General features: G+C 55.6%; 45 protein-coding genes and 1 pseudogene (1 of these 46 running past the window's edge). 34 read left to right on the top strand and 12 right to left on the bottom strand.

Going from position 1 to position 57671, the window contains the following annotated elements; all coding sequences use genetic code 11:
• From SFX18_16925 to SFX18_16905, 5 genes are all read left to right on the top strand, one after another.
• Positions 1 to 340, top strand: partial view of an SMC-Scp complex subunit ScpB gene (locus tag SFX18_16925; protein ID MDX1964835.1) — the final stretch only. 431 nt of this gene lie to the left of the window's left edge; 340 of the gene's 771 nt are visible here — the last part of the coding sequence; its start codon lies off the left edge, out of view; it ends in the stop codon at positions 338 to 340.
• Positions 341 to 812: 472 nt separating this feature from the next.
• Complete coding sequence (rpe, locus tag SFX18_16920; GenBank protein ID MDX1964834.1) at positions 813 to 1508, top strand: ribulose-phosphate 3-epimerase; 696 nt, start codon at positions 813 to 815, stop codon at positions 1506 to 1508.
• A gap of 49 nt (positions 1509 to 1557) precedes the next feature.
• On the top strand, positions 1558 to 2163 hold the full coding sequence (locus SFX18_16915; protein ID MDX1964833.1) for a histidine phosphatase family protein: 606 nt from the start codon (positions 1558 to 1560) through the stop codon (positions 2161 to 2163).
• A gap of 509 nt (positions 2164 to 2672) precedes the next feature.
• The gene (gene accD, locus SFX18_16910) at positions 2673 to 3482 is read left to right on the top strand and encodes an acetyl-CoA carboxylase, carboxyltransferase subunit beta (protein ID MDX1964832.1); all 810 of its coding nucleotides are present in this window, start codon (positions 2673 to 2675) and stop codon (positions 3480 to 3482) included.
• Positions 3483 to 3632: 150 nt separating this feature from the next.
• Positions 3633 to 4508, top strand: a complete 876-nt coding sequence (locus SFX18_16905) for a serine/threonine-protein kinase (GenBank protein ID MDX1964831.1) — start codon at positions 3633 to 3635, stop codon at positions 4506 to 4508.
• Between the two features lie 49 nt (positions 4509 to 4557).
• Here SFX18_16905 and SFX18_16900 read toward each other — a convergent pair whose 3' ends face one another.
• Positions 4558 to 4941: a hypothetical protein gene (locus SFX18_16900; GenBank protein ID MDX1964830.1), complete on the bottom strand. Its 384-nt coding sequence runs from the start codon at positions 4939 to 4941 to the stop codon at positions 4558 to 4560.
• A gap of 67 nt (positions 4942 to 5008) precedes the next feature.
• Here SFX18_16900 and SFX18_16895 point away from each other — a divergent pair, with 67 nt between their 5' ends.
• From SFX18_16895 to SFX18_16885, 3 genes are all read left to right on the top strand, one after another.
• Positions 5009 to 5254, top strand: coding sequence for a hypothetical protein (locus tag SFX18_16895; protein MDX1964829.1), 246 nt, complete (start codon positions 5009 to 5011; stop codon positions 5252 to 5254).
• Positions 5255 to 5574: 320 nt separating this feature from the next.
• Entirely contained in the window at positions 5575 to 6630 is a 1056-nt protein-coding gene (locus SFX18_16890) for a hypothetical protein (protein MDX1964828.1), read from the top strand.
• A gap of 21 nt (positions 6631 to 6651) precedes the next feature.
• A complete protein-coding gene (locus tag SFX18_16885; GenBank protein MDX1964827.1) occupies positions 6652 to 7305 on the top strand; it encodes a lysophospholipid acyltransferase family protein in 654 nt (217 codons plus the stop codon).
• Here the strand turns inward: SFX18_16885 and SFX18_16880 are convergent.
• On the bottom strand, positions 7302 to 7913 hold the full coding sequence (locus tag SFX18_16880; protein ID MDX1964826.1) for a GNAT family protein: 612 nt from the start codon (positions 7911 to 7913) through the stop codon (positions 7302 to 7304). The two genes, SFX18_16885 and SFX18_16880, sit on opposite strands and share 4 nt — an antisense overlap.
• 312 nt (positions 7914 to 8225) lie before the next feature.
• Between SFX18_16880 and SFX18_16875 the strand changes: the two genes are divergently transcribed.
• Positions 8226 to 10682, top strand: a complete 2457-nt coding sequence (locus SFX18_16875) for a hypothetical protein (GenBank protein MDX1964825.1) — start codon at positions 8226 to 8228, stop codon at positions 10680 to 10682.
• 678 nt (positions 10683 to 11360) lie between these two features.
• On the opposite strand, the pseudogene SFX18_16870 reads toward SFX18_16875, so the two are convergent.
• Positions 11361 to 11501, bottom strand: a pseudogene (locus SFX18_16870) (carbon storage regulator).
• Between SFX18_16870 and SFX18_16865 the strand changes: the two are divergent.
• Positions 11500 to 11736, top strand: a complete 237-nt coding sequence (locus SFX18_16865; GenBank protein ID MDX1964824.1) for a hypothetical protein — start codon at positions 11500 to 11502, stop codon at positions 11734 to 11736. The pseudogene SFX18_16870 and the gene SFX18_16865 overlap by 2 nt on opposite strands.
• An 85-nt stretch (positions 11737 to 11821) precedes the next feature.
• Here SFX18_16865 and SFX18_16860 read toward each other — a convergent pair whose 3' ends face one another.
• The gene (locus SFX18_16860; GenBank protein MDX1964823.1) at positions 11822 to 12895 is read right to left on the bottom strand and encodes a VTT domain-containing protein; all 1074 of its coding nucleotides are present in this window, start codon (positions 12893 to 12895) and stop codon (positions 11822 to 11824) included.
• Positions 12896 to 13234: 339 nt separating this feature from the next.
• On the opposite strand from SFX18_16860, the gene SFX18_16855 reads away from it, so the two are divergent.
• From SFX18_16855 to SFX18_16810, 10 genes are all read left to right on the top strand, one after another.
• Positions 13235 to 14038: an SDR family NAD(P)-dependent oxidoreductase gene (locus tag SFX18_16855; protein ID MDX1964822.1), complete on the top strand. Its 804-nt coding sequence runs from the start codon at positions 13235 to 13237 to the stop codon at positions 14036 to 14038.
• A gap of 260 nt (positions 14039 to 14298) precedes the next feature.
• Complete coding sequence (locus SFX18_16850; GenBank protein ID MDX1964821.1) at positions 14299 to 14499, top strand: hypothetical protein; 201 nt, start codon at positions 14299 to 14301, stop codon at positions 14497 to 14499.
• A 23-nt stretch (positions 14500 to 14522) separates the two neighbouring features.
• Positions 14523 to 14831: a hypothetical protein gene (locus tag SFX18_16845; protein MDX1964820.1), complete on the top strand. Its 309-nt coding sequence runs from the start codon at positions 14523 to 14525 to the stop codon at positions 14829 to 14831.
• A gap of 346 nt (positions 14832 to 15177) precedes the next feature.
• Positions 15178 to 15543 carry a VOC family protein gene (locus tag SFX18_16840; protein ID MDX1964819.1) on the top strand — a complete coding sequence of 122 codons (366 nt, stop codon included), beginning with the start codon at positions 15178 to 15180 and terminating at the stop codon, positions 15541 to 15543.
• 135 nt (positions 15544 to 15678) lie between these two features.
• Positions 15679 to 16179: a hypothetical protein gene (locus SFX18_16835; protein MDX1964818.1), complete on the top strand. Its 501-nt coding sequence runs from the start codon at positions 15679 to 15681 to the stop codon at positions 16177 to 16179.
• A 256-nt stretch (positions 16180 to 16435) separates the two neighbouring features.
• On the top strand, positions 16436 to 17911 hold the full coding sequence (locus SFX18_16830; protein ID MDX1964817.1) for a Gfo/Idh/MocA family oxidoreductase: 1476 nt from the start codon (positions 16436 to 16438) through the stop codon (positions 17909 to 17911).
• 113 nt (positions 17912 to 18024) lie between these two features.
• On the top strand, positions 18025 to 18681 hold the full coding sequence (locus SFX18_16825; GenBank protein ID MDX1964816.1) for a DUF642 domain-containing protein: 657 nt from the start codon (positions 18025 to 18027) through the stop codon (positions 18679 to 18681).
• A gap of 210 nt (positions 18682 to 18891) precedes the next feature.
• Positions 18892 to 19602, top strand: coding sequence for a dethiobiotin synthase (gene bioD / locus SFX18_16820; protein ID MDX1964815.1), 711 nt, complete (start codon positions 18892 to 18894; stop codon positions 19600 to 19602).
• A gap of 295 nt (positions 19603 to 19897) precedes the next feature.
• Entirely contained in the window at positions 19898 to 20941 is a 1044-nt protein-coding gene (locus SFX18_16815; protein MDX1964814.1) for an aldose epimerase family protein, read from the top strand.
• 639 nt (positions 20942 to 21580) lie between these two features.
• Complete coding sequence (locus SFX18_16810; protein MDX1964813.1) at positions 21581 to 22135, top strand: hypothetical protein; 555 nt, start codon at positions 21581 to 21583, stop codon at positions 22133 to 22135.
• Positions 22136 to 22211: 76 nt separating this feature from the next.
• Here the strand turns inward: SFX18_16810 and SFX18_16805 are convergent, their stop codons facing one another.
• From SFX18_16805 to SFX18_16795, 3 genes are all read right to left on the bottom strand, one after another.
• Positions 22212 to 23027: a phosphoribosylformylglycinamidine synthase subunit PurQ gene (locus SFX18_16805; GenBank protein MDX1964812.1), complete on the bottom strand. Its 816-nt coding sequence runs from the start codon at positions 23025 to 23027 to the stop codon at positions 22212 to 22214.
• 155 nt (positions 23028 to 23182) lie between these two features.
• Positions 23183 to 26137 carry a phosphoribosylformylglycinamidine synthase subunit PurL gene (gene purL, locus SFX18_16800; GenBank protein ID MDX1964811.1) on the bottom strand — a complete coding sequence of 985 codons (2955 nt, stop codon included), beginning with the start codon at positions 26135 to 26137 and terminating at the stop codon, positions 23183 to 23185.
• Positions 26121 to 26978: a prephenate dehydrogenase gene (locus SFX18_16795; GenBank protein ID MDX1964810.1), complete on the bottom strand. Its 858-nt coding sequence runs from the start codon at positions 26976 to 26978 to the stop codon at positions 26121 to 26123. The genes purL and SFX18_16795 overlap by 17 nt, the downstream gene beginning before the upstream one ends.
• A 558-nt stretch (positions 26979 to 27536) precedes the next feature.
• On the opposite strand from SFX18_16795, the gene SFX18_16790 reads away from it, so the two are divergent.
• Complete coding sequence (locus SFX18_16790; protein MDX1964809.1) at positions 27537 to 28154, top strand: hypothetical protein; 618 nt, start codon at positions 27537 to 27539, stop codon at positions 28152 to 28154.
• Positions 28155 to 28230: 76 nt separating this feature from the next.
• On the opposite strand, the gene SFX18_16785 is transcribed toward SFX18_16790, so the two are convergent.
• A complete protein-coding gene (locus SFX18_16785) occupies positions 28231 to 29412 on the bottom strand; it encodes an A/G-specific adenine glycosylase (GenBank protein MDX1964808.1) in 1182 nt (393 codons plus the stop codon).
• 179 nt (positions 29413 to 29591) lie between these two features.
• On the opposite strand from SFX18_16785, the gene SFX18_16780 reads away from it, so the two are divergent.
• A complete protein-coding gene (locus SFX18_16780; GenBank protein MDX1964807.1) occupies positions 29592 to 30161 on the top strand; it encodes a hypothetical protein in 570 nt (189 codons plus the stop codon).
• Here SFX18_16780 and SFX18_16775 read toward each other — a convergent pair.
• Positions 30158 to 30655 carry a hypothetical protein gene (locus SFX18_16775; GenBank protein MDX1964806.1) on the bottom strand — a complete coding sequence of 166 codons (498 nt, stop codon included), beginning with the start codon at positions 30653 to 30655 and terminating at the stop codon, positions 30158 to 30160. The genes SFX18_16780 and SFX18_16775 overlap by 4 nt on opposite strands.
• Before the next feature lie 313 nt (positions 30656 to 30968).
• A complete protein-coding gene (locus tag SFX18_16770; protein ID MDX1964805.1) occupies positions 30969 to 33302 on the bottom strand; it encodes a serine/threonine-protein kinase in 2334 nt (777 codons plus the stop codon).
• Positions 33303 to 33653: 351 nt separating this feature from the next.
• On the opposite strand from SFX18_16770, the gene SFX18_16765 reads away from it, so the two are divergent.
• The 3 genes from SFX18_16765 to SFX18_16755 all read left to right on the top strand — a co-directional run bounded on the left by SFX18_16765 (position 33654) and on the right by SFX18_16755 (position 41462).
• Positions 33654 to 34967 carry a Gfo/Idh/MocA family oxidoreductase gene (locus SFX18_16765; GenBank protein ID MDX1964804.1) on the top strand — a complete coding sequence of 438 codons (1314 nt, stop codon included), beginning with the start codon at positions 33654 to 33656 and terminating at the stop codon, positions 34965 to 34967.
• 688 nt (positions 34968 to 35655) lie between these two features.
• Positions 35656 to 39936: a VWA domain-containing protein gene (locus tag SFX18_16760; protein ID MDX1964803.1), complete on the top strand. Its 4281-nt coding sequence runs from the start codon at positions 35656 to 35658 to the stop codon at positions 39934 to 39936.
• A gap of 248 nt (positions 39937 to 40184) precedes the next feature.
• Positions 40185 to 41462, top strand: coding sequence for a TlpA disulfide reductase family protein (locus SFX18_16755; GenBank protein MDX1964802.1), 1278 nt, complete (start codon positions 40185 to 40187; stop codon positions 41460 to 41462).
• 220 nt (positions 41463 to 41682) lie between these two features.
• Here the strand turns inward: SFX18_16755 and SFX18_16750 are convergent, their stop codons facing one another.
• On the bottom strand, positions 41683 to 42105 hold the full coding sequence (locus SFX18_16750; GenBank protein ID MDX1964801.1) for a DUF393 domain-containing protein: 423 nt from the start codon (positions 42103 to 42105) through the stop codon (positions 41683 to 41685).
• 442 nt (positions 42106 to 42547) lie between these two features.
• On the opposite strand from SFX18_16750, the gene SFX18_16745 reads away from it, so the two are divergent.
• A complete protein-coding gene (locus SFX18_16745; GenBank protein ID MDX1964800.1) occupies positions 42548 to 44437 on the top strand; it encodes a hypothetical protein in 1890 nt (629 codons plus the stop codon).
• Between the two features lie 49 nt (positions 44438 to 44486).
• Here SFX18_16745 and SFX18_16740 read toward each other — a convergent pair whose 3' ends face one another.
• Positions 44487 to 45050: a sigma-70 family RNA polymerase sigma factor gene (locus SFX18_16740; protein MDX1964799.1), complete on the bottom strand. Its 564-nt coding sequence runs from the start codon at positions 45048 to 45050 to the stop codon at positions 44487 to 44489.
• A gap of 846 nt (positions 45051 to 45896) precedes the next feature.
• Between SFX18_16740 and SFX18_16735 the strand changes: the two genes are divergently transcribed.
• The 8 genes from SFX18_16735 (at position 45897) to SFX18_16700 (ending at position 57431) form a co-directional block, all read left to right on the top strand.
• Complete coding sequence (locus tag SFX18_16735; GenBank protein MDX1964798.1) at positions 45897 to 49604, top strand: SEC-C metal-binding domain-containing protein; 3708 nt, start codon at positions 45897 to 45899, stop codon at positions 49602 to 49604.
• A gap of 111 nt (positions 49605 to 49715) precedes the next feature.
• Complete coding sequence (locus SFX18_16730) at positions 49716 to 51098, top strand: glycosyltransferase N-terminal domain-containing protein (GenBank protein MDX1964797.1); 1383 nt, start codon at positions 49716 to 49718, stop codon at positions 51096 to 51098.
• A 191-nt stretch (positions 51099 to 51289) separates the two neighbouring features.
• Positions 51290 to 51838, top strand: a complete 549-nt coding sequence (locus tag SFX18_16725) for a DUF1844 domain-containing protein (protein ID MDX1964796.1) — start codon at positions 51290 to 51292, stop codon at positions 51836 to 51838.
• A 52-nt stretch (positions 51839 to 51890) separates the two neighbouring features.
• Positions 51891 to 52445: a Uma2 family endonuclease gene (locus tag SFX18_16720; protein ID MDX1964795.1), complete on the top strand. Its 555-nt coding sequence runs from the start codon at positions 51891 to 51893 to the stop codon at positions 52443 to 52445.
• A gap of 21 nt (positions 52446 to 52466) precedes the next feature.
• Complete coding sequence (locus SFX18_16715; GenBank protein ID MDX1964794.1) at positions 52467 to 54365, top strand: radical SAM protein; 1899 nt, start codon at positions 52467 to 52469, stop codon at positions 54363 to 54365.
• A gap of 939 nt (positions 54366 to 55304) precedes the next feature.
• Positions 55305 to 56474, top strand: coding sequence for a DUF1559 domain-containing protein (locus SFX18_16710; GenBank protein MDX1964793.1), 1170 nt, complete (start codon positions 55305 to 55307; stop codon positions 56472 to 56474).
• Positions 56475 to 56516: 42 nt separating this feature from the next.
• On the top strand, positions 56517 to 56774 hold the full coding sequence (locus SFX18_16705) for a hypothetical protein (GenBank protein ID MDX1964792.1): 258 nt from the start codon (positions 56517 to 56519) through the stop codon (positions 56772 to 56774).
• 267 nt (positions 56775 to 57041) lie between these two features.
• Positions 57042 to 57431: a hypothetical protein gene (locus tag SFX18_16700; protein ID MDX1964791.1), complete on the top strand. Its 390-nt coding sequence runs from the start codon at positions 57042 to 57044 to the stop codon at positions 57429 to 57431.
• Positions 57432 to 57671: the final 240 nt, after the last annotated feature.

The raw sequence follows: 57671 nt of genomic DNA, 5'->3' as shown, positions 1-57671 counted from the left end.
TTTGGCTGGCGGGTATCGCCTAAGCCTGCGAAGCGAGTACGCCCGGATGCGCGACGCCCTCTTTGGACGGGTGCGTCCAGCGCGCTTGTCGCCGGCGGCGGTGGATGTTTTGGCAATTGTGGCTTACAACCAGCCATTAACCAGCGAGGCGGTGGAACAGCAAAGAGGGACGCCCAGCGGAGCCATCCTGAGCCAGTTAGTGCGGCGACAGTTGTTACAGCTCGAACGACCGCCTGAATCTCCCCGCACCCCCCTGTATCGCACGACCCCCCGCTTTTTAAAACTCTTTGGCTTAAAAAATTTGGAAGACCTGCCCAAGGTGGCTGAATTGGAACGATGATCTTGTGTTCTTTTTCTGTCAGTACTCGGAAAACAATGAGGAATTGGCATATTAGCTAAGCCAAAAATGAAAATTCGTAATCTTAGCAAAAATGATGCCGCAAATTTTAAAGGATTGCACACCATGAACTTAGGACAATCTTTTCACCCGCGCGTGTAAATTCTTGCCAATATCTGCTACAATTCATGTAGCGTTGGGCGGGGAAAGCGCCGGACGTTTCGAAGGCTTGGCTATCGCATTTTATGACGGTACGAGCTTTACGATGCAAAACCGGGTGTTGATGTTCAACACTCGCAATACGCCATTCTCCCAGAGGGAGACCCAGGTCAACCCATTTTTCCCAGCCTGTTAGCGTTATCGCAACACTCATCCTTGGCGATTCGCGACAGGAGGAAAGCATGGATCACGGGTGATCCTGGCTCCGGGCTTTGTGTCCGCAGACTCTCTAGTAAATACAGCAGGTAGGGCCCGGTTGCGCGAATTGCGCGCGCACTGTCCGGCGGTGTTGCCTTCTTTGCTGTTGTGCGATTTTGGCCGACTGGCGGAGGAAATCTTCCGCTTAGAAGCTGCCGGAACGGCCTGTCTGCACCTGGATGTCATGGATGGACATTTTGTCCCGAATTTGACCTATGGGCTGACAATTGTCGAAGCCTGCCGCCGTTGCACGAATCTTGTCTTGGATGTCCATTTGATGATTAGCAATCCCGCGGATTATCTGCGGCACTATCGCGACGCCGGGGCGAATGTCTTGACGATTCACATCGAAGCCGTGCGCGATCCGCGGCCGTTGCTAAAAGAAATTCACTCCTTGGGCGCAGCGGCCGGGTTAGCTCTCAATCCCTCCACGCCAGCCGCCGCGGTGCAACCTTTTTTGGCGGATTGCGATCTGGTGCTTCCCATGAGTGTGCAACCAGGTTTTGGCGGACAGGCGTTTGACGACACCGCACTCGACAAATTACGCCAAATCCGCGACTGGTCGCGCGCCAGCAATCCCGAATTGTTGTTGGAGGTGGATGGCGGCATCAATGCGCAAACGATTAGCTCTTGTGCCGCCGCCGGGGCACAATTGTTTGTGGTGGGTTCGGGTATTTTTCGCCAAAAAGACTACGCCGCGGCAATCAACAGCCTGACTAGGTTGGCCGCCGCCGGTTCTGACAATCTTGCTTAGTCCCCTGGGGACCAATCACCGGAAATTAAAAATCTAGGATCAACATTGTATGTTACAAACAGTTCTAATCCGTCCCGGGCAAACGTTTTATGACGAGCAAGAACGGATTGCCGGCAATCTGGATTTGCCACTTTCGCCAGCGGGCCAGGACCAAATTCGCCAATTGGCGGTCAAACTTCAGGAGCAAACCTGGACGGCGATTTACTGCGGCAACCAAACGGCCTGCGTCGAATCGGCAAATTTGCTTGCCAAACCGTTGCGGGCCAAAGTTTATAAATGTGAACAATTTGCCAATATGAATCTCGGCCTTTGGCAGGGGATGCTGATCGATGACATCCGCCATAAACAGCCTAAGGTCTATAAACAATGGCAAGAGCATCCAGAAAGCGTTTGCCCGCCGCAAGGCGAAGTGATCACGACTGCGGCCAAGCGACTGGAAGCGGGATTGGAAAAAATCGCCAAAAAGCATTCCCAGGGGCGTGTGGCGATTATCGTGGCCGAACCGCTGGCCAGTTGGTTTGCCGCACAACTGGACCCCGGGGGAGAATTTGATTTTTGGAAGGTTTTTGAGCAGGCGGCCACCACGACCGAATTAGAATTACATGCCAAAACCTGGCGAACGGAAATGAATTTTACCGTTAGTTCCGCCAATTGATGTTTTCAGCAGTTTTGCGACACATTCCAGACCGATCATCCATACAGTAAATTGCTATAAACCATTACTAGCATTTAATTTAACAACATCGTAACATTCTTATTCAATCCATTTTTGGTTATTCCGGCTCTCACCTGAAATCAGCCTTTTCGTCTCCAATATCGGGTATAGTACCCTTCTGCTGTAGCATTACGGCCTCCCGCAATCATGGCGATTTTATGAGACTGCTGTTCAAATTAGTCCCTAAACGATAAATTTGGTGGGGAATTTCATTCCAAAAGTTTGAAACGGCATTCCCCAAATCGGGAGTTTGGGGTAACTACAGACTATCCGTTTTCGCTAAGTCTATTGAACCGCCGCCACAACCAGCCTATGAAACCTGCTGTCAGGTCGAATTCATGGGGGTGGTTGTGCCAGGGTCCCCAAACTTCCCATTTTCGTGGACAAAGGTAATTTCCGTGGCGACAGGCAATCTGGAATCCCTTATCAACGTCACCCCCCAACCCCCCATGAAACGCAGCAAACGGGGTGTCCCCGAAGGATTATGGCAGCAATGTCCCGGGTGTCAGGCGACAATTTTTGTCAAAGCGGCCGAGCAACGGCTCAATACCTGCCCCGAATGCGATTTTCACTGGTATGTGAGCGCCCGGGAACGTCTGGCGCAGGTTTTGGATGAGGGAACTTTTGAAGAATGGGATCCCGCCCTGACATCTGTCGATCCGCTGGGCTTTAATGATAAAAAGCCGTACGCCGAGCGGATTGCCGCCGAACAGCGGCGCACTGGCCTGGCGGATGCAATTGTTACCGGCTCCGGCATGGTCCGTGCGCGACGGGTAGCCATCGGCGTGACGGATTCGGCGTTTATCATGGGGAGCATGGGCTCGGTCGTTGGCGAAAAGCTAACCCGCCTGGTAGAACGGGCAACCACCCAAAATTTGGCGCTGATCATCATTAGTGCCTCTGGAGGCGGTGCCCGCATGCACGAAGGAATCCTCTCGTTGATGCAAATGGCCAAGGTATCCGCCGCGCTAGCCCGCTATCACGAAGCGGGGGGGTTGTTTATCAGCGTCCTGACCAATCCCACCATGGGGGGCGTGGCGGCCAGCTTTGCGTCGCTAGGGGATGTCTGCTTTGCCGAACCTAAGGCGCTGATCGGCTTTGCCGGTCCCCGCACGATCAAAGCCACCATTCGCATTGAATTGCCCAAGGGCTTTCAGACCAGCGAATTTTTGCTGGAACATGGCTTTGTGGACCGGATCGTGCGACGTCCCGATCTCAAGAGCGAAATCGCCCGGGTCATCGACTATTGCGGCAAATAACGGCTGTTTTGCCGGTATTTTGACCTAGTCGGGGTGGCTAAAGGGGCACGGAACAAATCCGTGGATTATAATAATAGGGGAAGCTTCCTTTGTTCCCCGTCCCTCCACATCGACTGCCACGGGAAAATAGCTTTTTAGGTATATCGTCCGATGGGATTTTTACAGGCAATTCGCGCGCTTTTTTCCAATAAAGTCGATATCGCCCAACGCTTTGAAATCGAACGTGAAGCGATTTCGGGCACCATGTCGGAATTTTTTGCCGCCCGCGATCGCCAGACCGGCAAAATGGTCGGTTTAAAAATTCAGGACAAGGATAAGACCGAGGCGGTGGAATCCCGCTTTAAAGCCCTCAAAAAACCGAGCGAGGGGGAAATCGCCCTGGGGATGGATCACCCACGAATCGTCAAGACCCTGGAGCACGGCACCACCACGGACAACCGGGCCTACATCTTAATGGAATTTCTGGATGGTCCCGGACTTAACTCGCTCATTATTTCCAAAAGCGAATTGCTCAACGGCAATCGACTGGCCCTCTTGCGGCAAGCGGCCGAGGCCCTGGATTACGTGCATGGGCGGGGATACATTCACCGCGACATTTGCCCGCGAAATTTTGTCTGCTCCAAGGACGCAACGTCTCTAAAGTTGATCGATTTTGGCCTGACCCTGCCGGCCAAGGCTGAATATATGCAACCGGGCAACCGCGTGGGAACGCCCAACTATCTGGCTCCCGAGGTGGTCCGCCGCAAAAAGACCGATCAGCGCCTGGATATTTTTGCGTTCGGGGTGACCGCCTTTGAGCTGTTTGCGCTGGAGCTTCCCTGGCCAAAGGGTAAATCCACGGGGATGGACGCGCTGAATCATGACAAGATCGAGCCGCGGCAAATTACGCAACTATGCCCCCGCATCGATCCCGTTCTGGGCGAAACGATCATGCAATGCCTGCAAATCGACCCCGCCGCCCGCCCGCAGTCCCTGCGGGCGTTCTTGCAAAAGATTGAAAAAGTCAAGCGGGAAACAATCGACTAAACCCCGCAGACGACGCCATCAAGGCGCGGCGGCGGATGACGCGGACCGTTTACTCGATTCCCGGCATCACGCGGGAGCGTGTGCCGCTGGGAGCGGGGGGCAGGCTATCCACCATCGCGGGCGCGCCGCCAATCAATTCCGCGCCGCCGCCGGTGGAGCAAGCGCAGTTCGAACTGGCCAGTTCCGCCCCGCCAATCGATCCGCCCAGCGCTGGACCGCTGATCGCCGCGCTGTCGCCGCAGGGGCAATTATTGGCGGGGACCGTCGCGCTGCAGGGAGAGCAATCATTATGCATGCCATGTTTGTTAAACAAGCCCCAACGCATGCCACCCATGCCTGGTCCACAATCCGATGTTAATCCATCGCACGCGGAACAGCCGGACAAACCCGCGGCCACAACAGCCAGACCGAGCAAGCTTAAGATTCGTTGCATGACGAAACTCCTTTCAATAAAAAATTCCTCCGCTACCCGCGGAGGCCGGGGATCATCTTGAGTTCCCTTGCGCACAGCGCAACGGATGTTCAACCGGCTGACACAACGGCCGGGTCGGGGGGGGCGGGTGTTTATTTGGCGGCGGGAGGGGCTGCAGTCAACCACTCGGGCGGGGGCCGCCAACGGCAACCACGGTAAAAAAATCATTCAATCAACCGCTGGTCGCCAACTGACTGACCAATTCGGGTGTATCGTGACACGGCGGGCTGTCGCTGGCGGTAGGGTTGCCGCCGCGCACGATGGTAAGCTGTGAAAACTTACATCATGGTTGACGTTGTGCAAACGCAACACGAAAATTTTTTTCAACATTGTGGCATTTTTACCACATCATCGGCGTAATCACGTGCTAAATTTGTAGGACTGTAGCGGTGACGCGGTGGCAGCTTGCGGCTACCTACTGTTGATCCGAAAAATTTGCCCTCCTGTAATCGGTCAAGCCGCGCGCGGCGGCATAATCCGCATTACCCGCGCTGGGCGCCTGCCACAGCCCCCTCAGCGGTTCCCCTTGCCTGTCCCATGGTGGATGGCGGTCATTTTACAAAGATGCTCCGCGATTATTACTGGATGTCAGCGATGCCGTATCCCAACCAAAAAATTGCGCTCAACCCGCTTACCCTCGTTGCGCAACGCTGGCTAATGACTTTGCTGCCAGAATTATGGCCGGTTACCCTTTTGGCGGCGCTTTTGTTGTGGTCCACTGGCTGGATATACGCTACTCCCCCCGAAGAGACCTTGCCTCCGCCATCCGCGGACGGTCCTGCCGTCGTTACAACGCCAGATGTGGACTATTGGCTGGTCAGCAGTCGCGGTTTACCCTGCTATCAGTCGGGCCGCGATGTTTCCGCCGCGCGGCTGGCGTTCCAGCACTGCGATTCCACGGCTTGCCGCTGGAATCACGCCACACACGCCGAATTTTTGGCCAGCCTGGATAACCGACCCACGTATGTTTTACTGCACGGCAACCGCTTTAACTTTCAAGACGCGGTGGACTTTGGCTATACCGTAGGGGAGGCTCTGCGCGGCGGTTGGTGCAATCAACCGATCCGAATTATCATATGGTCCTGGCCCAGCGATCAAATTCAAGGCCAAATCCAGGACATCCAGACCAAGGCGGCCCGGACAACTAGCGAAGGGATTTATCTGGCTAACTTTTTAAAGGATTTACTCCCTGGCACTCCCGTGGGTTTGGTGGGATATAGTTACGGAGCGCGGATCGCCAGCGGAGCGCTGCATTTGCGCGGAGGAGGTTCACTCGCGGGTTATCGCTTGCCCGCGGAAGCCACCGGCGCGTTGGGTCCGGTGCGGGGGGTGTTTTTTGCCACCGCCATTAATGAGTGCTGGCTATTACCGGGTCAACCGCATGGTTTCGCGCTGAATGGCGTCGAGCGGGCATTATTTTTTAATAATAGCTTGGACCCCGCCCTCAAGCGGTATCACCTGGTTGATCGAAACACCCATCCCGAGGCTATCGGCTATGTCGGGGCGCGGATCGCCGCCGTCCACGCCCCCAAGGTCCGGCAATGGGATGTCGCTTCTTCCCTGGGCAAGACGCACGATTATCGCCAGTATCTGGGGACGGCCTGGATCTTGGGCCGGATGCGTTCCCATCTAAATTTTGTTCAACCCTAAATCGCCGGGCTTTTGCCAGAAATGCAACGACGTTGGCCCCAGCGACTTTGGTATGAATTTTTACGCTATGCCGCCTGGTTGGCGGCCATCCCCTATCTGGGCCTGCGCGCGCGGGGGACAAGAAAATTTCCGGCAACGGGGGGCGTGCTGGTCCTGGCAAATCATCAAAGCAACGCCGATCCGCCTTTGATCGGCTGCGTCTGTCCCAGGCGCATGAATTATTTGGCCCGCGAATCACTTTTTCATCATCCCTGGTTCCGCTGGCTCATTCTTTCCCTTGATGCGATTCCCATTGACCGCGAAGGACTGGGACTGGAAGGAATCAAGCAAACCATGAAGCGGCTGAAGGCGGGTGAAGTGGTTCTGATGTTTCCCGAAGGAACCCGCACCCCCCATGGACGCGTCCAACCGCTCAAGCCCGGATTTTTAGCGCTGGTCCGGCGGACAGGAGCCGCGATTGTCCCCGTGGGATTGGCGGGTCTGTACGAAGCCTGGCCCCGTAGTCATTCCTGGCCCAGCCCTGGTTGGGTCCAAATTGAATATGGCGAACCACTTTTTCCGCAAGAAATCCAGGGTTATGACGATGACACACTTCTGGCCGAATTGACCCGGCGGCTGACCGCTTGCCAGGCAACCGCCCAAGCCCTGCGCGCAAAACGTCAGGAACCGCTTTAACCGGTAAGCGTGATTGGCTGATCCCCGGCAAGATCTTCTTTGACCAAAGAGAACATCACGGTATCCAACTGTTGTTGGGCAACGTGGGAGCGTCGGCGGGCCACACCTTCGCGGGTGGCGCCGACTTTGAGCGCGACTTTTTGGCTGGCATAATTTCCCACCGCCGCCACAATTTCTATCCTTTGCAACTTTAGCTCGGCAAAGCCAAACCTCGCCAAGCGCAAGGTCGCCGCCGTGGCGATGCCCCGCCGGGTCGTGCTAGTCCGGACAAAGTAGCCCAGATTGGCCCGCCGGTTAAAGCGATCAAGTTGATTAATGCCAATGGTGCCTAACAGCGCCTCTGTGGCTTGGTCAAAGATGGCAAAACTATACGAGCGATCCTCCGCCCAGGCAGCGGGCACATCATTCACCCAACGGGCGCAATCATCGACGGAATAACCCGGATGATACCAGGCGAGCCAGGGTTGGATTTCATTCACGGACTCCATGACCGCGGCGTACAGGGGCTCGATATCCTCGGGCCGGGGAGGGCGCAGCCATAAATCGCCGACAGCCCAGTGGCCCGCCGAGAGCGGGGGAGGGGTAAAGCCCGAATTTGTCATTGCCATCATCAATCCCAAGCCTCTTGATCCGGCCGTAGTCACGTTTCCTGGCACCTAAAATGACCAAACATTGAATGTAAAGGACGCACTCTTGGATTGCTAGCACCGCGAGGCGGGACACAGGTGTGAAAATATTGCTCTTGCCTAGACACATCCGGGCGAGTATGGTTCCCGCCGACGGTCCTGGGGCAGGGGACCGTTTTTTTTTGCCGCGATACCAACCCAGCGGTACGTCCAATTTGCCCTGGCCCGCCCCGCCGTTGCCAGACGGGGTTTTTTCCGACTATTTTTTGTGTAAAGGCCACAGCGATGCGCCGGATGGCATCTGGGTGGAAATTTACCAGGCATGATGACGCCCCGACGCCGACCGTAAGCCGTTCGGCGGGAACGAAGACTATTGCGCGTGGCTGGGGTTGGGCAATTCTGACAGTAGTGATGCTGGGGGGCTGCGCTAGTTCTGAAATCGTCAAACTGCGGCCGATTTCTTCTAACCCGCTGGACTCCACGCTCAAGCTCATATCGCATGGGGGTCCGCAGCCGACCGAGCGCACCATCCAGTATCTGCGTCGCAATGATTTGCTGAATAAATTGGACGGCGACGCGCAAGTCTTGCTTACCGACCTGCATGAAATCTTGCGGGTTGATCCGTCACCGGACGGCTGCCAGGCATACGCCGAGATAGCCTATCTGGAGGGTTTAAAGCAACAACGCGCGAATGGTAAATTAGCGCTGGATTACTTTGGGGCGTCCGTCGCGCATAGCTATTACTATTTGTTTGATCCGCGTTTTGCCCAATTTCGTAATCCCTATGACCCTCAGTTTCGCCAGGAATGTGATTTGTACAACGAAGCGCTCGAGAGCGCGCTCAAAATTGTGCAAAAAGAAGGCCAATTGCGCCCCGATATGCAAGCCGAGATCGAGGTCGCCGGGCAAAAATGGCAAATTCAGGTCCAGCTTCGCAATGGCCAGTGGAATCCCGCCGAAATCGAAAAATTTGAGTTCGTCAGCGATTATCAAGTCACCGGCCTGCGCAATCATTATCACACCTACGGCCTGGGCGTGCCGCTCATCGCCGTGCGCAAGCCCCCCGCGACATCCACCACGCGGGAAAAATATTTCCCCCCGGGACTGAGTTTTCCACTAACGGCATTTTTGCGACTGTTGCCGGATGAACATGGTTCGCACGCTCATCAGCAGCCCCAGGCGGGGACCACCTGTAACGTCCACCGCGCCGTGCTGGATTTATATGATCCATTGACGTCCAGCGACATAACCGTGTGCGACCGGCAAGTGCCGCTCGAGACGGACCTATCCACGCCGCTGGCGCATTTTCTGAGTAATCCCCAACTAGGTAAACTGGATGCCAGCACCAGTGGACTACTAAACCCCGGCAGCACCGAGGAATTGGCGGGACTGTACTTGCTGGAACCGTACAATCCCGATAAAATTCCCGTGGTGTTTGTGCATGGATTGTGGTCTAGCCCAATTACGTGGATGGAGATGTTTAATGATCTGCAAGGCTCCGCCGATTTGCGCAGTCGCTATCAATTTTTGTTCTATTTTTATCCGACCGGGCAGCCGTTTTGGTACAGCGCGACGCGCTTTCGCGGGGATCTGCGCAATTACCGCCAAACCTTTGATCCGCAAAGCCGCCAGCCCGCCATGGAACAAATGGTGCTGATCGGCCATAGTATGGGGGGGCTGGTTTCTCGCTTGCAAGTTATCGACAGCGAGGATCGTTTTTGGAAAATCCTTAGTGATAAACCGTTTGACGGCATCGTAGCCAGTGAAAAATACAGAGCTGAATTACGGGAACTGTTTTTCTTTCAACCAAATCCCGCCATCAAACGAATTGTCACGATCGGCACACCCCACCTGGGAAGCGAATTTTCCAATGACTACACCCAGGTGCTGGCTCGCCGGTTGATTAAGCTGCCCGAGATGCTCTCGATGCGCAGGCATGAACTGATCGAAAAAAATCCCGGCTTGATCCGCGATCCCAAACTGCTGGAAATCACCACCAGCATCGACTCCCTCTCGCCAAACTCACCCATCCTGCCAGTTATGTTTCAGGCGCGACGCGCTCCCTGGGTCAAACATGACAATATCGTGGGCCTGGTCCCGCGCAGCGGAATCTACCGTTATAGCTCGCCCGGGGATGGAATCGTGGAATTGACCAGTGCCTCGATCGAGCAGATAAAGACCACCCGCTTTGCCGAGTATGTCCGTGATTATCAGGTGGAACGGGAAGTCACCGTCGCCGCCAATCACGTGGATATTCATCGCCATCCTAAAAGTGTCGCCACGGTGCGGCGCATCCTGCTCGAGCATATACAACAAGCAAATATGCAACCTAACCCCTGGCTGCGCAAAGAGCCTGTGCCGCAAACCGCCGAACAACCAGGCACCACCCAACCCGCGAGTTTGCTTGTACCAGCGGCGCAGGAATCCGCAAGCTACGTTGATAGGGGGAACACGGTACCAGTAAACACACTGCCAGGGGACGCAGCCAGACCCTCAAACCTGGCCGCGTCCCCCGTCTGGTCAGAAGCGGTCGCTTGGCCCAACCTGGGCGTGGGACCGAACGCACCTGGCGGCTATGCAACCGCGAACCAACCAACCACCAACCTGCAAGTGCCAGTTGGGTCAACCGCCCCGCCGGGAACATTCCCACAAGGGGAACAAGCTCCCGAGATCTACGGCAGTCCGGCACTTACCTCCCCTGGGAATTCCATTATGGCGGATCGCCCCAGCGCGATGCCGCTCTACCGTTAAGATCCACCACATTACCGCTAACAGTGTGCCAAGGCATTAAGTAGTGTTTTGTCAACGATTCGTTTGAGGATGTGCCGTAGGATAGCTTGCTTATGGGTTAGAGCGGTAAAATACCTGGAGCAAGTGCCCGGTGGCTGATCCCCCAACTTGAATCCTTTGCTTTGACCCAGCGCTCGAGTCGCGGCTAGCAATGCCACGCACCATGTGGATTAATCCATAGAGCGCGTTAGAACCATTCACAACGCGCTCATTACAGGTCTGCTAGACACTTAGCGACAGATTTGCCTCGGCGGTGGAAAATGGCTCAATACACTGGTCATCCTCCCCTATTGAAGATAATTCCGCCGAAGAGCCAGTTTGACTTTCATTGGCGGAGGCGTTTCCACCAGTCCCCGCCCCGCGGCGTGCGGCAAGTTTCTTGGCCAAGGGAGCGGAGGTGTCTGTTCCCGCTGCTGATAAAATAGCCTGCTGCCGGGTGGCGGTGGTGATTTCTTGACGATAACGGGGTTGGCGGTTTTGCCGTAGTTCAACAACCTCGACTCGAATGTTTTGCTCAGCGGGCTCCGTGGAAATTTCCTCGCCGGCAAGGATGTCCAGGGATTCCCCCTCAGACTGTGTCGATAGCAATTGGGCTAAAACATACTGTACCGGCGTGGCGGATGAGGATGCGTCCGCGGATAATTCGCCCCGGAGCACACGCACACTCTGCGGAGCCTCGATCCCCAGGCGAATCGCATTGCCGCGAAACGCTAGCACGGTGATCACAATATCTTGACCAATCCGAATTTTTTCGTTCACCTTGCGCGATAGCACTAACATGACAGACTCCATTCTTTGTGAAAAAACTGAGAAGATTAAGATCCTGACAAGACGGAAGTTTGTTAATGCACGCAGTGTGCCAAATCACGCGCCGCACAAAAAACAATCTAAAAAAATCATAGTCGTCCGTCTTTTACGTGATTTTTCGACCATTTTCCTTTGTGGTCGAATGTTCACTGGTGGCAATCATACACCAAAGTGTACAGATTTACAAGAGGCCGCCCCGGAAAAATGAAAAAATTACAGAACCTACTCTTTTAATTCCTACAAACGAACTGCGAATTTTACGTGGCATCCCACTTAACTAACGCTAGCATTTGCTAAATCCGCTTTTTACTCAGGGCGGTAAGCTGGGTTCCATCCAAGCTGTCGGTCGCTTTGCCTAGCTTACGCGAATAATCGCTTCCATTACCCCCCGCAAAATTACCGTTTTGGCGGGGGTGTAAACCGGTCGAGGGGGAGGTTTGCGGATTGACGCTTCCATTTTGACGGGGTACGGGGTTGGGTCCCGCGTCCAGGTCGGTCCCCACGGCTCGGTTAGGCTTTTCCGGGGGGGGCGATGTCTCTAAGGCAGCGTCCGTGGGCTGGGGTGGAATAGCCGCTACGGGAGATTGGATCCTCGGCGTCGCCGTGGCAGCACTTTCCGCCACGGGTTCTGTTAAAGAAGGTGACTGGCTATTGTTAATTTCTTCCGGGGAGGTGCCTGTCGAGGTTGGCTGGGACGTGGCGGATTGTTCCTCATCCTGCAGGCCTTCTTCCATGCTTTGCTGATCCTCGCCGAGTAGTTTGCCTAACGCCCCGGGATCATGCGGTCCGCGGCGGTGATACACGTAATACCAACCAAATATGGTGGCCCCTACCAGACCCACGCCGACCAAAATGGTCAAACCGTATTCGGCCTGTTGGACCATGCGGACCGCCCATTCGCCAAAGAAATAACTTAGCCCGGTAAAAAGCAAAATTACCAATGATGCGCAAAACAGGTCGGTAATAAAAAATTTGCGGTAAGGATAGCGTAAGATACCCGCGGTCAAATAAACGGGGGAGCGTACCCCGACCAAGAATCGCGAAACAAAAAATACTTTGACCCCGTGGCGGTGGATCAGGTGTTCCAAAGATTTTTCCCGTTCGGGCGTGAGATAATTTCGCCAAAACGATCCGGGGCGCAGCATCCGCCCCCCCAGCCGATAGCCTATCAAATACATAATGCTATCGCCCAGCAGGCACCCAATCAGGCAGGCCCCCATGGCCAACCAGATATCCAGGTAGCCTTTGGCGGCCATAATCCCGGCGGCAATCAGGGCTACCTCTTCGGGAATTGGCAGGCCAAAGCCGGTCAATACCAGAAAGAAAATAATCCCAAAATAGCCGTACTGGTGCAGTAATTCATCCATTAGATTGTGGGCACACAACTTTCTGGGTCAGCGAAAATGGTTCCGACTTTACCCAAGAATTGCAAATCGCTTACCATGATTGATCAGGCGACCGGCCGCGTAAAAATTGGCAAGTATCGCCGCGGATTGCCAAAAGACCGAAATTTCCACATTTTTAGCAGTCCGGCCCATGAGTGCGACACGTCTACGGGTTGCGGTCTGTCGTGGTCTTATTTCGCCGCCTGGCAAAGTACAATCACCAACAAGTGAAAAACTTCACAGTCCGGCTGTGAATTCACCCGCCTTATTTTATCTCATTCGCGGAAATAACACATCCTCCCTGGGTGTGCTGCCTACATTATGATACGTCGTAAACTGAAAAATTTAAGGGCCTTGGTCACCGGAGTTTCCAGTGGAATTGGACGGGCGGTGGCGGATTTGCTGGTCGGGCAAGGCGTACATGTCCTAGGAATGGCCCGCCGGGGGGAATTGCTGGCCGAATGGCAAAAAACTTGGGAAAACCCACAAGATCCGCGTAATCACCCCGGTCAAACGGCGATCTTTGTCGGGGACATCACCCGTCCCGAGGACCGCACCGCCGCCCTGCGGATGGTCGAATCCCGTTTTCACGGCTTGGATTTGCTGATAAACAACGCCGGCACGGGCAGCTTGGGACGGTTTGCCCAATCCGACCCCCGGCTATTACGGACTATTTTTGAGGTCAACTTTTTTGCCCCGGTCGAACTATGCCGGGCGGCACTCCCTTTGCTACAGAATGGCCAGACCCCTTTGATTGTTAATTTAGGCTCAATCCTTGGCCACCGCGCGACTCCGCAAAATAGTGAATACTGCGCGAGCAAATTTGCCCTGCGCGGCTGGTCCGAAAGCGTCCGTCCTGAGCTAAATAAAATCGGCATTGATCTGTTACTGGTCAGTCCTGGTACCACCGAGACGGACTTCTACGCCCACACTTTGGGTGACGACCATACCCCCCCATGGCCCAGTCCGCCGGGTGTCCCGGCGGAAAGGGTGGCGCGGGCGATTGTGCGGGCCATCGAAACCGGGCGGGGAGAAATTGTCCCCAACTGGCGTGGGCGGGCCTTGGTCTGGGCGAATCGGCTCTGCCCGTGGCTGGTGGACCGGGCGATGCGAAAGTATGGGTGAATGAGGGCGATACCATAACATCAGCCGACAGGCGCTAGTCCACGGTTCAATAAACCAACAATTAATTTCCACCCGACAATAGCACGTTCCAGCAGATGGATAAACCAACACACCATTATCAACCCATAGTTCAATTACGCTTAACATCTCCCCAAATGCAAAATCCCTACGCGTCACCATTGTCGCAGCCAGACCAGCCCGCGATTCCCCCGGACAGTTTGCTTGCTAAAATTGGACTGGGCCTTTCCCTTACTGGTTTTATGGCTGTATTCGGGGTGGGGATGTTTGGCGACTGGATCTCGATGATTGCCATGTACGTGGCTTTTCTGGCATTGCCAGGATTTATCATCAGCGCCCTGGCACAACTCCTTAGGCCGTCCTCCCACGCCAGGTTGGGAATTGTGCTGGGAATCTTTGGCATGTTCTTTTTACCGACGTTTTATCTTTCGTTGCGGCACTAAGAATTAACTCATAATTTTTCAACATGGATCATTCTTCCTATCAAGTCGGAGTGCTGATAAACCTGCCGGAGGAATTGCATTATCTCATCGCTCCCGTACTTGGTTGTAATTGCCGGTCGGAAAACGAAATCTTCGCTTACTTGGACCAGATCACGGCTGAGCAACTTGAGGAACATGCGGTCATTGCGGAGAGGGTTTTATGGAATAACCATTACGACTTGGTGAATCAATTCCTAGATGAATTTTGCATGTCTCAATATCCGGAGTGTGCTAAACTCTACTTTTACTTTGGCTTACTTGACCATGCCGATCTAAAGTTTGATTCGATGTAACGCTCCTATTAACTTTGCCGAAAATGCTGGTATCACGTATCACGTTCAAATTTCTAAATCAATAAAATTTTAGCTCCACACCGAGAAACGTGCTTGTAAGGCTACCCATAATTCATAACGATCAAGAACTCGACTTTACCCTGGAATGCATTCGCTTCTTTCAGGCACAACTTGCTCATTTTCGAAAAATGGAAACAAATCCCGACAACTACCGGCGTTCCGCAGGGGGCTTTTTGACTGAAATCGACCGGATGCCGTTGGAAGTAAGCGAGTATTCGAGCCAACCGCAACTCCCATTAAAAGCAGCAATTTAATCCCTCTCAACCGCCGATACGATTACCACCCCATGCACGACCTAGCCATACCCACGCTCCCTTGCCGGTCCCTCGACCAGACGCTGGCGTTTTACCGGCGATTGGGTTTTAGCGGCGATATTCATCCCCATGGCGATTACGCTATCTTGCAGCGTGGCTCGGTGGAACTGCACTTTTTCACCATGACAAACCTGCGTCCCGAAATTTCGCACGCGGGTTGTTACATCCGCGTCGCCGATGTCGATAGCTTTTTTGCCGCTTGCCAGACGGCGAAATTGCCCCTGTCCGGTATTCCCCGGCAAGATTCCCTAAATGACCAACCGTGGGGAATGCGGGAGTTTGCGATTGTCGACCCCGATGGCAACCTGTTGCGCATTGGGCAGCCGGTGGCTGGTTAAGCGGGTCTTGTGGAAATACGTGTAGAGAGGGAAATCACCACTACATCATCAGCCGACGGGCACTAGCCCACGGTTTAATGTTTCAGCAATTCATTTTAACCGGACGCTAGCGCGTTCCGGCTGATTATAATTCATATGAACGCTTCTGAACCTCTAGCGTTTTTCATCACCTGGACCGTATACGGCTCGCACTTGCAGGGTGATGAGCGCGGTTGGCGGCATAGGCGGCAAGGGAATCAACTACCGCAACCGCAATTGGCGAATTGGCGAAGGAATCGCCTCCAGCACGAGGTGTTGCTCTTGTCGCCCGAGCAACGCCTGGTCGTTGAAGGAGAATGCCGCGGACACTGTAAACATCGTGGTTGGCAGTTGTGGACCGTCAACGCGCGCACGAATCATGTGCATGTCGTGGCCACTGCCGCAGGCTGTTCCGGTAAAATTGTCCGCGATCAATTGAAGGCGAACTGCACTCGAGGTTTGCGCGAAGTGTGGACCGAGTTCCGCGACAGACCGATCTGGACAGTCGGTGGCGACTGGGAATGTCTCAACGATCTCAATGACTTGGAGGCCGTGTGCCTGTACGTTAACGAAGCTCAAGACCGAATGGATCGAGAATTATCAGCCGACGGGCGCTAGCCCACGGTTTAATAAGCCAACAAGCAAAATACAACCGGACGCTAGCGCGTTCCGGCTGATGATTGATAAACACAACCACATCTACGGGGGCCTGTCGGCCAGCAAAAAAACATTTGCATTGCCCTGCTGGCCGCGATAAACTGAGCTTTTCATAGTGAAGTTTTTTGCACGGTCTTTTTATATGCCCCCAGGGGCCCCCTTGCCTGACACAATCCCCTCATCCGCCATTGCCCCATTCCCACCGGAGACCATGTTTATGTCGCAACTCACACGCCGGGAAATGCTGGAACGTTCGATGTTGGCCACCGCCGCCGCCCTAGCCGCTTCGCCATTGACGGGCCTGGGGATAGGGCAATCGGCACTGGCCGCCGACGCCCCCCCCCAATCCACCAGCCCCAATGAACAGCTCTTGTGTGCGATCATAGGCGTACGCAGCCGTGGACGCGAACATATTAGCGAATTTTCCCAACGCAAGGATGTCCGCATCGCCATGATCTGCGACGCCGACGCCGACGTGGGTAACTCTGTCTGTGAGGAAATCGCCAAGTCGACCGGCCATAAGCCAGAATTTGTCCAAGACATGCGCCGCGTCTTTGAAAATCCCTCGATCAATTTTATCTCCACCGCCACGCCCAATCACTGGCACGCGCTGACCGCGATTTGGGCGATGCAGGCCGGTAAGGACGTCTACGTGGAAAAGCCCGTTAGCCATAACGTCAGCGAAGGGCGGCGGATCGTCCAGGCGGCGGAAAAACTAGGCCGCATCTGCCAGGTCGGCACGCAGTCCCGCTCGACCGGCGGCATGCGCGCTGCCATGGAATATGTTCACACCGGCAAGCTGGGGGAGGTCAAACTGGCGCGGGGGCTCTGTTATAAGCGGCGTCCTTCTATCGGCGCGGCGGGTGAATTTTCCCCGCCAAAAAGCGTGGATTACGATCTATGGTGCGGTCCCGCGCCGCTGGCCCCCCTGACCCGCAAACAGTTTCATTATGACTGGCACTGGCAATGGCCCTATGGCAATGGGGACCTGGGAAACCAGGGAATCCACCAGATGGACCTCTGCCGCTGGGCGTTAAATGTCAATCAACTGAGCAAGCGGGTCATTAGCTATGGCGGGCGGTTTGGTTATGTGGATTCCGGGGAAACGCCCAACACGCAGGTGGTGGTGCACGACTTTGGCGATAAATCGATCGTGTTTGAGGTTCGCGGGCTGGAAACCGGCGATTTTAAGACGGCCAAGGTGGGAATTATTGTCGAGGGATCGGACGGATACCTGGTCATGACCAGCTATTCCGACGGGACGGTATTTGACAAAAATGGCCAGGCGATCAAGCAATTTCGCGGCGGCGGGAACCATTTTCATAACTTTGTGGATGCCGTTCGGGCGCATGACGCCAGTAAGCTGCAAGGCCCCATTCTCGAAGGGCACCTGTCGAGCGCGCTGTGCCACACGGGTAATATTTCCTACTTGCTGGGCCAGCCGGTTGGCCCCAGCGAGCTGCGCGAGTGTCTGCAAGAAGTCAAACTGGCCGACGATGTGGCCGACACGCTTGAAAGGACTACCCGGCATTTAGATGACAACCATGTCCACCTTGATGATTCCACCCGTTGGCAGGCGGGAGAGGTCCTAACCTTTGATCCCGTGACCGAGACATTCCCCGGCAACGCCCGCGCGAACGACCTGCTCACGCGCGAGTACCGGGCGCCCTTTGTCGTGCCAAGCACGATATAAGTAACGGACGTGAACGCTTGCCGCAAGTATAAACTAAGTAACTATAATATTGAGCAATCTCGGAAATTATGGTGGCCATTTCACTTTTCAACTTTGAGGTATCAACCTTGAAAATGCTTTCATTTTTTATTGCACTCGCTATCTGCTGTAGTGTAGGCGTCGCGCAGGCAAATTTGATTAGCAATGGCTCGTTTGAAACACCATTTGTCCCAGTCGGGGGGTTTACCAATTTCCGTGGAGGAGCGAACTTGCAAGGCTGGGAGGTTGTTGGGGTAAATTCTGCATTAGTTAACACTATGTTTACCGATAGCGATATTACATTTAATGCACAGTCGGGGAATCAGTGGATCGATCTGGGTGGGCTTTTCCAAAATTCGCGAAACAGTGGCATCAGGCAAAGTTTCCCCACCACGTCTGGCCAACAATATGAGGTTAGTTTTTATGTTGGTGGCGGAACGGATGGTAGAACATTCTTTCCAACTCTCGTGGATTTAAGCCTTGATTTTGGTCCGCGAGTAAGTTTTTTTAAATCTCCGGGTCCGGGTTCATGGTATATGCTTAATTGGGAATTGTTCAGGTTTTCATTTACCGCAGAAAATTCCTCAACCACGTTGACCTTTTATCACGGTGCCGAGAGATCTAACTTTAAAAGTGCTCTAGACAATGTTACTGTAGTAGCTATTCCAGAACCCTCTATAGTGACACTATGGGTAGTTTTGGGCAGCACCCTTGGTTGGTATTTCCTGTACCAACGCCATACAAAGCGATAGACAGTAACGGAACGTGTTTTAGAGTGCGGGATTATCACTCGATTGTCATTCGGCACTAATCGTGGATTACAAACCCAGGGTGGTAACCTCCCCTGGGTTTGTCGTTTGCCTGTGAGAGGCGTCGTAAAACCGTCCGCTGGGGAAATATCAATTTGTCTCTGTTCATCATACTTTCATTCAACATTCGTAATTTGTAATTCGTAATTTTCTATGCCGCGCGGACTGTTTATCACCGGCACTGACACCCATGTCGGCAAAACCCACGTTGCCGCCGCAATCGCCGCCAAACTGCACGCGGCGGGACACTGCGTGGGCGTGTACAAACCTGTCGCCAGCGGCTGTGAGTTAAGTTCGAAGGGCGGTAAAGCCGCGGAATTAATCAGTCCCGATGCAGTTGCGCTGTGGCGGGGGGCGGGAAAGCCCCTTTCCCTGGAACAAGTATGTCCGCAACGGTTTCGCGCTCCGCTGGCACCCCATTTAGCCGCCAGAGAAGAAGGAAAGCAAGTCGATCGCATGCTGTTGCGGCGCGGTTTAGAGCCGTGGCTAAATGCCAGCGAGGTGGTCATCATCGAAGGGGCGGGGGGATTGTTTTCGCCCATTGCCGATCATGAACTAGTGGCGGAGTTAGCGGCGGAAATTGGCTTTCCCGTGGTGATTGTCGCTCCCAATCGGTTGGGCGTGATCAATCAGGCATTACAAACGGCGATCGCGGGGCGGTATTTTCGCGGGGGATTGAACCTGGCAGGCGTGGTGCTCAATCAGCCAGAACCGCTGGATATTCATGCCGATCCCAGCCAAGCCAGCAATTTTGTCGAATTGCAGCGTTGGTGCCGGGTGGCGGTCTTTACCGAATTGCCCCATAACAGCCAGGATTTTGCTCCCGCGGTGGACTGGTGGAAGCTAGCCCGGGAAGCGACATAAATCCGGCCTGGCCTGTTACTTGTTTGCCGGCACGACGGGGGTTATATTTTGGGGGCAGAGTCGGGGAGTGAAGAGCAATAACATGGCCTGCCAGGGTCCACAGTTCTAGCTACTGGCGGGACATTCCAGCATTTTTATGAATGGGGAGAATTCGATGCGCCGCCAGTTGATTTGTTCTATTACCCTGTGTTGCGTGGTATGGTGTTTCGTGGCCAGCGACGCGCTGGCGCAAGGCGCCGCCACAACCAAAAAAGCCCCTTCCGCTACGAAATCAGCCATTCCCACACGCGCTACCATGACCCAAAAACCTTTTGGAAAAACCAGCGACGGACAGCCCGTCACGCTCTTTACCCTGACCAATGAGCAAGGTCTGACGCTCAATTTAATCGACTATGGCGCGGCCATGCAGTCCGTGCTGGTCCCTGACAAAACCGGCAAACCGGCGAATGTGACGCTGGGCTTTGACGACATGGCGGGTTACGAGGGGCATGGCGCGCACTTTGGCTGCACGATCGGCCGCTATGCCAACCGCATCGCCAAAGGAAAATTCAAGATCGACGGCCAAGAATACACCCTGGCCACCAACAACGGGCCAAACCATTTGCACGGCGGACCGGGGGGATTTGACCGGGTGATGTGGCGTGCCAAACCCTCTTCCGATGGCCGCAGCGTGGTCTTTACCTACCAAAGCGCTGACGGCGAAGAGGGCTATCCCGGCAAGTTATCCACCACCGTCACTTACACTCTGACCGCCGATAATGAAATTGTCATTGACTACCAGGCCGAGACCGACAAACCGACCGTGGTTAATCTGACCAATCACGCCTATTGGAATTTAGGAGGAGTGGGTTCGGGCGATGTCTTGGGCCACGAATTGCTTATTTCCGCCGACCAATACTTGCTCGTGGATGACACACTGATTCCCACGGGCGAGTATGGCAAAGTCGCCGGGACGGTGATGGATTTTACCAAGGCGCAGGCCATTGGCTCGCGGATTGACGAGCTGAAAAAGTCTGGCAAGACCGGCGGTTATGATCATTGCTATGTGATCCGCAACCCTGGCACGCCGGAAAAACCGACTCTGGTCGCGATAGTCAAAGAGCCAAAATCGGGACGGATGATGGAAATTTACACATCTGAGCCGGGAATTCAGTTTTACACGGGGAATTTTCTCGACGGATCGGCGGGTAGCGGCGGCAATCAGCAACACCATGCTTTTTGCCTGGAAACCCAGCATTATCCCGATTCGCCCAACCAGCCCAAATTTCCCACTACGTTACTAAAACCGGGCCAAAAGTTTCACTCAGTGACCACGCACAAGTTTTCGATTGACAAGTAAGACCGGAAATTTCCCGCCAGCGGGGGATGTCCAACCTTGGCCCCCCCTTGCATCAGGTCCGTTCGTCGCTAAACTAACTGTTCTCTTTGAGTTACGTTTTTTGGACTTTTTTTAATGTGAATTGCGGAGTGCATCGTGGGTGTAAAAAAGACAGGTAAGGGTCGACGGAAATTGGGACGCAAAAAACGCCGGATGCGCGCGCGGATTCGGCATCGTAAAGGCTAAAATTGTGGGTCGGGGCATGCCTCGCGGGATGTCCATAACCGGGTGCGCATCTTTTAGGAGCGCATCCTATGCGGCACGGTCGACATAAGAGGCTCGAATATAAATCCGTCGCACGGGTTTAAGTGTGCTGCGCGGGCCTTCTTTAGCAGAACAGTTCTTATGATGCTGCACGGGCTTTGCCCTTTATCTGTGAAAAGGGATCTGCGGGAAGCTCTGGGGGCGACTTTCGTCACCGGGTGGACGCACACCATTCGACATAAGTCATTTATTGGCAATAACTTGCGTTAATTGTTGAGTTTTTTCAACTGTCGCGGTTGCACCACATTCGGCATGACCTAGAGTTGCTTGCCGACATCACGCAGGGGCTGATCGTCGGCCAATCCCCTCTCTCGCGACTTGCCGGAGTTTTGTGCCATGAATCGTTTTGTCTGGTTTTCGAGTCTCTTGGTTGGTGTGGCAATGTTCACCGGGTGTCAAGCTTGCTTTGACACCTTTAACCGTTGTGAAGCGTTCAAACAGCATATCTTTTGCAATCATTCGCTGTGCAATACCACGCCCACGCCGGTTTATGTGGCTCCACCGGCGGTTACGACGGTGCCCGTGGTTCAGCAGCCGGTGTGCCCACCCGCCCCGGTTTGTCCCCCGTGTACCCAGGCACCGGTGGTCAGCGCGGCTCCCGCGGCAATTTGCCAGCCAATCGAATGCTGCCCCACGACGGTTTGTTGCCCCACGACTTGTTGTGTGAGCAGTTGCGAAAGTGGATGTAATCCGTGTGGAGGAACGGTCAGCCACGGGACGTATGGCGGCGGCACCATCATCAGCGGCGAGGGAAACTGTTGCGGCAACAGCGGAACCATCGTTAGCGGCGGCACCATCATGGGGGACACATCGGGGGTGATCTCCGGCGGAGCGAATGTGCGCCCCAGTCTCAATGGTCCCGCCCCCGCGCCGATCGCATCGGGGCAGTAGCGTAAATGCTTTGCCCCTTGATATGGTACTTGGCTTGAATTGCGAAATAAAAACGCATGAGGAACGATAAATTCCCTTACCCCACCGCGGCCACGGCATTCTGAAAAATCGCGAGGCCCGACCCCGGCTCGGTTCCCGCTCCGCGTGTCCAACAAGGATGCTGCGTGCGGGTGATGTAACGCTCGGGGTGGGGCATCAGGCCAAAAACCCGTCCCGTGCTATCGCACACGCCAGCCACGTTGGCCTGGGAACCATTGGGGTTGTCCGGAAAGTCCAACTTTACGGACAAATCCCCCCCTTCAGAATGTGCGTCCCCCCGCGCGGCCACGTTTTTTGACTCTCCAGGCGCATAACAGAGCGCGAGTTGTCCCCGCCGGGCCAGCTCCGCCAAAACTTCCGGTGACCGGGCCACAAACCGCCCTTCACCATGCGCATAGGGGAGCGGAAATTCCGTTAGCCCCCGCAAAAAGACGCACGGTCCTGGCTGGACCCGTAAATTCACCCAGGCGTCCCGGTAACGACCGCTCTCGTTCCAGGCCAGGGTGGCGGGGCTCTGTTCAAAGTCATCAAAGAGCAATCCGCATTTGATCAGCACCTGAAAACCGTTGCAAATGCCCAGAATCAATTTATTGGCGGCGCGGTATTCACGGAGCGTGTCTGCTAACTGCCGACGCAGTTGATCCCCCAGGATTCTTCCGCTGGCAATATCATCCCCGTAACTAAACCCCCCTGGCAGGCAGAGGATTTGAGAATGCTTGCATATGCCGGGCTCTTCCAAAAGTTGCCGCACATGGACGCGCTGGGTTTGCGCGCCCGCCAATTCAAAGGCATACGCGGTTTCCTCGTCGCAGTTGGTGCCGGGGGCTCTTAAAATAAGGGCGGTAACGGGCATGGTGTATCCTTGGTAATTAATAATGTTTATGCAGTGGTTCGGACTTTAGACCGCGAACCAACGAATTTAACCACGGCCTACTGGCTAAAGTTCATGCCACTGTCTACCGGTTACTGGTTTTTGGTTACTGGTTTTTGGTTATAAAGCCCCCGTCACTACCAATCCAGCGGTCCCCGCCAAGCCGCAAATAGCTCTGCTAGATTCCACCGCGCGTGTTCCACCACCCCGCCGGCATCCTTGTTGATAGTAATTTGGCAGACGGGTTCGGCGATTACATGCCCGATCCACGCATGCGGCAACCCCGCCAGGCATTGTTCAAACCGCGCTGTCAGGTCGGGGGGCACTTCGCATAAGAAGCGGCTGTTGGATTCGCTAAACAAAATTGTTTGGGAATAAAGAGGGGCGTTGGCCAATGACGCTAGCCGCACAGTGCCAGGTAGACAGGCAAATTCGACCGCCACCCCCAATTCCCCCGCAAAAGCCATTTCCGCCAGAGCCACCGCCAGCCCCCCTTCGCTCAGGTCGTGACACGCGGCCAACAGACCCTGGCCGATTGCCTGATGAATCGCCACAAAAATCCGCCAGGCCAGCGCGGGATCGACCTTGGGAACCGCGCCTCCCGTCGCACCCACGATTTTGGCATAACGCGAGCCTGCTAATTCCTCGTGGGTATTTCCGACCAAGCAGAGCCGATTTCCCGCCCGTTTTAGGTCCATGCTGACGCAGTGATGAACGTCCGCTACCTGTCCCAGGGCACTGATCAGCAGCGTATGGGGAATAGCGATTGTCCGCTTTTGCCCTGCCCCGTCCACGTAACGAAATTCGTTGTTCAGGCTATCCTTGCCGCTAACAAAGGGCATTTTCCAGGCAATGGCCAAATCATGGCAAGCCTGCGCGGCACGGACCAGCGCGCCGAGTGTTTCGGGTTTTTCGCAGTCACCCCAGCAAAAGTTGTCCAGTACCGCGATTTGCCGGGGGTCGGCCCCGACTGCCACGGCGTTACGGACAGCCTCGTCAAAGGCGCTGGCGGCCATATGGTACGTGTCATAGTCGCCAAAACTAGGGCAAATACCGCAACTCACCACCATTCCGCGTTGAGAGCGCAACACCGGCCGAACGACAGCGGCGTCACCGGGACCGGACTGCGCGGGGCCAACTAGGGGTTTGAGGACGCTGCCCCCTTGCACTTCATGGTCATATTGGCGGATGATCCATTCTTTGCTGCAAACGTTCCAGTCGGCCAGCACCCGCGGCAATACATTTTGCAACGATGGCAATTCACCTTTGACCGTCAACGGAGAATCGTTGTGCGGTGTGTAAGTCGCGGGACGGATTACGGGGGGACGGCCGTCATGCAAAAATTGCATGTCCAAATCCCCCACCAAGGTCCCCGCATAGAACAATTGCAACCGCCCCGTGGGAACAAACTGCCCTAAAATCGTCGCTTCCACTCCCTCCGCCTGACACAGTGATAAAAATTCAGGCCATTGATCGGGGCCCACGGCCAGAATCATCCGTTCCTGCGCCTCGCTAATCCAAATTTCCGTATAACTTAGCCCGGTGTATTTGAGGGGAGCTTTTTCCAGATCCACCCGCGCGCCTAGGTCGGCCCCCATTTCGCCCACCGCGCTCGAGAACCCCCCCGCGCCGCAATCAGTGATTGCATGAAACAGATTGCGGTCCCGCGCCTGCAGGACGACATCCAGGACCATTTTTTCGGTGATGGCGTTGCCGATTTGGACCGCGCCGCCGGACACGGACTCGCTTTCGCTGGTGAGTTCGGCGGAGCTAAAGGTGGCTCCATGAATCCCGTCCCGGCCGGTCCGTCCCCCCAGGGCCACGATCCAATCCCCGGGCAAGACTTCTTTAAATGATTTATCGCGCGGAATTAGCCCCACATTGCCGCAATAGACCAATGGATTTCCCAGGTAGCGGGGATCAAAGCAGACAGCGCCATTGACCGTGGGTATGCCCATGCGATTACCATAATCGCGCACGCCGCTGACAACGCCGCGCATGACGCGGCGGGGATGCAAGACCCCCGGGGGCAAGTCGGTCCCCGGCGTGTCGGGGGGGGCAAAGCAAAACACATCGGTGCTGCAGATGGGTTTGGCCCCCAAACCGGTCCCCAGCGGGTCGCGGATGACCCCCCCCAGGCCGGTATTGGCCCCGCCATAGGGCTCGATGGCCGAGGGGTGGTTGTGCGTTTCGACCTTCATCACGATATTGTACTGATCGTCAAACCGTACAATTCCCGCGTTGTCCTGAAACACACTGACACACCAATCGGCGGGGCCTAATTCTTGGCGAATCCGCACTGTCGCCGCAAAAATTGTTTCCTTCAACAAATTCTGATAAAAGCGCTCCCCCTCCGGCCCGCGATAGTGCACCCGCCCCGCCAGCGTCTTGTGCGAGCAATGTTCGCTCCAAGTTTGGGCCAGGGTTTCTAGCTCGATATCCGTGGGATCACGCTCCAAATCGCGGTAATACGCGCGAATGGTTTGCATCTCGGCCAGTTGCAGATACAACTGCCCTTCGCGGCTCAATTTTTGCAGTTCATCGTCTGATAACGCGCGAATCGGGACTGTGATTTGCGTCAAACGATAATCGGTGCCCAGGGCCAATTTATCAAATGGCAAGGGGCCTACTATTGCTTCTTCGATGGCGTCATTGGCCAGTACGTTTGTTGACAGCCGGTGCAACTGCGCGGTGTCCAATCTTCCTAGCCAATATTTGCGAAATGTGCGCACACCGGTGGTCCGCCAGCCACCATCGGCAAGTGCGCTGGCGGCGCTGGCCGCCACGGGATCCATCACCCCGGGCTTATACAGGACATGGATCAGTTGGGTGTAGCCATTCTCCGGAGGTAAAAGCCATTCGGTATCGGTGGAGGATGCCACGCGAAACTCTTCCACCACCGGATCGCACAATAGTTCCGCCGCGGCGCAAAGGACTTGTTCCCGAGTTAAATCACCGTCTAATAGATACCCCGACGCGGCCCAAACCCGGCAGTCGGCGGGGAGGCCGATTTCAACCGCGGCTTGGTGGATGCGCGCGGCGGCGCGATCTGGTTCAGTGGGGATGGGCCGAATTTCAACTTCCCACAGCATCGCGTCGCTCCTTCGCCTGCTGAAATAATTGTTCGAGTTTACGCGTATCCCCCACGGCCAAAGCCCGCGTGAAGAGGGCTAATTCACGCTGATATTTTTCGAGGGCCGCCACCAGGTAATCTTGGTTAGAGAGGGCAATCTCGGTCCATAGGCGGGCGTCGCCCGCGGCAATGCGGGTGGTGTCCCGCCAGCCCGTGGCGCACAGGGGCAAATCCGCCATGCTGGTCATGCGGGCCAGGGCCGCCGCCGCCAGATGTGGCAAATGGCTGACCGCGGCCAGCGATTTGTCATGTTCCCGCGGGGACATGAACACCACGGTTGCCCCTAATGATGTCCAAAAGTCCGCCACCGCCAGCACCGCGGAGGACTCCGCCGACTGCTTTGTACCAGGGGTTAGCACCACGTATTTGCCATTCAGCAAATCCGCCTTGGCCGCCAAGGGGCCTTGCTTTTCTCCTCCCGCCAGGGGGTGACTGCCGACAAATTGTATCCCGCGGGGGTAATTTTTGACCAAATCTCGCACGATTTGTCGTTTCGTGCTACCGCAGTCGGTCATGATGGCGTTTTCAGCGGCCAACGAGGCAATTTCCCGTGCCAAAGGGACAATGCTGGCCACGGGCGTCGCCAAGATAATCAATTCCGCGTCTTTGACCCCTGCGGCCAAATCCGTGGTTCCGACACTGATCGCCCCTAACGATTCCGCCTCGGCCAAAGACTGCGTATGCCGACCGATTCCCACCACCCGGCGGGCCAGTTTACGTTCCCGGAGGGCCAAGCCCAGCGAGCCACCGATCAGCCCCACGCCCACAATCGCCACGGTCGAGTACAACGGTTTACCCATCACAACGTGGCCAAAAGGAAGGGGATCAAAAAAATCGCCGGGCAGACAAAATGCAGATCCCCCAACGCCCTTTTAGTAAAATAGGCAATCAGGGCCGCTCTCATCACCACATCCAGGTTTTACCACAAAAGCCCGGTTTTCTGCAGTGGGGGGGTGATGGGAAACTATAAAAGAAGTCTTGAACGGCGAGAGAAAATCAGGCAAAAATCGACCCATCCTTACCCATCAGGACATTTTTTGCAATTTAACCTAATTTCATCAAAAAAATTCAGTTTGCCGCGCGTCATGAAGTTTATGCATTTCGGAAAAAAACAATTCACCATCACATTTCCGCCGAGCAATTTGGATCAGTCAAAATCCATTTGGGGGGATGTATTTTCCGGGCAGTGATTTGTATATTTTTTAATCGATAACGCCAATCGTTTATGCCTGAACTAAATTTGAAAGCAAATTTTTCACAAAAACCTAATATGACACACCTGCCAAATTTACTCTCCTGATGCGATACTGTGGTAGTGTCGCGGTAAAACAAACGTCACATTATCTTCGGGCAACATTGTGACAAACCGACCATCTTCAGAGCGCGTGGCAGCTTATCAGTATTTACAATCTCCCCGGCTTGCGGAATGGGTAGAACAGGCGGGTCTAAACAACCTGGGACCGGGTAAGCGGCAATCCACGCCGTGCGAACAATTAGGCCGACTGGAACTGGCCGAATTACTTGCTCCCCGACCAATTGTCCAAAAAGAGTTTGCGCGGAGTATTCTCGCGGGATTATTGCTGCTTTATGACGGATTGGAAGAATCCCATACAATTAGCCAATCCCTCAATAATCCCACGGGAAGTTACTGGCACGGAATTATGCACCGGCGGGAACCTGATCCCGGAAACGCTAAATATTGGTTTGACCGGGTCGGTCCGCACCCCATCCACCCATTATTATGCCAGCGGGCGTTGCCGTTATTTCAGGCCGCTAGCCAGGGACAGACCCCACCACAACTGCGGGAACTGGCTATGGGAACAGCATGGTTGGCCGCGAAGTTTGTGGATTTATGCCAGTACGCCGAACGCCATCAACATTCCTCCCTGATCATGATCTGTCAACAAGCGCAGCGTCTGGAGATGGAATTGCTTTTGGATTATTGCTATCGCCAGGCAATGGGCCTGCCCGACTGACAATGTTGAATACAATCAGCGCGCGGGAATCTTGGACTGCATTAAGATATTAAACCAAAAAATTGCCGTAAACATGTTAATTCTCGCCCAAATACTCATTCACGATCTTGCGCCCCGTCGTTGAAAGCGGCAAACCGGCTAACTGGTCCAAGGGCACCCAGCGGACATCGCGATACTCGCGGGGATCAAACGATTTTGGACCAAGGCTTGTTTTTCCCCGCCAGTTGGCCTGCCAGACATCCAGCGTAATTTTATAGCGTGTGACGGTATGCTTAAAACGCCGGAACCATGGACCAATCCGCCAGCGTCCCGGTACTTTGGTTGCGAGGATCTTCTTTAGAGTGTTTGTCCAGGGTTTTTCCCAGGGGACCGCTATTTCCGTGGGGATTGATTCTCCAGTGGAAAATACCACCCGCGGCACATCCCACAAGCCCGCCCAGCGGACTCCATCCGCGTATTGCGTCATGAGCAAGCCGCGCTCCTCGCTGACGATCACCGCCCCTTCATGGCGGAGTGTCCAGTTGGTACCTGCTTCCGCCGCGGGGATCTGCGCTACTTGGCCGCTCTGATAGGCCGCGCACAGACTCTGTACCGGACAAATTAAGCAGCCCGGGACCTTGGGCAGACAGATTTGGCTACCCAATTCCATAAGCGCCTGATTAAGCTGTCCGGCTCCGGTTTTTCGGGAGGAGTGGATTTTTGCGGCCGCTTCCCACAAGCGGGCCTGGGTTGCGGTATGACGCACGGGGCGAGTTTCCCCTAGTAGCCGTGCCCAAACACGGTAGGTATTGGCTTCAAGAATGGGTTCGGGCAAATCAAAGGCGATCGAGGCGATCGCTCCGGCGGTGTAACGCCCGATGCCGGGCAATGCCAAGATCTGCCGTGGGTCACGGGGAAATATCCCCTGATGATCGCGCATCAGGATTTGAGCGGCCGAGTGTAGTTGCCTGGCACGGCGATAATAGCCTAACCCTTCCCACGCCCGCAGCACTTGGGATTCAGAAGCGGCGGCCAAGTCGGCCAATGTGGGAAAGGCGATTAAAAACCGCCGATACGCGGGAGTAACCGTCGCCACGGTGGTCTGTTGCAGCATGATCTCGCTAAGCCAAATAGCGTAGGGATCTCGCGTGCTCCGCCAGGGAAGCGGTCGTTGTGCCCCCTCAAACCAGTCCAGCAATCGCCGCCGTACGTTCTTTAGCCAGTTGGCGGAAAGCGGCACGGAAGTTTCGCGGTGGGGGGCGGGGGATAACTTTTTCACGGCAACCGTCCTGCGCGCGGGAAGTAGGAGTGCCGCCGAGATTCTAGCGACTAGATTTCCATTCGACGACCTTCGCCAGGGGTGTTATTCTAAGTTAACAGCCCGAATCCCGCCAGCAGTTCATCACGGCCGCGCGCCGACTTGACCTCGGTTACTTTATTAATAAAAGTTGTCCCCTTGTGGCTAAACGCAAATATCCATTCCACGATCGCCGACCAGCACGGGAAGACTCCGACTCCGCCGCGGCAAATCGTCGTGATTCCGCCAACCAGGTCGCGTTACGGCGAAATTCCTCGGGCGCATGGGAGTTTGTCCAGCCTCGTTGCGTTCAAGAGCGCGAGCTGGATCTGGCTGATGTGGAGGAGATGCTAGAGGCGGACGAAATCGAAATCGCCCGCGAGGAATTACGCTGGCTACTAGATGGCTGCCCCGACAACATGGGCGTGCATTTTCGGCTGGGAGATCTGGCCCTGGCCGAAAAGGATTATCGCTTGGCCCGGGGGCATTACGGCTATGCCTATCAGATCGGGCACAAAGCGATCATGCGGGCCAAACCCCCCAGACACACCGGAGCGTGGCCGCCGTCTGTACCGCGGTCGGCCCCGGCCAATGAACTTTTTTTTGCCGCGGGTAAGCAGCTTGTCTGGTGCCTCAAACTGCTGGAAAAACCCGAATTATTACACGAAGTTGTCGAGTTTTTGTTGGCTTGCGATCCTGACGATCCCGACCATTTGCGGGCATTGCTTTAGATGGACATGAACTCCTCTACCGCCAAACTAGTGTCGATTTGCGGGGAGGCTGAAGACAACGGAGTTTCGTCAATTGGGGAGGGTACTAACTGTAAAAACCGGCCTCCGCTTTCGTACCAACCTTGTTTGGTAAAGCGGCACCAAGTCAGGTCAATTAGCACCCCTAACCAACGACCATTTCCCTGATCCAGACTGACAATCATCCGTCGATAGTGCAGCGGTTGCTGATGGTAAAAGCCCAAACCGTTTTCGCTGAGGTGTTTGCCAGCGACCACTTGTGTTTCGCCAGCGGGGGTGTGGCCATCGGGGGCAACCGGCGTTAAATAAACCAGGTGGGGATAGGGCATTCTTTTTTCCGCCCGCCGTTCTAGTGAAGCACCGGTGGGATACAGGGCACCGAGCAGCGCGTCGATTTGTTTTTTTACTCCCGACATTCCCCCGGAAGTAGAGCCAAAACCTGACAAACGTCCCGGCAAGGTCACACTTTTTATCATGGATCAATCGTGATGAATGCCCCTGGCGCGCATATTAAGCCGCGCGGCAGGCAGGAAACTGAATAAAACCGCCAGACAAGACAAGACGGTCTTTGTGGCGAACGCCATTAAATTAATAGTGCGCAGCGGGCCTGGAGTCAAAAAACTTGAGCTTATCTATCGCAAAGATTAATAATTTTACAGAATTAACACCGCCGAAGGGGATAAGTACAGGACGCGTGGCGAATTTACCCCATGTGGAAAAAATACCTCATCCCTGCCAATCTGATGTAATCCATGGCCCCACGGGCTGCAATTGCCCAGAACCGGGACACTAACGCGATCCCGTAAAAAATGAATCCCCCAGGCCCACGCTCCACGAGGAGCCGCCACCGGGGGCTTGCGTTTGCAACAAAACCTGAATGTCTTGTTGCAGGGTGCGCTGAAAAAAATAACTCAGCGCCAAGCTAACAAACCCAAACACCGTGATGACGACAAAGACGCCGGTGAAATGTTGATCGGTGGGGGTTCCTGTCAGGGGTAAGCAGGCAAGTGCTAAAAACGGCGTGGCCAATGTCACAAAAAACATTCTGCTGGCCACGCGTTCGGTCGCCAGCAGATGTTCTTGATCAGAGAGTGTTCCACCCCCAGGCGGGACCAGCACCGGGTAAAAGCTGCGCAGGCAGAGCCACGTCAACAAAAAATAAACCTGCGTCGCGGACATCGCGCCAAACAACAGTTGCGACCCAAACAGCAACCCGCGCGAGGACCAGGGAACCACCTGGGGAGCTTCCACGGCTCGGCTCAGTAAAATAGGGATTGCCACGCCCGACACGCACCACAGGGCAAAGACTATCAGCGCGATCCACAGGCCCAAATTTAGACAGCGCGCGGGCAAAAACGGAGCGAGTGGCGGCGTCAACGCATCCACAGGGCGAAATGCCACTTGTCGACGCTGGCTGACCGCGGTGATAACTGGCCAAACCAGCCACAAGCCCAGGCCAATCCCCCAGGGATACGCCAACCCGTTCACGGGATAGATGATAGTCCGGGCAAATTCGGCAAAGCTCAGATAGTTGCTGGCGACAGTGCCAAGGTTAAAAATAATATTTAACACGCTCAGGAGCACATTCGGTATCAAACCCGCCAAGACCACTAGTAAAAGGGGATAGCTCCGCCCCCATTGGGCAAAATTTGGCCAGCCGGTGGTACGGGGATGAAACAACTGGCGGGCCGCGGGTTGCAGGCATAATTCGAGTTCCCGGGCGAGGGTGGCGGCGGTGGCGGGACGCTGATCGGCCGCCGGAGCCAGACACTGCGATAGCAGCTCGGCTAATCCCGCGGGCAGGGGAGCGGGCAATTGCCGCCATTGCTCGGGGGGGATGCCACGCTGGCGCATTTCGGTTAATTGCGACAGCAGTTCCTGCCAATTGCCGGAAAGTGCCTGTTCGGCAAACGGGCGCTGCCCGGCCAGCAATTCCCACAACATAATTGCCAGGGAGTAAATGTCGCTCCGCCCGTCCAGTTCTTCCGGTTGACGCGCGGACTGGGGATTGGTCGCCTCCAATTGTTCCGGCGACATATACGCCAGCGAACCGCCAAAAAACGTGGCGGGGGTGATACCCGCCACCTTGGAACTAAAGCTAACATTAAAATCCGCCAAGCGAGGAGAGCCATCCGCCGCCACCAACACATTCGCGGGCTTAATATCGCGGTGCAAGACTCCCCGCTGATGGGCGTAATCCAGCGCTTGCGCCAGCCGCGAACCAATCCAGCAAACCGCTTGCGGCCACGACATGCGGGCCAGGCGCTGACGCAATCCTGATTCGTGCGGTATGTCTTCGCCCCGGTCGCGCAGTTGCGCATCCACGCATTCCAACAGTAGCCGACCGGTCCGTTCGTGGGGAGGGATGGATCTGACCCGCTCGACCACTTGTTGCAGCGTTCCCCCGGGAATGTGCTGCATGTACATGAGCCGCAGCTTCCGCTCGGGAATCAACCGTTGGTCATAAACACGAACAATATGGGGATGGTCAAGCTGAGCCAGCGTTTGGGATTCGGTACCCTTGTCTTGTGAAATTTTTAGGGCGACAATCCGCTGCATCGACCGCTGGCGGGCCAGATAGACCCCGGCAAAGGCCCCCTGGCCCAGTTTGAGCAACAAGTCAAAATCGTCAATTTGTTCGCCTGGCTCAAACCTAGGGTCGCGGCGGCCGCTGGCCAGGGTAGAAATGGTCTGATTAGTCTCGCCACCGATTAATTTGCGTAAGAGCGCTTCTTGCCCCGGAAAGCGGTGATAATATTCTTGCGCCGGTGGCGGCGCGGGGGTCTGGGAGCGGAGGTGAAATTCCTCATAAATCAGGTCCGCGGGAAATTCCCCTTTTTCCAAGAGTTCGGGAAAATCGCCGCCGTATTCTTCGACATGTTTAGGCAGGTCATGTCGCACCCAGCGGTACTCGAGATCAACTTTGATCAGCTCAATGAGCACCAACCGGCGAATGGTGGGGTCCTCGGCGGGCAAGAATGGCCGCAAATCCAGCGGGGGATCGGGGCTTTCCCAAGCGGCGCAAAACGCATCCACCCGTCGCGAAAGTTCTTCCCAGACCAGCGTGTGCAACGCGGGACTGGCGGGGGGGTGGATCTCGGTGATGGCGGTCACGGCGGACATGCGGCTATTGTATAAGGCGTTTAACAGCTCCGCAGCACAAAAATTGCCTCCAGGCTATCGTCGCCGCGCGATATCGGTTTGGCAGAGTCCTTTTATCACAGCGAAAATCGGCGATATTGAAGGACAACAGCGGGGGATAGGGGTTGTCCTTGGAAATTGCTCAACTCCTCCCGCTTACTTGGTTATCTTGCACCAAACATTTATGAGCAAAATCGCAATCTGTATGAATAATCCCGAAAATGTTTGCACCTTAATTATAAATCGCTATATTAAATGCTGATTCTTTGCAAATCCTGGATTTCCGGCTACCATTTCCGCCAGACCTTTTCCTGCTTTTTTCTTCTTACTATTATGCACACCAACACATCCGCCGTTGCCAATTCCAAGCTCACGTTAAATGCTGGTGCTTTACCTTCGCGGCGGCAATTTTTGGGGACGACAGCTTTGGCTGGCGCGGCGACCCTAGCCATTGGCCGAGGCGTGCATGCCGCCGGGTCGGATCGGCTGCGGATTGGACTAGTGGGTTGCGGGGGCCGGGGGAGCGGAGCGGCCATGGACGCCCTAAGCGCCGATCCCAATTGTCAAATTGTCGCCCTGGGGGATACCTTTGCCGACCGGCTGGAAAGTTCGCTCGCGGGGATGCAAGCCAGCGAGTATCAGGACCGCATCGATGTCCCCAAGGATCGCCAATTTGTGGGTTTTGACGCGTACAAGCAGGTTATAGATTCCGGGATAGATATTGTGCTGCTCTGCACATCGCCGCACTTTCGGCCATTGCATTTGGAGTACGCTGTCCAGGCAGGAAAGCATGTCTTTTGTGAAAAACCTGTGGCCGTGGATGCCGCCGGTGTGCGACGGGTTCTGGCTAGTTGCGCCGCGGCCAAGGATAAAAAACTGAATATCGTCTCGGGATTATGCTACCGCTATGAACCGGCCAAAATTGCCACCATGCGGGAAATTCACGACGGCCGCATTGGCGACATTCGCGCAATCCACGTCACTTATCTCACGGGCGAATTATGGCACCATCCCCGTGATCCCAAGTGGAGCGAAATGGAATACCAAATGCGCAATTGGCTTTATTACACCTGGCTCTCCGGGGATCACATTGCCGAACAACACATTCATAGCCTGGACAAAGGGGCCTGGGCCTTGGGCGACGAAGCCCCCGTCAGTTGTGTCAGCCTGGGGGGGCGACAAACCCGCACCGATCCGCGCTTTGGGCATATTTATGATCACTTTAGCTCGGTTTTTGAATATAAAAACGGAATGCGGCTATTTTCCGATTGCCGCCAACAAAACGGCTGCCATGTCGATGTGAATGATCTGATTTATGGCTCCAAGGGGACGGCCAATATCATGAAGCACGCCATTACCGGCGAACAGCCTTGGAAATTTACCGGCAAAAATGAAAATATGTACCGCGCCGAACATGCCGCCCTCTTTCAGGCCCTGCAATCCGGCGACACGATCAATAATGGCCAATATATGTGCCAAAGCACATTAATGGCGATCATGGGCCGCCTGTCCGCCTACACGGGACGCAAAGTCACCTGGGAAGAAGCTCTTAACAGCCAGGAGAACCTGACTCCTAAAGAATATTCCTGGGGAGATGTCAGTATCCCGCACGAAATCGCGATGCCGGGCATCACCAAAATTGCCTAAGCAAAAAAACACGGTATTTTTGTCCGGTCCGAGCCGGGATTTCCGCTTGGTTGTTTAGGTGTGGCCAGTTTGCCAACTTTCTGTGTCACAGATGCGGGAATTCTCCGGCTCGCCTCGTGTGCTAAAAAGTGGCAATCCGTGTCAAATGACCGTTTGATACCGCCAAACTGGCTTGGCCCTGCCGGGGGAAAAACCCCCTCAAAAATGGTCCTGCTTGGTTGTCATTGCCGGGTCATGCAGTCCCTAGGACGCATTTTCCCGGAAAAACCCGTCCCCGGAACCGCTTTTTTGCCAAAAAGCCATTCCGGGAAAGCGGAAAATCGGCAGATTTTCCTAGCATGCGGCCAAGTCGCCGAATAAGATAGAGAATGTTATCCCGCCCAGCGGAATGGCAAGCACGGCCCAAGTTTGCGGGAGCTGCAAATTTTTTCCCGGCTATTGCTGTAATTGCGCCTGAGGGTGATAACAATGATCAAGATGCCGTAAAAGGAAAGCCTGCCGGCATGTTGTGCGTGTTTATTTCCTGTGGGGGTTTAGGTAAATAAACGCAGGATCATAAAAAGGCTACATGATCATACCGCTTATCGTTGGTTGACTAATCACATTTGACCCATACTAGGCGATGGTGGTTCCGCTACCGGAACACGGAATCCCGCGCTTCAGTTTTTTGCGTCATTAGGAGAGCGCAATGCGAACTCGTCGTTGGAATTTGGTCTTGGGAAAACTCGCGCTGGGAACACCCGCGCTAACGATGGCCCTGGGTGGGATGGCATTTGCCCCAACCCAGGGATTGTTGTATCAACAGGTCTTTGCCGCCCCGCCGGGGATCAAAGCTCCCACCCTTGCTCCGACCACCAGCGCGGCCCCGACCGCCAGCGCGGCCAGTGCCGTGGCCTTGCCCGGCAGCCAACTGGAAAGCTACACCGCCGCCGACGGCAAAGCTTATTTTGCCCTCAGCCTGCAACCGCAAACCATCGTTCCACCGGCCGATGCCCATGATGTGGTGGTGTTGTTTGACACCTCCGCTAGTCAATCGGGCGTTTATCGAGACAAGGCCCTGGCCGCGCTGGAACAACTTGCCGCCGGACTGGGCAAAAACGACCGCGTGCAATTGATGGCCTTGGACCTGCAAGCCATTCCCTTGACCGCGGGCTTTATCGCGCCTCAGAGCGCCGAATGGAAAACCGCCACGGCCAAACTGCGTCAGCGCGTGCCGCTGGGCACCACCGACATGGACACCGGCCTGAGCGCGGCGGTTAAGGAACTATCCGCGGCCGCGGGCGCAAAGCGTATCATCTATATCGGCGACGGGGCCAATAACGCCGGCACGGGGGGCGCTGACCTGAATCAACTGGTGGAACAATCCGCCGATGCACAGATCAGTGTCACCAGCTATGCCATCGGCCCTGACGCTCACAACGCTTTTTTAGCCGTCTTGGCCAATCAAACCGGTGGTAACTTGCTGATCGACGGCCAGACGCTAACCGCCCAACAAGCCGGACAACTGTTGGCAGATTCGAGCAGGCAACCGGTTTTGTGGCCGACCGCGGTGAATTTGCCCGCGGGATTGGAGGAAATCTCCCCCCGCAAACTGCCGCCGTTGCGTTACGACCGTGATACCGTGGTCATCGGCCAGGGTAAATTATCCCAACCCGCCGATTTGACCGTGACAGCCGTTTCGGGCGGCCAACCCGTCGAGTTAAAATGGGCGCTGGCGGACAGCGTTAATAACGAAGAGTTATCCTTCCTGCCCGAACTGGTCACCTTGGCCAAATCCGAAGTCGGTCGCGACCTCCCTCTGCTGGGTCGCGCTGGCTTGTTAGAATCAGGCCGGATGCTCAAGAATCAGGCTGAAACCTTGTCAAAGCTGAGCGCCCAGGCGTTGCATTCCGGTCGGAACGACCAGGCAAAGCTGCTGGCCGATGAGGCCCTCCGCCGCGACCCCGGAAACGTCAACGCGCTGGCCTTTCAGCACTCGCTGAATCGAGCGGGTGTCATTCGTCCGGTTGCGGCGCAACTTCCCGCTGGTGACGCGCCCGCGGCGGGTACGTTGGCTCCGCCACCCCCCCAACCCGCTCCTCCGATTGGCCCTAGCGGCGACTTGATCTTGCGTGGCAATCCCGCGAACGACCCGGCCGCCTCCACGGGCTTTGTCGGTGATGTCGAAAATCGCCTCGATTTGATCGAGCAAAAACTGCGCGGCGAAACACTGCAAGGGTTGCAAGCCGCCCGGGGACTCATCGGCAGCGATCCCCACCTGGCCGAATCCAACCTCAAAGCGCTGTTGGAACGCGTGGACGCCACGACCGACCTGCGCGCCGCCGCCCGTTCCGAACTGCGCGAGTTATTGACCAAGGCCATTCGCGAAGCCGCTAGCCGCGGGGTCGAATGGGACGCGCAAGAACTCGAACGTCTGCAGCGCGAACGCGCCAGCCAAGAACGCAAGGAAGCCCTGGACCAAATTTACGCCCGGCAAAACCGGGTCAAGCAACTGATCGAACGGTACAACGTGCTGTTGGCGGAAGGACGTTATCGCGATGCCGAGATGCAGGCGGCCCGTGTCGCCTTTGAAATTGAGCCATCCCCCACCACCAGCAACGCGATTCGCTATGCCAACATCCAGGGAGCGGTGGCCCAGTATCATGCCATTCGCAACGCGCATAATCAGGCGATGATGGACGCGCTGATCTCCGTCGATAAGTCCGCGATTCCATTTCCGGATGATCCGCCGATTGTTTATCCTGACGCCGATTTCTGGCGCGATATCACGGCCCGCCGGGCCAAGTACCGCGCGGTCGATCTTAGCGAGACCGGCAGCGCCGAGGAAAAAATCAATAAAGCCCTCGATGACAGCACCGATTTTGACTTTCAACAGTTCACCCTGGAAGAAATCAAGGATTACATTCGCGACCGCCATAAAATCGAAGTGCAAATCGATCAAAAGGCGCTCAACGATGAAAACTTTGACACGTCCACCAAATTTGACAAGAAAATCAGCGGCATCAAACTACGGTCCGCCTTGCGATTGGTGCTAAACGACCATGATTTGTCGTATCTGGTCAAAAACGATGTCTTGCTGATCACCACTAAAAATCAAGCCACTAATGACCTCGTGGTCAAAGTTTACCCCGTCGCCGACTTGGTGATTCCCATTACCAACGGCGGGGGGATCAATCCTTTCTCCCTGGGTGGCGGCAACCAGGGTGGTCCCGGCGGGTTTGCCGGCGGCCAGGGGGGCGCGGGGGTCGGTGGCGGTGGTGGTTTTGGCGGTGGTGGCTTTGGCGGCGGCGGCGGTGGGCAAGGTGGCTTCTTTAACATTGCCGATCCGCTCCCCTTGCCCGCGGGCCAACCCGGCCTCCAGGCCTGGGCCGTCCCGGAAACACTCCAACTTAAACCAGCCGCTCCCGTGGCGGTAAAGCCTGCTCCCGCTCCGGCGGCATTGGTGACGCCCGCGGCAAATCCCAATGGCGGTATCGACCTGGTCGATCAAGAACATCCCGCGCTCGAGCAACTGCGTCAACCGGCGCAGCGGATTGTTGTCACGCCCCGGGCGGGTCAATCCGTGGCGGATGCCTGGGACGCCTACTTTGCCGGTCTTCCCGCCATTCAGGGAAAATCCGAGCACGATCCCCAGCGCTTGATTGCCGCGTTTCGACAGGATCAACAGGTGCGGGAAACTTCCCGTCAATTGATGAAGGAACAAAAATACGCCGAGACCGCGGCGATGATCCTGGCCGCGCTGAAAAACGGCTACGGACAACCCTGGATGTACGAAGGACTCAGTCTGGCAATGATCGCCGACGATCAGCCCCTGGCCGAAGTCGAACGGGCGCTGATGTCTTCGGTCGATTATGCCCGGACCACCACGGACTTGCTCTATGCGGCGTCTTACATGGCCAAAATTGAGGGCCTCAAACCCCGCGCGCTAAAAATCTTGCGCCGCGTCACCGAATTAGAGCCAAACCGCGTGGAACCTTATCAATTAGGTCTGGTACTCGCGGAACAAACCCAGGATTTAGCCGCTGTGCAATGGACCTCCTTGGGTTTCCTGGAACGAGGTTGGACCGCAGATCAAATCGAACTGGCCAATCAGGCCCAGCGGCTGGCGGTGAGCACGCTCGAGAGTCTGAAAAAGTCGGGTCAAACCGCCGCGGCCGAAAAATTTCAGGCCGACCTGCATGCCGCGCTCGAGCGGGATCTGATTGTCCGGGTCTCTTGGACGGGTGATGCCGACATCGACCTGACCGTCGAGGAACCAGCCGGCACGTCCTGCTCTGTCCGTCAGCCGCGCTCCCTGGGGGGCGGGGTATTGGTGGGTGATAGTTCCGCTATCAAACGCGGAAAAAACGGCCCCGCGACCTCCATTGAGGATTACATCGTCCCCCGCGGGTTTGCTGGTACGTATCGTATCATGCTCAAGCGGGTTTGGGGGCAGGTTACCAGCGGTAAAGTTTCCGTCGAAGTTATTTCCAACTATGGCACCGACAAAGAAGCCCGTGAAACCCAGTTGATCCCCGTGGGCGAACAGCCGGTGCTGGTGGTCTATGACCTCAAGGCTGGCCGCCGTCTCGAAAAATTAGCCGACACCCAGGTCGCCGTCGCCGCCCAGCAACAAGCGGCTGTCGCCCAGGCGGTGCTAGCCCAGCAAATTGGCAATGCTCAAAACGCCAACTCCGCGCTCAATAACTTTGCCGCCAACCAGCAACTGGCCAATGGCGGGGCATTTCCGTTCTTTGCCCGCGGAGCGGTCGGCTACCAACCGGTGATCACCACCCTGCCGGAAGGGACAAACATGTACGCCCAGGCGGTTGTTTCGGCCGATCGGCGGTATGTGCGGATCACGGCGACCCCGCTGTTTTCGCTAGTCCCTTTTGTGCAAACATTTAACTTTGTGGCCGGTGCCACCGGGGCAACCCAGAATGGTCAACAAGGGAACAGTCCCTTCCCCGGCGGTGGCGGTTTGTTCTAAAGCACCTCTCCGCGGTTCCCGGACCGCGTGGTTTAGCCCGCTTTTTATCAGCGTAACAGCCAAGAATCCCTTTGTGGGGTTCTTGGCTTTTTTTGCTTTAATCGCCAATTGATGGGGGCTAGGTCCCGGAACTTTCTTGGCAACTTCTGGATGATTGCTTGACGGAGGGGCTTTTCCACCGCCACAATAAATAACTGCCTCCCAATTATTCCCGAACATTTTCTTCTATTTCTTATAGGTAACGTAACATGGCGTTCTCATCTCGCTGGAGTTGGGCTGTGTGGGGAATCACCGGTTTGTCAGCCACAGCGGGGCTGATCGCCTGTATTTTACCCGAAGGCCCGGGAATGGCCGTGCTTCGCGCGGCCGAGGAAGATCCCGCCGCCGATGACCTCAAGCCCGCCAAGCCCGCCCGCAATCCCTTTATCCCGCGCGAAAGTCTCTCCCTCGAGGAATTGTTCGAATATACCGACCGGCTGGCCACCGCCCCCCGCAGCGTCCAGTCCCAAGACGAATACGGCCCCGCCCTGGGCGTGTGCGCCGAACGTCTTTTGGCCAAGAATCCTCCGGAAAATTTGCGCGTGTTCGCCCAATTAACCCGCCTGGCGGCCCTGCATGTGGTGGCACAATATGATAACGAGGAAGCCCAGGCCAAGCTGGCCAAATTGGCCGCGGAGTTGGAGTCGGACAAGGACGCGTCCGTCGCCAAAATGGCAAAATTTTATTCGCTCGAGGAAAAGCTGTTACGGGCCGATCAACAACCGGTCAAGGAGTATCCCGCGCTGCTAGACCAGGCGTATACTTTTTTAAAGGAGGAAACCCCGGAGACGCTGGATGCCCGGCATTTACGCATCGCCACGACCATTACCAAGCTGATCAACCTGCAGCCCGACGCGGAGCGGGCCACGGCCGATTACAAGCGTTTCGGCGAACTGTTTGCCAGCAGCGAATTTCGCGAATTGCGGCAATATGGCAAGCGAATCGCCAAGGGAGTGCCGCAAAAGGCACGGGACATCGTGGGCCAGCCGCTTCACATGGACGGGGTGTTGGCCAACGGGGATAAATTTGACCCGGCCGCTCTCTCGGGCAAAGTGGTGCTCGTTGACTTTTGGGCGACATGGTGCGGACCCTGCCGGGCGGCCATGCCCGACCTCAAAAGCACGTATGAAGAATTTCACCCACAAGGGTTGGAAGTAGTCGGCGTGAGCCTGGACAACGACCTGGACGCGCTCAAGGAATACCTAGAGCAAGAGGGCATCGCCTGGCCAAATATCTTTGACGCCGACGACAGCGAACCGATGCGCGTGGCCCTGGCCGAAAAGTACGGCATCAACGCCATTCCCGCGACGTTTCTCTTGGACAAAAGCGGCAAGGTGGCCGCCCGCGATCTCCATGGCCAAGAATTGCGGGACAAGATCGCCGAGTTGCTCAAAGGCGCTCCCGCTAGCGAAAAGGGGACAGAGCAAAAAGAAAATGGGGAAAAAGAGAATAAAGAAACAGATATTGAGGAAAAAGAAGCGAAATAGCCATACCCCGCGGAACAAGATGTACATTTATCAATAAGGGGCACGGAGCAGATACATTATTGTGGGTGGGAACTCCGTTGCCGAAATAGTTAGTGGATTTTGATTAGCCGCATCCCACAAAGCCACCGATGGCATCGGCGGTAATAGAGTGAATTCGCTCAAGTTACAAAAAGTATTGTAAAAATAATTCTAAAATTTTAATTGTTAATTCTTATGGTTACTACTTTCGCAGGTGCACCTTACAATTGCCATCCGCGCAGCTTTCCACCTTACCCCAACGGTAACGGTTTCGGGCCACTAGCCCATAGAGCCAATTCCACAGGGGTAACGTACCCGGAATGTGCAACGCTGGGGCCAGCCACCACAGCCAGGGAAGTCGACGAGTAAGGTATCGCAACGACTGCGCCCCGCGATAAATTTGACCCGCGGCGGTCACCAGGTGCATCTCGGCCATGAGTTGCTGATGCGTTAGCTGCGGCCAGCGCTGGGCCACCAGAGGATCATGCAACGACACAAACGCCAGCCGCCCTCGCCCGTCCCAGGCGTGAATCCGCGCGACCTGGGCCTGGCAAAACCGACATTCCCCGTCATAAATGACCACATCCGCCGTCGGCAGATCAGCGGGAGTGGGCAATCCACGCACACTCGGCCCAGAAGTTCTGAACAGTTGAGTGAGGTTTTCGGTTGTGGTCCTGGCATTTGCCATCGTATTTCAATTATTCAATTAATGTGATTGTGCCAATTATACGTTACTAGCTTCAATGATCTTAACCGTAACCCGCCTCTGCCAATTAATTTTAGCTCGTAATTTATTGTAAAGTATGATGGGGTAATGGTTTGCAGAGCGTGCTGCGCTCATTCCCGAGAGAGGAATTTAGGAATTTTGCTGGTAGATGGCCCAGACTATGGTACCGCTCCGGCCTAACGACGTGGTTGAATCCGCTTACGGAGTGAGCGGACTACATTTGCGATAACATGGATTTGTACCCCGCCGGTCAATGGGGTAAAATAACTCAGTTTACTGAAAATGCCGGTGTTTATCGTATCATCATGCCCACTCGCCCCTATATCCATACAGGCCAGTCATGGAACCGCTTGTCCGCCAGGTAAACATCGCCGCCCGCCGGTTGTTTTGGCAGCAGTTTTTGGCTTGTTGGGTCATGACCCTGGGCGTTTTCTTGCTGATTGCGGCGGTCGCCATTGGCGTGCGAAAATTTGTTGATTTTCCCGTGGAGAGCCAGCTTTGGAGTTGGTCCTGGCTGGGGGGAGGCGCAATTTTCAGTTTGATAACGGCCGGGCTGTGGGCCTATTTCATTCGTCCCCGGTCATGGGAGGCGGCTTGGGAGATCGACCATCGATTTGATCTTAAAGAGCGTGTTTCCAGTTCATTGACGTTACCGCCGGAGGAGCGCGAAACCCCGGCGGGCCAGGCGCTGGTTAGCGATGCCTTAAAGCGGGTCGAGCGGCTGGAAATCGCCGAAAAATTTCCGCTGCGATGGTCACGGTCCAACTGGTGGCCTTTGGCTCCGGCGGCTTTGGCCCTGGGTCTATTGTTTCTTTCCGATCCCCAGACTCCTCAACTTCCCGCCAACACTCCGGATCCCGCGGAAGTGGCCAAGCAAATTGCCGAGGCGACCGAACCGCTAAAAAAACAATTTGAGGAACAACATAAAGAAGCCGTGGCGGAGGGACTTAAGGAAACCGCCGCGCTCATGGATCAATTGCTCAAGCAAGCGAATGAAATCCAAAAACAGGCCAAGAATAAACAATTGACCAGTGACCAAGCGGTGGGCAAGCTTAACGACTTGGCCAAGCAATTGGAAAAACGCCGCGACCAGGTGGGGGGTGATGACAAGCTAAAACAACAGCTCAACGCGCTAAAGCAGCCCGGCGACGGCCCGGCTGATAATATGGCCCAAGCGCTCAAGAATAACGACTTTGAACAAGCGGCCGAGCAATTTGACAAGCTGGCCGAACAACTCAAAAAAGACAATCTAGACCCCGCAAATCAGCAAAAGTTGGAACAGCAACTGAATAAGCTGGCGGAACAGCTCAACAAACAACAACAAGCCCGCGATCAGGCAAAAAAAGACCTGGAAAACCAAATCGCCCAACTGCAAAAAGACCAAGCCGCCGCGCAAAAGAACAATCAGCCGGATCAGGCGAACAAACTGGCCCAGCAGCTAGAACAACTAAAAAATCAGTTGGATCAGGCCAACCGCCATGATCCCCAGCAACAAAAACTGCAAAATTTGGCCAAGCAGTTGGAGCAAGCAGCCCAGGGTTTAAAAAATGGCAACCAGCAGCAAGCGCAACAGGCCATGCAAAATATGCAAAACCAGATGCAACAAATGGCCAAAAACGACCGCGAAATGCAGATGCTGGATCGGGCTTTGGCGCAGTTGGGCGAATGTAAGGGAAATTGCAACGGGAATGGACAGAATGGCCAACAGGGCCAGGGAAAGCAAGGGGGTCAAATGGCCGGTGGCAACCAACCTGGCGATGGCAAGCAACCCGGCCCTGGCAAGCAACTGGGATTTGGCAATCAGCCGGGCGAGGGGGGAAACCCCCAACAAATGGCTGGCGGCAATCAACCTGGTAATGGACAACAACCGGGCCAGGGCCTGGGGGCAGGCCAAGGTCAACAACAACAAGGGAACCAGGTGGCGGGAGCTGGCCAGGGAGGACTTAAGGCGGGGCAAGGCGCGGGGGGGGCCGGTCAAAAAGTCGATCCGCTGAAAAATCCCAAGTTTCGCGACACACAGGCCAATTCCCAGGTCGAGAAAGGGCCGGTGGTCATAACAGGCGAGGCGGGGGGGCCTAACGAAAAAGGAAATATCAACGAACAGATCAAACTGGAAGTAGCCGCCGCCAAGAAGGATTCCGCCGAGGCGGTCAATCGGCAGCGCCTGCCCAAGCATCAACGCGAGCAGGTGCAAGAGTATTTTGACGCCCTGCGCAACGAAGGGAAATAATCAGCGCGGTGTTATTCACGGCTCCCCCCCGCAATAGGGGGGATGGCCATCAATGCTTGACCGCGGCGCGGCGCAGCTTTTCGCGCGCCCGGCTCAGAGAGGGGCCGATGGAGTTTTCTGCCATGCCGGTGGCGCTGCTGATCTCGGCATAGGTTTTTCCCTCGAGATGGTACAGCTTTACCAGTTGGGCTTCGGATTGCTCTAGTTCGGAAAGCAGACGCTCGACCTCATCCCGGTTTTGCAGCCAATCCTCGCTGGCGTGGCCGTTCCCCGCGTGCTGCTCCGCGGCGTGACCCAGCGTCGGTTCGGCTACGCGTTTAAGTAGCTTGGCCACCACCACGCGGCGGGCGATCACGGTCAGGTAGGCGGCCAAGGAGGATTCGCCCCGAAAGTTGCGCAAGACCAGAAAGTCGTCGCGGACGAGTTGGACCAGCACATCGGCGGCCAGGTCTTCTCGATCGGGGGGGCTAATGCGCACGGATCGGGACTGCGCCGCATGATTGATCACATGCACGATCAATCCCAAATACCGATCCACAAAGTCTTCCCAGGCTTTGGGCTGCTTTGTCAGACAGCGTGTTAATAGTTGGCGATCGGTTTCGGATAATGCCACTTCAAGTACCCTTGCAAATGCGGCTGGTTGTTCAATCAAGTCGCGGCTGTATCACTCGCCCATCCCGTCTTATACGTTGGGACTTTTGTGCGAAAGAAGCTGTTCCGCGCGGCACCTACTTGAATGAAATCTGGCAACCCCTGGAGCGTGACCTCTGGGCCGTTCCTGGCCGACATAGCAGTGCGTGGCCGCAATCCACGAGCCGAAATGGGGGGGACCTCCCATTAGGCCTCGTAACGGACCGGGCGACGCAACTGGCCCTCAACAGCGGTTAGAAAAATCCCGCGTCGAAAGTTGCCCCTATTTTACGTAGCCAGAAATTACGAAGCAAGTTCACGATCGGTCCAGAAGGCGGGAAGCTGGCAATTTTTCCACTTGCTGTCGGCTAAATCGGTATAACTGCCCGGGATTACCTAAATTTTCGCTGATATTTGCCAAGTCTTCCCTTTTTCCCGCGCTAAAAAATATTTTTAATTTAGTTGTCCGCCCGGGCTCCATTCGGGGTTTGGCGGCCCGTGGTGGCCGCTTTGCAACAGCGCGAGTTGCCCGAGCGTGCATTGACCCTCTTTATCGCTCGCTATAAATTGATATGCAATAGAATATTGCGTCAATTTCCAGGCCTCCCGTAGCGGCAACGTCGGCGATCTTCACCGGCAGGTGATGGGGACCGGGGATTTGCGAGCGTGTTTACCAGTTCTCGCTGCGCAATTTTTGATGGGCCGGGCGCAATTGACTTGCGTGAAGGCAAGTCTGGCGTTTACTGGTTTTTTTCCTGTTATTCAAATTTCTTTGCCCCAAAGCGCGAATGGTCGCGTGGGCGGTATTTTTGTAAGGTGGCTAGCGGTCATGGATTTTTTCGAAAAACTGTGGGAAAACACCACAGGCTTTTTAAATGGCGTGGCAACGGGTGTGGAACGGTCGATCACGGCCATCTTTGGCTCGTCCAACGCCCGTTATCTCAAACGCATCCAACCCAAAATCGAAGCCATCAACGCGCTCGAGCCAAAATATCAGGCGCAAAGCGACGCCGAATTGCGCTCGCAGACATTTGAATTTCGGCGGCGGTTGGCGGCCGGCCAGACGCTGGATGACATCTTGGTGGAGGCGTTTGCCGTCTGCCGCGAAGGGGGCCGACGCTGGTTGGGAATGCGGCATTATGACGTGCAACTTGTGGGGGGGATGGTCCTGCACGCAGGAGCGATCGCCGAAATGATCACCGGCGAGGGGAAAACCCTGGTCGCCACGCTGCCCGCGTACTTGAACGCGCTGGAGGGACGGGGGGTCCATGTGGTCACGGTTAATGACTACCTGGCCCGCCGCGACATGGAATGGATGGGACCGCTGTACATCGGCCTGGGCTTGACGGTGGGGGCCATTCAAAGCGGGATGAACGGCCTGGAACGGCAAAAATCATACGCCTGCGACATCACCTATGGCACGAATAACGAATTTGGGTTTGATTATTTGCGGGACAATATGAAGCCCGCGATGCGCGGGGATAAGCGCTTTCGACCGGAGGCGCAGCAATCGCAGGGTCCGCTGCACTACGCGATCATTGACGAGGTGGACAATATTTTGATTGACGAGGCGCGGACTCCGCTGATTATTTCGGGCGAGGCCCACGACGACGTCACGAAATATTCCCGCGCCGAAAAAATTGCCCGGCAGTTGATTCGCGACACCCATTTTGAGGTCAAGGAAAAAGAGCATAACGTCATCCTCAATGACGAGGGGGTCCGCTTTGCCGAAAAACTGGCCGGGGTGGAAAGCTTTTACACCGCCGGCAACATGGAATGGCCGCATCTGATTGATAATTCGCTCAAGGCGCATCACTTGTATAAGCGGGATGTGAATTATGTCGTCCAGCCCAACCCCGAAAGCAAGCAATTGGAAGTGGTGATTGTGGATGAATTTACCGGCCGCCTCATGCCGGGGCGGCAGTGGAGCGACGGGCTGCACCAGGCGATCGAGGCCAAGGAAAACGTCCCCATCAAGAAGGAATCGCAGACGCTAGCCACCATCACGCTGCAAAACTATTTTAAACTGTACAAGAAAATCTGCGGGATGACCGGCACGGCCATGACCGAGGCCAACGAATTTTGGAAAATCTACAAACTGGATGTGATCGCCATTCCGTCCAATCGGACGATGCAGCGGATTAATTATCCCGACGTGGTCTATCTGAGCGAACAAGAAAAATACAACGCCGTGGCCGAGGAAATCGAGCGCATTCACAAATGGGACACCCTGGAACTGACCGACAAGTCCGAAATGCAAGGGGAAATCTTGAAGGAGGCCGACGACGCTATTCAATTCCGCAACCGTGCCGATCGGCGGGAAGAATCCATTCCCCGATCCAAGGTCAAACGCGTCTTTCCGCGGGGCCGCCCGGTTCTGGTCGGCACCGTCTCGATTGAAAATAGCGAAAAGCTCTCCCGGATGCTGGAAAAACGGGGCATCAAACACCAGGTCCTCAATGCCAAGCATCACCAGCGCGAGGCGGAAATTGTCTCGCAGGCGGGACGGTTGAACGCCGTCACCATCGCCACGAATATGGCGGGCCGCGGAACGGATATCATCTTGGGTGGAAATCCCGAAACCATGGCCTGGGCCAAATTGCAAAGCAAATACCCCACCCGCCTCGATGTGCCGCGGGACGAATGGGACGACCTGGTGCGCCAAATCGAAGAAGCCGAACAAATGAAGCCCGAGGGTAAACGGGTCAAGGAAATGGGGGGGCTGCATATTGTCGGCACCGAACGGCATGAATCCCGCCGCATCGACCTACAGTTGCGAGGCCGCTGCGGTCGCCAGGGAGATCCCGGCACCAGCCGCTTTTATCTCTCCCTCGAAGACGACCTCATGCGCAAATTCGGCGGCGAATGGGTCAAAGGCTGGCTCCAACGGATGGGCATGCAGCCGGACGAGGCCATCGAAAGCCGCATGGTCACCCGCCGCATCGAGGGCGCGCAGAAAAAAGTCGAGGAACGCAACTTTGACATCCGTAAAAACCTGCTGGAATACGATGAACTGATGGACCAGCAGCGCAAGGCCGTCTATGGTTACCGCCAGCGCATCCTCTCCGGAGAAAACTGCCGCCATTTGGTCCTGGAAATGTTGTCCAAACAAATCCACGAGCATTTGGAAACTTACCTCAATAAGCGCTATGGGCCGGATTCCTTTGCCAAATGGGCGGGGGGCCTGTTAGCGGTGGAGCTGCAGGGTAAGGACTTTGTCGGCGCTGATCTCGAGACCGCCGTCAATTTTGCCCGGGACGAAGCCGACCGCCTGGGACAGCGTCTGATCCAGGACGCCGTCGAGGAAAATCTTCCCGAGGGAGCCGACCCCGAGGATTGGAATTGGCAGGCCCTGTGCAAGTTTTGCAACAGCCGCTGGGGGACAAATTTGCAGGAACGCGAATTAAAGCAAATCGATCGCGATGATATTTATGATCGTTTGGTCGCCGAAGTCGGCCAGGCCATCCAAAATATCGATCTGACGGATGGCGACAAATACCTGCAAGAAGACTATGGCGCCCGGACGGCCTGCGCCTGGGCCGCTTCCAAATTTGGTATTCAGGTTCCGCTGGAGGAGGTTCGTGGCCTGGACGCCCGGGAATTCGCCGAACGCCTGCGCGAACTGGCGGAGGAACTATACGCCACGCGCGAAGTGGACCTGCCCGTGCGCGAGTTGCTGGGACAAGGCTCCGCCGTGGACCCCAGCGGCCAATTGCACGTCCAACGCGAACTCCTGGCGGAACTCTCTCGCCGCCGCTTTAACGCCACCGTTAGCGATGAAGAGTTTCGCACCCTCCCCTTTGACGAAATTCGTAAACGCCTGTGGCAGTTTAGCCATGCTTGGCAACGCCATGCCGATAATGCCGTCCAGGTCGTCAAAGAGCGCCTGCAACAACTCCCCGCCCGCCCGGCTCTCAATCCCGATGGTTCGGTCTCGACCGAATTTTCCCAGTTTTACGACTTTTTGCAGCAAGAAACCGTCGGCCTTCCCACCGCCGAGGAACTGGCACACATGGATCGCGAAATCATGGAACGCCAGGTACTCATGGGCGTGGAAATGCGTTATCGACCGGAGATTCGTTATACCGAACGCCGGTTGGTGCTGCAGATGTTGGACGACGCGTGGAAAAACCACCTGTTGGCCATGGATCATTTGCGCAGCAGCGTCAACCTGCGCGGTTATGCCCAAGTCGATCCCAAGGTCGAATACAAAAGGGAGGGGCAAAAGCTATTTGAGCAGATGTGGCGCAATGTTGGCGAGCGGATCACCGATACCATGTTCAAACTGGAAGTCATGGACGAAAGCGAGGCCGCGCTGTCCTATCACGACGCTGGAACCGCCATCAAGGAAGAAGCCCCGACCGTCCTGGATGCCGCCACCAACAATGCCAACGGTGACCCGGGTGATATCGATGCCAAGGTCGAACCGATCCGCAACACCAGCCCCAAGGTGGGCCGCAACGACCCTTGCCCCTGCGGCAGCGGCAAAAAATATAAACATTGCCACGGCAAAGGGGGAGCCAAACAAACGGCGTGATGGGGGGGAGTGGAGCAATGGAAGAGTGGAGGATCATTGAGGACCTAAGATATCAACTCTCCGCCTTCTCACTCTTAATTCTTAATTTTTAATTCTTAATTAACATCCACTTTGTCTCCCTGGATTTTTAATCTGCTGTATTTGATGGGAGGGCTAGCCGCCGCTCCTTATCTGCTCTGGCAGTCCTGGATTCGGGGAAAGCGGCGGGCCGGCTGGTCGGCTAAGCTGTGGGGCGAGGTCGCTCCGTGGCAACCCCCGCCCCCCGACTCCCCCGCAATTAGCGACACGGGCGATGTCGCGCGGATACCCCGGATTTGGCTGCATGCCGTCAGCGTGGGAGAGGTCAATCTGCTCTTACCGCTGTTCGAGCATGCCCTTGCCTGGCCGGTTCCCCCGCGCTTTTACCTGACCACCGGGACGGTGGCTGGTTATGAATTGGCCCGCCGCAAGTACCCCTTCGCCACGGTCAGTTATGCGCCGCTCGATTTTTCCTGGGGGGTAAATCAGGCGCTCGATCGCATTCAGCCCGATCTGCTGGTCCTGGTGGAACTGGAACTCTGGCCCAATTTGCTGGCCCTCACCGCGCGTCGCGGCATTCCCCTGGCCCTGATTAATGGTCGCCTGGGTGAAAAAAGCTGGCGCGGCTACCGCTGGTTCCGGCCTATGTTGCGGCCCCGCTTGGCCAAAATTGGGTATCTGGGGGCGCAGACCGCCGAATATGGTCGGCGATTCGCTGATTTGGGAGTGCCGGAAGCCGCGATTCAGGTCACCGGCTCGCTAAAGTTTGACGGGGCCAGCGCCCCGCCTGAATCCGCCATGATCGATCAACTGGCCGTCTGGGCGGGAATCACCCCGGACGACACGGTTTTTTTAGCGGGGAGCACGGGGGAGCCGGAGGAAGCCCTCGTCTTGGGGGTTTGTCGCCATTTATGGCCCGATTTTCCCCGGTTAAAGCTGGTTTTGGTTCCCCGCCATCCCGAACGTTTCGACACGGTCGCCCGGTTGCTGGACGACAGCGGCTATCCATGGCTTCGTCGCAGTCAATTGGATCAGCACCCGGATCCATCAGCGGCCACGCCTCCCCGGGTGATTTTGGTGGACACCATTGGCGAATTAAGCCAGTGGTGGAGTTTGGCCCGCATCGGGTTTGTCGGCGGCTCGTTCAATCGGCGCGGGGGACAAAATATGATCGAACCGGCGGCCTTGGGCGTGGCAACCTGCTTTGGCCCCCATACCTGGAATTTTCGCGATGTGGTGGATCTGCTGGTGGGTCAAGCGGCGGCGGTGAGGGTGTCGGATGAACGGGAACTGGCGGATTTTGTGCGCCGCTGCCTGGCAGATCCCGGATATGCATCCCGGTTAGGAGCCGCCGCCCGACAGATCGCGCGGGGTCAGCAAGGGGCCACCGCCCGGACCTGGCGGGGGCTATTGCCGCTCTTATCTCCGCGGTTCGCGGCCTGGCTGGCAAAATGCGGTCCCATTCTTGAAAAATGAAGAGACCCGTGAATTGATTCCTCTGGTAATCAAACGGGATTTTTTCGTCTCAAAATCCTGGTAAAATGTAAGCTGCGAAAGAGGTTGCATCATGGGCCCCCCTTTCTGAAAATTCAGCGGCCCCCTGGCAAGGGCGCATTGTAGAGCGATCATCCCCTTCATGGCTCCATCCCCCGCAATTTAATGTAACCATGTCCCAGGAACCCCCTCCCTCTAAAATTCTCGTTGACGAAGATTGGAAATCCCAAGTCCAGGCCGAAAAAGCCCGTATACGCGGTGTTGCTGGCGGGACAGATGTCCCTGACCATGGGGGCGCGGTCCCTTTGTCGGGGGAAACGCCTACCGGTGACGCCCCTTCTCCGGTGGTGGCTCCGGCGGATTCCTCTCCCCCTGAATCTGCCGCATTGCCACAAACCACCGAGCCGCAATCATCGACTTCCCCCGCGGGAAAGGCTCCTCCCCCCACGGCGGCGGACGCCACGCGGCAGTTTCCCCCCGCGTCGTTGGCGTTTCTCATTAATACGCTAGCCACGCAGGCGCTCATGGCCCTGGGGGATATTCCGCATCCGCTGACCGGGCAAGCGACGCGCGACCTTCCCGCGGCCCGGCACTACATTGACACGCTGGAAATCCTCGAGGAAAAAACCAGCGGCAACCGCACGCCCGAGGAATCCAATATATTGCGCAATTGGCTGTATCAACTGCGTCTGGCCTTTGTGGAGGAATCACGCGGAGGCTAAGACGATATGGTATAATAGAAAAAATTGTCACTGCAATCTTGTGGAAAAATTCATGGCCTCTGCCACCGCACTTTTGACCGCCGCCGAATTCTGGCAATTGCCCGCTAGCCGCACCATGCGCCGCGAGCTAGTACGCGGAGAGGTCATTGAATCCATGCCACCTGGAGGAAGACATTCAAGAATAGTCGCCAAACTGATTATGCGACTGGGGTTTTGGGCCGAATCCAGTCGGCAGGGAGAGGTGTGCGCGGACGCTGGCTTTCACCTTTCATCCGGACCAGACACCGTGCGTGGGCCGGATGTGTACTACGTCCGCGCGGCACGTGTCCCAGCCACAGGTGTCCCTGTGCGGTATTGGGAAATCCCCCCCGATCTGGCGATTGAGGTCGTCTCTCTCGGGGATAGCGCCGCCGAAATTCACGAGAAAGTGGCGGATTATTTAAACGCTGGCACACATCAAGTTTGGGTGGTTTACCCCTCCACTCAAGTAATTGTCATCCACACGCCGGACAGCTTCGCTCGCACGCTACGTGTCAACGACACACTCACGGCCCCGGACTTGCTCCCGGGTTTTTCCTGCCCGGTGGCGGAATTATTTGCCAATTAGTCTTTTTTGGGCCAACTTTTTATGCGCCGCGTGCTGTTGGCCCAATTGCCGATTCCCCCCTTTGGTATCGAGCCGATCCGCGGCAACGTCCCGCTGGCCGCGGCCTACCTAAAGATGCATGCCCTGGCGCATGATTTAGACCGCGATTACGAAATTGAGATCCTTGACCCCCGTCTGGCCAATCTGGCGGGCGAACAGGCCCTGGTTCGGCAAATATTGGCACGGGACCCCTGGCTGGTCGGGTTTAGCTGCTATCTGTGGAATATCCAACGCACGCTCCACATCGCCCGCCTGCTAAAAATCGCCCGCCCCGAGTTGCTGATTATGCTGGGCGGGCCGGAAATCACTCTCGATAACGACTGGGTCCTCACCGATCCCGCGGTCGATCTGGCGGCGATTGGCGAGGGGGAGCAGACCTTTGTGGAATTGCTGACGCGGAACGCGCGGCAATCGGCCACTTCGCCGGCAAAAAACGGCAACCCCGCCAATACAACTACACCGATTAATGACGCCTGGTTAGATATTCCCGGTCTGTACGTCGCCGCTCCCGTCGACAGCCGCAAGTTCGCCGACCTTGACCCCCACCAGCCCAACTGGCGGCGTTCCCCGGGAAAGCTCCCCCTCCCCCGGCGGCCGCTGCCAAAATTAGATCCCATTAGTTCGCCGTATTTAACAGGCATCTTGGACGTTGCGGATGAACGGATGTTGCTGTTAGAAACGATCCGCGGCTGCATTTATAACTGCAAATTCTGCTTTTATCCCAAAAGCTACGACGACCTATACTTTGTTTCGCAAGAGAAAATCCTAGCGAATTTGCGCCACGCCCGCGAGCGCGGCGCAACGGAAGTAGTCATTTTAGACCCGACGCTCAATCAGCGGGCGCGGTTTGATGACTTTGTGCGTCTGCTGGCCGAAGCCAACCCCGCTGGCCAATTCAGCTATTTTGGCGAAATCCGGGCCGAGGGGATCATGCCCCCCACGGCTAAGCTCCTGCGCCAGGCCAACTTTACCGAGGTTGAAATTGGCCTGCAATCGATTGACCCCATGGCCATGCAGCTCATGGACCGCAACAACAACCTGCATTCCTACCAGCGGGCGGCGCGGGCGATGCTGGATAATGGCATTCGGGTCAAAGTAGACCTGATCATTGGCCTGCCGGGGGACACAGTCGACTCCATCCGCCGCAGCCTCGATTACATCCATGACAGCGGCCTGTATACCAGCGTGCAGGTCTTTAACCTAGCCATCTTGCCCGGAACCGCCTTTCGGCACGAAGCATCGCAGTTAGGCCTGCGTCACCAGGCCCGTCCGCCATATTACGTGCTCGAAACGCCCACGCTGGATTTGGCCACCATGGTGGACCTGATGGACGAGGCGCAGGACCTGTTTGACGCCGAGTTTGACCCCCTGGCCGAGCCTGCCCCCACCCGCGCGGCATTAGACTGGTCCGCCGAGGCCCCCATTCCCGCCACCCGCCCCGAAGACCTGGGTTTGATCGGTGAAATTGTCTGCGGCATCGGACAAAATGGTTCCGAAAGGCCATTTGCGGGGGAAAACATGCCTCATGAGGGGATTTTATCCCTTAACCCGGCTGATTTAGCGGCGGGCAAACTACATAACCACGTGGACCGGCTCGCCCAGGCGGTGAATGTCCGACTAACGGGGGGAAATCTGGGCGAGTTACTGCCATCGGCCTCGGCTGCTATTCGCCAGTTACTATTGGCCAATCCGCACACGACCCTGCAAATCACGCTGCCGGATGCCGACCTGGCCAGCGTGCCGCAACCCTGGCTGGACACCCTGCATGACGCCGCCCATAGCCAACTGAGCTATTTGGACCATTATTACGCGGTATTGCCGGGTCCGGTGAAGGGAGCAAAGCGACTGGTGGGTGGTGGCGTGCTGGAGTGTGAAATGTAGGAGGCAACTCCGTTGCCGAATCCCCCCCGCCCCCTGTTTTTCTCCCTCTCCCGACAATTGCTTCCCATTTTTGAAACCGTCTTATCGGGAGAGGGCCGGGGTGAGGGGACTGTAAAAAATAGATCGTGAGAACCGTAGGAGGCAACTCCGTTGCCGAATCCCCCTCGCCCCCTGTTTTTCTCCCTCTCCCGACATTTGCTTCCCATTTTTGAAACCGTCTTATCGGGAGAGGGCCGGGGTGAGGGAACTGTAAAATTGGAGTGTGGAGGAGTGGAGTTTAGAGTAGTGGAGTAATGGAGGAGCTCCTCCGCTCCCCTGCACCACCGCTCCCCTGCTCCTCCGCTCCCCTGCACCACCGCTCCCCCGCCCCTCCGCTCCCCTGCACCACCGCTCGCCCGCCCCTCCGCTCCCTGCCCTCATTACGGCGCGGCTATTGTGAAATAAATCACAAGCGAAAACATGCACCCGTAAACTGGCAATTGCAGGAACCCGCAATTTTTATTTCTTTTGTTAGAATTGTTACCGAAAGTTTGACAGGGTTGCGCGTCGGGTATAAATTGTTTTCTCTAGGGACACAAAAATCTCATTTTCGAGAGAGGTGCTTCCCGGATAAGCAACTTTGGCTTCCCGCGGATTGACAGCAATCCGGCTATTGGTGTGAAATCAGGCAATGTTAGCGAATTTAGTGGGGAACTTACCACTCTGGCCTGATTGACCGATACAATAGAACTGGTGGGAGTTAGTTTGCCCTTTTCATCCGGAAAGCGCGCGAGTGAGAACAGGCCGGACGCGCGGCCTCCCGGCATGTGATGCTTCGACCATTTTGTGGATTCTTAGCACAACATCCTGGCATGAGCGCGGCGGGTCTGCAATTTTGGATTCAACGGCGTTTGCCGTCTGTCTCATCATTTTTTTCTTTCTTTGTTTCAGGAGGTTGTTATGTCACGTTCCCTTCGGACACGGGGTTTTACCCTCGTCGAACTGCTGGTGGTCATTGCGATCATCGGCATCCTGGTGGCGTTGTTGCTGCCAGCCATTCAGATGGCGCGGCAGGCCGCGCTGCGCAACTCGTGCCGCAATGCGATTCGCCAGTTGGCCATCGCCGCGCACAACTACAACGACGCTCAAAAGTCGTTGCCCCCGCTGTACTTCTGCGGGTTTCCCCAAGTGGGTTTGACCGGCAATGCCGCACTTGATCCCAATGATGTGAACAATCCGCAGAACATCCTGAATCCGGCCAACACCAAAGTGGTCGAACAGTATAGCTGGATTATTCGGATGATGCCCTATATCGAAGAAGACGCCACTTACAAGCAATTGTCGACTACTTCTAACAAGTTCACCGCCAAACGCTCGGTGTTAAAGATCAAGAACCCCGCGGGTGGTAATGCAGATGTACCAATTGAGCAATTGCCCTTGCAAGCGGTGATCTGCCCCAGCTATTCCGGCGATTCCCAAAACACTGGTAACTTCGGCACTGGCGGGACCGCCGCGGTTTACTCGGTCACCAACTACATTGCCCTTCCCGCGACCGCCCATCAGCGGTTCTGCAAGGATCAAAACAATGTGGCTGACGGCGTGATTGTCCCTGGTCGTCAGTCGCGCGGGATTTCTATGGCGGGGGTTTCGGACGGCACGTCCAAGACGATCCTCTGCACCGAAAGCAAGGAAGGGGTCACGTTTGGCACCGCCGCTCCGGTGAATTGTAACAACTGGACCAACCCGCAATGCGTGTGGGCCTGTGCGTTCCCGGTTGCCTTCACCGCTGGCACCAGCGGCGATAACAGCGTCGCGAATGCGGCTCCCGCGTTTACGACTGGGACCACCGGTTTGGTCTACAAGCCGATCACTCCGGCTGCTAATGACCAAACAGCCATGAACTATGGCCCCAACGGTTCCCAGCCCATGCCTTTGTATTACAACTTTGCGACCGGTGCCGCCGCTCCCAACCGTTGGTGGGGACCGAGTAGCGATCACACCGGTGACGTGGTGATCCACGCGTTTGTGGATAGCTCTGTGACCGAACTGGTCAGCAGCAGCGTTTCCACCCGCGTGTATTATGCCCTGACCACCCGCCGTGGTGGTGAAGCGGTCGAACTTTCCCAGTAGTGCTAGGTTTTGCTCTCTTGATACTTAAGGGAGCTACTTGGTTTGCTGGCACGTTTTATTAACAACAAAAGCCTTCTGGAAGCAATTCCAGAAGGCTTTTTTTACGTCGCCGACATCGTCCCGATGTCGATAAGCAATGAGCCTGGCCTTATGTATTTGCGAGATTCGGCCCACAGCCATAAAACTGAATTAAAACATCATTATGGCCGAACGGCACGGGGACCGTGCCTGCTACGTCGCCGACATCGTCCCGATGTCGAAAAGCAATTTTTGCAGGGTATTTTCATGGCGAAACGTTAGAGCGTTACAGCGTCATTATGGCCGAACGGCACGGGGACCGTGCTCAACGTCGCCGACATCGTCCCGATGTCGATAAGCAATAAGCCTGGCCGTATGTATTTGCGAGACTCGGCCCACAGCCATAAAACGTTATTTGCCGAACGGCACGGGGACCGTGCCTGCTACGTCGCCGACATCGTCCCGATGTCGATAAGCAATTTTTTTCCCATTAGGTGTAAATCACACACTTTGCAGTTAGAATTCTACTTAAGCTTTGGCACGGGAATCATGCAACTTTGGAAAATTAATCAAATTGATTCATCCATGTTCGAATTATTTGATCGAAACGAGGATTTCTATGTTAGTCAGGGTAATTTACCTCATTGGTATCAGCCAGGTGTTACTTATTTTATTACATTTCGTACTGCGGATTCAGTTCCTCAGACATTAAATCGGGCATGGCATGCTCGTCGTGAACAATGGCTGCGTCACCATAACATCGATCCCAAGTCCAAAAATTGGAAGGAAGAGCTTCACCATGAACCCGATTTACGCCATGAATACAATAAACTCTTTACCAAGGAATTTATGGATTATCTCGATCGCGGATACGGCGATTGTCAATTAAAAGATCCGGATTTTGGCACGTATTGTGGCGACGACCTTGAGCCATTTTGATGGGGATCGATATCATTTAGGTGATTATGTCATTATGCCAAATCATGTTCAGGCGGACCCTAATCTGAAACGCAATTTATGTCAATAAAATAATTTCCTGCAGGGGGAATTGGGGTTGTAAAAAACATGGCTGGACGTTACTAGCGGTGCGGGTATCTGACATCCACGCCACTGGGAACGGAGTTCCAGCCATGTCCGCGCAACTTACCAAAGACGAACGGGACCGCATAGCCCAATTAC

Source organism: Pirellulales bacterium, from assembly GCA_033762255.1.
Lineage (GTDB): Bacteria > Planctomycetota > Planctomycetia > Pirellulales > JALHPA01 > JANRLT01.
This window is presented reverse-complemented; position numbering and strand designations above follow the sequence as displayed.

What these genes read in the sequence shown, in the direction of transcription:
- SFX18_16915 (MDX1964833.1), top strand. Translation starts at nt 1,558, where the DNA reads ATGTTACAAACAGTTCTAATCCGTCCCGGGCAAACGTTTTATGACGAG.
- accD (MDX1964832.1), top strand. Translation starts at nt 2,673, where the DNA reads ATGAAACGCAGCAAACGGGGTGTCCCCGAAGGATTATGGCAGCAATGT.
- SFX18_16905 (MDX1964831.1), top strand. Translation starts at nt 3,633, where the DNA reads ATGGGATTTTTACAGGCAATTCGCGCGCTTTTTTCCAATAAAGTCGAT.
- SFX18_16900 (MDX1964830.1), bottom strand. Translation starts at nt 4,941, where the DNA reads ATGCAACGAATCTTAAGCTTGCTCGGTCTGGCTGTTGTGGCCGCGGGT.
- SFX18_16890 (MDX1964828.1), top strand. Translation starts at nt 5,575, where the DNA reads ATGCCGTATCCCAACCAAAAAATTGCGCTCAACCCGCTTACCCTCGTT.
- SFX18_16885 (MDX1964827.1), top strand. Translation starts at nt 6,652, where the DNA reads ATGCAACGACGTTGGCCCCAGCGACTTTGGTATGAATTTTTACGCTAT.
- SFX18_16880 (MDX1964826.1), bottom strand. Translation starts at nt 7,913, where the DNA reads ATGGCAATGACAAATTCGGGCTTTACCCCTCCCCCGCTCTCGGCGGGC.
- SFX18_16875 (MDX1964825.1), top strand. Translation starts at nt 8,226, where the DNA reads ATGGCATCTGGGTGGAAATTTACCAGGCATGATGACGCCCCGACGCCG.
- SFX18_16865 (MDX1964824.1), top strand. Translation starts at nt 11,500, where the DNA reads ATGACAGACTCCATTCTTTGTGAAAAAACTGAGAAGATTAAGATCCTG.
- SFX18_16860 (MDX1964823.1), bottom strand. Translation starts at nt 12,895, where the DNA reads ATGGATGAATTACTGCACCAGTACGGCTATTTTGGGATTATTTTCTTT.
- SFX18_16855 (MDX1964822.1), top strand. Translation starts at nt 13,235, where the DNA reads ATGATACGTCGTAAACTGAAAAATTTAAGGGCCTTGGTCACCGGAGTT.
- SFX18_16850 (MDX1964821.1), top strand. Translation starts at nt 14,299, where the DNA reads ATGGCTGTATTCGGGGTGGGGATGTTTGGCGACTGGATCTCGATGATT.
- SFX18_16845 (MDX1964820.1), top strand. Translation starts at nt 14,523, where the DNA reads ATGGATCATTCTTCCTATCAAGTCGGAGTGCTGATAAACCTGCCGGAG.
- SFX18_16840 (MDX1964819.1), top strand. Translation starts at nt 15,178, where the DNA reads ATGCACGACCTAGCCATACCCACGCTCCCTTGCCGGTCCCTCGACCAG.
- SFX18_16835 (MDX1964818.1), top strand. Translation starts at nt 15,679, where the DNA reads ATGAACGCTTCTGAACCTCTAGCGTTTTTCATCACCTGGACCGTATAC.
- SFX18_16830 (MDX1964817.1), top strand. Translation starts at nt 16,436, where the DNA reads ATGTCGCAACTCACACGCCGGGAAATGCTGGAACGTTCGATGTTGGCC.
- SFX18_16825 (MDX1964816.1), top strand. Translation starts at nt 18,025, where the DNA reads ATGCTTTCATTTTTTATTGCACTCGCTATCTGCTGTAGTGTAGGCGTC.
- bioD (MDX1964815.1), top strand. Translation starts at nt 18,892, where the DNA reads ATGCCGCGCGGACTGTTTATCACCGGCACTGACACCCATGTCGGCAAA.
- SFX18_16815 (MDX1964814.1), top strand. Translation starts at nt 19,898, where the DNA reads ATGACCCAAAAACCTTTTGGAAAAACCAGCGACGGACAGCCCGTCACG.
- SFX18_16810 (MDX1964813.1), top strand. Translation starts at nt 21,581, where the DNA reads ATGAATCGTTTTGTCTGGTTTTCGAGTCTCTTGGTTGGTGTGGCAATG.
- SFX18_16805 (MDX1964812.1), bottom strand. Translation starts at nt 23,027, where the DNA reads ATGCCCGTTACCGCCCTTATTTTAAGAGCCCCCGGCACCAACTGCGAC.
- purL (MDX1964811.1), bottom strand. Translation starts at nt 26,137, where the DNA reads ATGCTGTGGGAAGTTGAAATTCGGCCCATCCCCACTGAACCAGATCGC.
- SFX18_16795 (MDX1964810.1), bottom strand. Translation starts at nt 26,978, where the DNA reads ATGGGTAAACCGTTGTACTCGACCGTGGCGATTGTGGGCGTGGGGCTG.
- SFX18_16775 (MDX1964806.1), bottom strand. Translation starts at nt 30,655, where the DNA reads ATGATAAAAAGTGTGACCTTGCCGGGACGTTTGTCAGGTTTTGGCTCT.
- SFX18_16770 (MDX1964805.1), bottom strand. Translation starts at nt 33,302, where the DNA reads ATGTCCGCCGTGACCGCCATCACCGAGATCCACCCCCCCGCCAGTCCC.
- SFX18_16765 (MDX1964804.1), top strand. Translation starts at nt 33,654, where the DNA reads ATGCACACCAACACATCCGCCGTTGCCAATTCCAAGCTCACGTTAAAT.
- SFX18_16760 (MDX1964803.1), top strand. Translation starts at nt 35,656, where the DNA reads ATGCGAACTCGTCGTTGGAATTTGGTCTTGGGAAAACTCGCGCTGGGA.
- SFX18_16755 (MDX1964802.1), top strand. Translation starts at nt 40,185, where the DNA reads ATGGCGTTCTCATCTCGCTGGAGTTGGGCTGTGTGGGGAATCACCGGT.
- SFX18_16745 (MDX1964800.1), top strand. Translation starts at nt 42,548, where the DNA reads ATGGAACCGCTTGTCCGCCAGGTAAACATCGCCGCCCGCCGGTTGTTT.
- SFX18_16735 (MDX1964798.1), top strand. Translation starts at nt 45,897, where the DNA reads ATGGATTTTTTCGAAAAACTGTGGGAAAACACCACAGGCTTTTTAAAT.
- SFX18_16725 (MDX1964796.1), top strand. Translation starts at nt 51,290, where the DNA reads ATGTCCCAGGAACCCCCTCCCTCTAAAATTCTCGTTGACGAAGATTGG.
- SFX18_16720 (MDX1964795.1), top strand. Translation starts at nt 51,891, where the DNA reads ATGGCCTCTGCCACCGCACTTTTGACCGCCGCCGAATTCTGGCAATTG.
- SFX18_16715 (MDX1964794.1), top strand. Translation starts at nt 52,467, where the DNA reads ATGCGCCGCGTGCTGTTGGCCCAATTGCCGATTCCCCCCTTTGGTATC.
- SFX18_16710 (MDX1964793.1), top strand. Translation starts at nt 55,305, where the DNA reads ATGTCACGTTCCCTTCGGACACGGGGTTTTACCCTCGTCGAACTGCTG.
- SFX18_16700 (MDX1964791.1), top strand. Translation starts at nt 57,042, where the DNA reads ATGCAACTTTGGAAAATTAATCAAATTGATTCATCCATGTTCGAATTA.